General features: G+C 58.5%; 48 protein-coding genes and 9 pseudogenes. 24 read left to right on the forward strand and 33 right to left on the reverse strand.

Annotated elements, in window-relative coordinates:
- Positions 1-25: 25 nt before the first annotated feature.
- Positions 26-523: pseudogene (locus IEX53_RS17540) on the reverse strand (recombinase family protein); the annotation flags it as partial.
- Positions 524-801: 278 nt separating this feature from the next.
- On the opposite strand from IEX53_RS17540, the gene IEX53_RS17545 reads away from it, so the two are divergent.
- Together IEX53_RS17545 and IEX53_RS17550 are read left to right on the forward strand one after the other, a co-directional pair.
- A complete protein-coding gene (locus IEX53_RS17545; RefSeq protein ID WP_188825490.1) occupies positions 802-1,032 on the forward strand; it encodes a hypothetical protein in 231 nt (76 codons plus the stop codon).
- Positions 1,033-1,502: 470 nt separating this feature from the next.
- Positions 1,503-1,913 (forward strand): annotated as a pseudogene (locus tag IEX53_RS17550) (transposase); the annotation flags it as partial.
- A gap of 179 nt (positions 1,914-2,092) precedes the next feature.
- Here the strand turns inward: IEX53_RS17550 and IEX53_RS17555 are convergent.
- Together IEX53_RS17555 and IEX53_RS17560 are read right to left on the reverse strand one after the other, a co-directional pair.
- Positions 2,093-2,395 carry a hypothetical protein gene (locus IEX53_RS17555; protein WP_236016252.1) on the reverse strand — a complete coding sequence of 101 codons (303 nt, stop codon included), beginning with the start codon at positions 2,393-2,395 and terminating at the stop codon, positions 2,093-2,095.
- A gap of 352 nt (positions 2,396-2,747) precedes the next feature.
- Positions 2,748-8,798: an autotransporter outer membrane beta-barrel domain-containing protein gene (locus IEX53_RS17560; RefSeq protein ID WP_188825491.1), complete on the reverse strand. Its 6,051-nt coding sequence runs from the start codon at positions 8,796-8,798 to the stop codon at positions 2,748-2,750.
- Between the two features lie 483 nt (positions 8,799-9,281).
- Here IEX53_RS17560 and IEX53_RS17565 point away from each other — a divergent pair, with 483 nt between their 5' ends.
- A complete protein-coding gene (locus IEX53_RS17565; RefSeq protein ID WP_188825492.1) occupies positions 9,282-9,635 on the forward strand; it encodes a hypothetical protein in 354 nt (117 codons plus the stop codon).
- A gap of 209 nt (positions 9,636-9,844) precedes the next feature.
- On the opposite strand, the gene IEX53_RS17570 is transcribed toward IEX53_RS17565, so the two are convergent.
- The 5 genes and pseudogenes from IEX53_RS17570 to IEX53_RS24295 form a co-directional block, all read right to left on the reverse strand.
- Positions 9,845-10,207 (reverse strand): SMI1/KNR4 family protein, encoded by a 363-nt coding sequence (locus IEX53_RS17570; RefSeq protein ID WP_188825493.1) that lies wholly within the window; start codon positions 10,205-10,207, stop codon positions 9,845-9,847.
- Positions 10,208-10,417: 210 nt separating this feature from the next.
- A pseudogene (locus IEX53_RS17575) lies at positions 10,418-10,945 on the reverse strand (multicopper oxidase domain-containing protein); the annotation flags it as partial.
- Between the two features lie 19 nt (positions 10,946-10,964).
- Entirely contained in the window at positions 10,965-11,153 is a 189-nt protein-coding gene (locus IEX53_RS24285; RefSeq protein WP_308429154.1) for a hypothetical protein, read from the reverse strand.
- Positions 11,147-11,419, reverse strand: coding sequence for a TolC family protein (locus IEX53_RS24290; RefSeq protein ID WP_308429155.1), 273 nt, complete (start codon positions 11,417-11,419; stop codon positions 11,147-11,149). Before IEX53_RS24290 ends, IEX53_RS24285 begins: the two co-directional genes overlap by 7 nt.
- A 315-nt stretch (positions 11,420-11,734) precedes the next feature.
- Entirely contained in the window at positions 11,735-12,406 is a 672-nt protein-coding gene (locus IEX53_RS24295) for a TolC family protein (RefSeq protein ID WP_308429156.1), read from the reverse strand.
- Between the two features lie 329 nt (positions 12,407-12,735).
- Here IEX53_RS24295 and IEX53_RS17585 point away from each other — a divergent pair, with 329 nt between their 5' ends.
- From IEX53_RS17585 to IEX53_RS17605, 5 genes and pseudogenes are all read left to right on the forward strand, one after another.
- Complete coding sequence (locus IEX53_RS17585) at positions 12,736-12,870, forward strand: transposase (protein ID WP_188825494.1); 135 nt, start codon at positions 12,736-12,738, stop codon at positions 12,868-12,870.
- A gap of 39 nt (positions 12,871-12,909) precedes the next feature.
- Positions 12,910-13,110: a hypothetical protein gene (locus IEX53_RS17590; RefSeq protein ID WP_188825495.1), complete on the forward strand. Its 201-nt coding sequence runs from the start codon at positions 12,910-12,912 to the stop codon at positions 13,108-13,110.
- Complete coding sequence (gene tnpB, locus IEX53_RS17595; protein WP_188825496.1) at positions 13,107-13,454, forward strand: IS66 family insertion sequence element accessory protein TnpB; 348 nt, start codon at positions 13,107-13,109, stop codon at positions 13,452-13,454. The genes IEX53_RS17590 and tnpB overlap by 4 nt, the downstream gene beginning before the upstream one ends.
- A 74-nt stretch (positions 13,455-13,528) precedes the next feature.
- Positions 13,529-15,152: pseudogene (gene tnpC / locus IEX53_RS17600) on the forward strand (IS66 family transposase).
- A pseudogene (locus IEX53_RS17605) lies at positions 15,152-15,452 on the forward strand (hypothetical protein). Before tnpC ends, IEX53_RS17605 begins: the two co-directional pseudogenes overlap by 1 nt.
- Before the next feature lie 869 nt (positions 15,453-16,321).
- Here the strand turns inward: IEX53_RS17605 and IEX53_RS17610 are convergent.
- Together IEX53_RS17610 and IEX53_RS17615 are read right to left on the reverse strand one after the other, a co-directional pair.
- On the reverse strand, positions 16,322-17,554 hold the full coding sequence (locus IEX53_RS17610; protein ID WP_188825497.1) for a type II toxin-antitoxin system HipA family toxin: 1,233 nt from the start codon (positions 17,552-17,554) through the stop codon (positions 16,322-16,324).
- Entirely contained in the window at positions 17,554-17,931 is a 378-nt protein-coding gene (locus IEX53_RS17615; protein ID WP_188825498.1) for a helix-turn-helix domain-containing protein, read from the reverse strand. The genes IEX53_RS17610 and IEX53_RS17615 overlap by 1 nt, the downstream gene beginning before the upstream one ends.
- A 329-nt stretch (positions 17,932-18,260) precedes the next feature.
- Between IEX53_RS17615 and IEX53_RS17620 the strand changes: the two genes are divergently transcribed.
- Positions 18,261-20,402, forward strand: coding sequence for a TonB-dependent receptor (locus IEX53_RS17620; protein ID WP_188825499.1), 2,142 nt, complete (start codon positions 18,261-18,263; stop codon positions 20,400-20,402).
- 29 nt (positions 20,403-20,431) lie between these two features.
- On the opposite strand, the gene IEX53_RS17625 is transcribed toward IEX53_RS17620, so the two are convergent.
- Genes IEX53_RS17625 through IEX53_RS17665 form a run of 9 tightly spaced genes read right to left on the reverse strand, consistent with a single transcriptional unit; the run spans position 20,432 to position 30,435 of the window.
- Positions 20,432-21,184 carry an ABC transporter ATP-binding protein gene (locus tag IEX53_RS17625; RefSeq protein WP_188825500.1) on the reverse strand — a complete coding sequence of 251 codons (753 nt, stop codon included), beginning with the start codon at positions 21,182-21,184 and terminating at the stop codon, positions 20,432-20,434.
- Positions 21,178-22,245, reverse strand: coding sequence for a FecCD family ABC transporter permease (locus IEX53_RS17630; protein ID WP_188825501.1), 1,068 nt, complete (start codon positions 22,243-22,245; stop codon positions 21,178-21,180). Before IEX53_RS17630 ends, IEX53_RS17625 begins: the two co-directional genes overlap by 7 nt.
- Positions 22,242-23,393, reverse strand: coding sequence for an ABC transporter substrate-binding protein (locus IEX53_RS17635; RefSeq protein WP_373288684.1), 1,152 nt, complete (start codon positions 23,391-23,393; stop codon positions 22,242-22,244). Before IEX53_RS17635 ends, IEX53_RS17630 begins: the two co-directional genes overlap by 4 nt.
- Positions 23,390-24,619 (reverse strand): MFS transporter, encoded by a 1,230-nt coding sequence (locus IEX53_RS17640; protein ID WP_188825502.1) that lies wholly within the window; start codon positions 24,617-24,619, stop codon positions 23,390-23,392. The genes IEX53_RS17635 and IEX53_RS17640 overlap by 4 nt, the downstream gene beginning before the upstream one ends.
- Complete coding sequence (locus IEX53_RS17645) at positions 24,616-26,502, reverse strand: IucA/IucC family protein (protein ID WP_188825503.1); 1,887 nt, start codon at positions 26,500-26,502, stop codon at positions 24,616-24,618. The genes IEX53_RS17640 and IEX53_RS17645 overlap by 4 nt, the downstream gene beginning before the upstream one ends.
- Positions 26,502-27,641 carry an NAD/NADP octopine/nopaline dehydrogenase family protein gene (locus IEX53_RS17650; RefSeq protein WP_188825569.1) on the reverse strand — a complete coding sequence of 380 codons (1,140 nt, stop codon included), beginning with the start codon at positions 27,639-27,641 and terminating at the stop codon, positions 26,502-26,504. The genes IEX53_RS17645 and IEX53_RS17650 overlap by 1 nt, the downstream gene beginning before the upstream one ends.
- On the reverse strand, positions 27,638-28,645 hold the full coding sequence (locus tag IEX53_RS17655) for a PLP-dependent cysteine synthase family protein (RefSeq protein WP_188825504.1): 1,008 nt from the start codon (positions 28,643-28,645) through the stop codon (positions 27,638-27,640). The genes IEX53_RS17650 and IEX53_RS17655 overlap by 4 nt, the downstream gene beginning before the upstream one ends.
- Positions 28,646-28,648: 3 nt before the next feature.
- Complete coding sequence (locus tag IEX53_RS17660; RefSeq protein ID WP_188825505.1) at positions 28,649-30,022, reverse strand: Y4yA family PLP-dependent enzyme; 1,374 nt, start codon at positions 30,020-30,022, stop codon at positions 28,649-28,651.
- Positions 30,019-30,435 (reverse strand): ParB N-terminal domain-containing protein, encoded by a 417-nt coding sequence (locus tag IEX53_RS17665; RefSeq protein WP_188825570.1) that lies wholly within the window; start codon positions 30,433-30,435, stop codon positions 30,019-30,021. The genes IEX53_RS17660 and IEX53_RS17665 overlap by 4 nt, the downstream gene beginning before the upstream one ends.
- Positions 30,436-30,757: 322 nt before the next feature.
- Between IEX53_RS17665 and IEX53_RS17670 the strand changes: the two are divergent.
- Positions 30,758-31,020: pseudogene (locus IEX53_RS17670) on the forward strand (IS66 family transposase); the annotation flags it as partial.
- A gap of 101 nt (positions 31,021-31,121) precedes the next feature.
- Here IEX53_RS17670 and IEX53_RS17675 read toward each other — a convergent pair.
- Complete coding sequence (locus IEX53_RS17675) at positions 31,122-32,042, reverse strand: AraC family transcriptional regulator (protein WP_188825506.1); 921 nt, start codon at positions 32,040-32,042, stop codon at positions 31,122-31,124.
- A 213-nt stretch (positions 32,043-32,255) separates the two neighbouring features.
- Here IEX53_RS17675 and IEX53_RS17680 point away from each other — a divergent pair, with 213 nt between their 5' ends.
- The 10 genes from IEX53_RS17680 to kduD all read left to right on the forward strand — a co-directional run bounded on the left by IEX53_RS17680 (position 32,256) and on the right by kduD (position 43,082).
- The gene (locus IEX53_RS17680; RefSeq protein WP_188825507.1) at positions 32,256-33,137 is read left to right on the forward strand and encodes a carbohydrate ABC transporter permease; all 882 of its coding nucleotides are present in this window, start codon (positions 32,256-32,258) and stop codon (positions 33,135-33,137) included.
- 4 nt (positions 33,138-33,141) lie between these two features.
- Positions 33,142-34,026 (forward strand): carbohydrate ABC transporter permease, encoded by an 885-nt coding sequence (locus IEX53_RS17685; protein ID WP_188825508.1) that lies wholly within the window; start codon positions 33,142-33,144, stop codon positions 34,024-34,026.
- Between the two features lie 2 nt (positions 34,027-34,028).
- Positions 34,029-35,129: an ABC transporter ATP-binding protein gene (locus IEX53_RS17690; protein ID WP_188825509.1), complete on the forward strand. Its 1,101-nt coding sequence runs from the start codon at positions 34,029-34,031 to the stop codon at positions 35,127-35,129.
- Between the two features lie 40 nt (positions 35,130-35,169).
- Complete coding sequence (locus IEX53_RS17695) at positions 35,170-36,438, forward strand: ABC transporter substrate-binding protein (RefSeq protein WP_188825510.1); 1,269 nt, start codon at positions 35,170-35,172, stop codon at positions 36,436-36,438.
- Positions 36,439-36,540: 102 nt separating this feature from the next.
- Positions 36,541-38,112 carry a polygalacturonase PglA gene (gene pglA, locus IEX53_RS17700; protein WP_188825511.1) on the forward strand — a complete coding sequence of 524 codons (1,572 nt, stop codon included), beginning with the start codon at positions 36,541-36,543 and terminating at the stop codon, positions 38,110-38,112.
- On the forward strand, positions 38,109-39,224 hold the full coding sequence (locus IEX53_RS17705) for a glycoside hydrolase family 88/105 protein (protein WP_188825512.1): 1,116 nt from the start codon (positions 38,109-38,111) through the stop codon (positions 39,222-39,224). The genes pglA and IEX53_RS17705 overlap by 4 nt, the downstream gene beginning before the upstream one ends.
- 27 nt (positions 39,225-39,251) lie before the next feature.
- Positions 39,252-39,968: an antitoxin Xre/MbcA/ParS-like domain-containing protein gene (locus IEX53_RS17710; RefSeq protein ID WP_188825513.1), complete on the forward strand. Its 717-nt coding sequence runs from the start codon at positions 39,252-39,254 to the stop codon at positions 39,966-39,968.
- Between the two features lie 273 nt (positions 39,969-40,241).
- Complete coding sequence (locus IEX53_RS17715) at positions 40,242-41,285, forward strand: porin (protein ID WP_188825514.1); 1,044 nt, start codon at positions 40,242-40,244, stop codon at positions 41,283-41,285.
- A gap of 232 nt (positions 41,286-41,517) precedes the next feature.
- Complete coding sequence (gene kduI / locus IEX53_RS17720) at positions 41,518-42,342, forward strand: 5-dehydro-4-deoxy-D-glucuronate isomerase (RefSeq protein ID WP_188825515.1); 825 nt, start codon at positions 41,518-41,520, stop codon at positions 42,340-42,342.
- Complete coding sequence (gene kduD, locus IEX53_RS17725) at positions 42,339-43,082, forward strand: 2-dehydro-3-deoxy-D-gluconate 5-dehydrogenase KduD (RefSeq protein WP_188825516.1); 744 nt, start codon at positions 42,339-42,341, stop codon at positions 43,080-43,082. The genes kduI and kduD overlap by 4 nt, the downstream gene beginning before the upstream one ends.
- 32 nt (positions 43,083-43,114) lie before the next feature.
- Here the strand turns inward: kduD and IEX53_RS17730 are convergent.
- The 4 genes and pseudogenes from IEX53_RS17730 to IEX53_RS17745 form a co-directional block, all read right to left on the reverse strand.
- Positions 43,115-43,305 (reverse strand): annotated as a pseudogene (locus IEX53_RS17730) (SMC-Scp complex subunit ScpB); the annotation flags it as partial.
- Between the two features lie 251 nt (positions 43,306-43,556).
- Positions 43,557-44,054, reverse strand: a complete 498-nt coding sequence (locus IEX53_RS17735) for a class I SAM-dependent methyltransferase (RefSeq protein ID WP_236016253.1) — start codon at positions 44,052-44,054, stop codon at positions 43,557-43,559.
- Positions 44,055-44,357: 303 nt separating this feature from the next.
- The gene (locus IEX53_RS17740) at positions 44,358-44,897 is read right to left on the reverse strand and encodes a class IV adenylate cyclase (RefSeq protein WP_210311658.1); all 540 of its coding nucleotides are present in this window, start codon (positions 44,895-44,897) and stop codon (positions 44,358-44,360) included.
- A 112-nt stretch (positions 44,898-45,009) separates the two neighbouring features.
- Positions 45,010-45,689: pseudogene (locus tag IEX53_RS17745) on the reverse strand (alpha/beta hydrolase family protein).
- A 124-nt stretch (positions 45,690-45,813) separates the two neighbouring features.
- Here IEX53_RS17745 and IEX53_RS17750 point away from each other — a divergent pair.
- The 3 genes from IEX53_RS17750 to IEX53_RS17760 all read left to right on the forward strand — a co-directional run bounded on the left by IEX53_RS17750 (position 45,814) and on the right by IEX53_RS17760 (position 46,929).
- A complete protein-coding gene (locus tag IEX53_RS17750) occupies positions 45,814-46,020 on the forward strand; it encodes a hypothetical protein (protein WP_188825517.1) in 207 nt (68 codons plus the stop codon).
- Positions 46,021-46,123: 103 nt separating this feature from the next.
- The gene (locus IEX53_RS17755; RefSeq protein WP_188825518.1) at positions 46,124-46,408 is read left to right on the forward strand and encodes a hypothetical protein; all 285 of its coding nucleotides are present in this window, start codon (positions 46,124-46,126) and stop codon (positions 46,406-46,408) included.
- A 218-nt stretch (positions 46,409-46,626) separates the two neighbouring features.
- Positions 46,627-46,929, forward strand: a complete 303-nt coding sequence (locus IEX53_RS17760) for a DUF7673 family protein (protein ID WP_188825519.1) — start codon at positions 46,627-46,629, stop codon at positions 46,927-46,929.
- 131 nt (positions 46,930-47,060) lie between these two features.
- Here IEX53_RS17760 and IEX53_RS17765 read toward each other — a convergent pair whose 3' ends face one another.
- The 8 genes from IEX53_RS17765 to IEX53_RS17800 form a co-directional block, all read right to left on the reverse strand.
- Positions 47,061-47,966: a ribokinase gene (locus tag IEX53_RS17765; RefSeq protein ID WP_188825520.1), complete on the reverse strand. Its 906-nt coding sequence runs from the start codon at positions 47,964-47,966 to the stop codon at positions 47,061-47,063.
- Complete coding sequence (locus tag IEX53_RS17770; RefSeq protein WP_188825521.1) at positions 47,963-49,783, reverse strand: ABC transporter ATP-binding protein; 1,821 nt, start codon at positions 49,781-49,783, stop codon at positions 47,963-47,965. Before IEX53_RS17770 ends, IEX53_RS17765 begins: the two co-directional genes overlap by 4 nt.
- Positions 49,784-49,786: 3 nt before the next feature.
- Positions 49,787-50,725 carry an ABC transporter permease gene (locus IEX53_RS17775; RefSeq protein WP_188825522.1) on the reverse strand — a complete coding sequence of 313 codons (939 nt, stop codon included), beginning with the start codon at positions 50,723-50,725 and terminating at the stop codon, positions 49,787-49,789.
- Complete coding sequence (locus tag IEX53_RS17780) at positions 50,725-51,699, reverse strand: ABC transporter permease (RefSeq protein ID WP_188825523.1); 975 nt, start codon at positions 51,697-51,699, stop codon at positions 50,725-50,727. The genes IEX53_RS17775 and IEX53_RS17780 overlap by 1 nt, the downstream gene beginning before the upstream one ends.
- On the reverse strand, positions 51,696-52,679 hold the full coding sequence (locus IEX53_RS17785) for a nucleoside hydrolase (protein WP_188825524.1): 984 nt from the start codon (positions 52,677-52,679) through the stop codon (positions 51,696-51,698). Before IEX53_RS17785 ends, IEX53_RS17780 begins: the two co-directional genes overlap by 4 nt.
- On the reverse strand, positions 52,676-53,629 hold the full coding sequence (locus tag IEX53_RS17790) for a nucleoside hydrolase (protein WP_210311659.1): 954 nt from the start codon (positions 53,627-53,629) through the stop codon (positions 52,676-52,678). The genes IEX53_RS17785 and IEX53_RS17790 overlap by 4 nt, the downstream gene beginning before the upstream one ends.
- A 117-nt stretch (positions 53,630-53,746) precedes the next feature.
- Positions 53,747-54,628, reverse strand: a complete 882-nt coding sequence (locus IEX53_RS17795; protein WP_188825525.1) for a dihydrodipicolinate synthase family protein — start codon at positions 54,626-54,628, stop codon at positions 53,747-53,749.
- 21 nt (positions 54,629-54,649) lie between these two features.
- Positions 54,650-56,197, reverse strand: a complete 1,548-nt coding sequence (locus tag IEX53_RS17800) for an ABC transporter substrate-binding protein (RefSeq protein ID WP_188825526.1) — start codon at positions 56,195-56,197, stop codon at positions 54,650-54,652.
- Between the two features lie 131 nt (positions 56,198-56,328).
- Here IEX53_RS17800 and IEX53_RS17805 point away from each other — a divergent pair, with 131 nt between their 5' ends.
- On the forward strand, positions 56,329-57,216 hold the full coding sequence (locus tag IEX53_RS17805) for a LysR family transcriptional regulator (RefSeq protein WP_188825527.1): 888 nt from the start codon (positions 56,329-56,331) through the stop codon (positions 57,214-57,216).
- A gap of 81 nt (positions 57,217-57,297) precedes the next feature.
- Here the strand turns inward: IEX53_RS17805 and IEX53_RS17810 are convergent.
- Positions 57,298-57,378: pseudogene (locus tag IEX53_RS17810) on the reverse strand (ATP-binding cassette domain-containing protein); the annotation flags it as partial.
- Positions 57,379-57,381 lie beyond the last annotated feature (3 nt).

Raw genomic sequence — 57,381 nt, forward strand, 5'->3', positions numbered from 1 at the left:
TCTGCTTCGGCATTCCGGTTTCCTTTCAACTCAAGAAAACCTCTCCACTTTTCCGAAGCAAGTCCACCATGCTCCGCATCACCGCCAGAGCATCCTCTGCGGTGGCGCATCCGTGTTCGCCACTCTGAGGTTTAGGGACCCTGAGCTCTGAATGCTGACCACCCTTCCAATGGATCGTCAGCACCACGTCACGCACCGCATCGTCGACATCAACGACAATGTCGGCGATGAGCGTACGCAGCAGTTGTTGGCGCGCGCGCATGGTCACATCCGGCGAATCCCAGGCCGACTGCAGATTGTCAGCTAAGTTCGCGAACGTGGCTGGGTCGACCTCGATGGTCGAAGGCCTTTCGGCAGGCTTGCGCCCTTCCAGATCCCGCACACGGCGGAGCGCCGTTTCCCAGTTCTTCTCAAGCTGCGCGGCAATGAGGCGGTTGTCGGGATCGCATGCCGCATAACGCCGCTCGGCAAGGCTTGCCTCGTAGCTGGCCTGCCGCAGTTCCAGGTCGTGGATGTGGCGCTGTTGTATCGTGGATGTTGTCGATGCCATGGCCGGAGGCGTTTTGTAGCGACCGCCCGCCATGTTTTTCGTTGTAATATTTCTCGCCCGCCGTGCCCTCTTTCATTGCGCGCCCGGCCGCGCTCGCGTTCCTGCTCAGCCTTGCTGGCCGCGCCTCCGCTGGGTCCCTGCTCGGGGGCGTCGGCATCCGGGCGGGTTGAGCCGAGGCCGCCATCGCCAAAAGCTTTTGCCTCGCCGGGCGTCAAATCCTTTTCAACGTCAACCTGATGGCGGTGGACGAGATGCCCCGCCTGGCCCTGGCCCGGCAGCGGAGCCGGCTCGACCTTGGTGATCCGGATATCGAATATGGTATCGGCAGCCTGACGCCCAGCAGCCCGAATGACGTTGGAGCCTGTCCGGGCAACGAGCCGCGCCGATCGCGACCGATGGAAATCGCAAGGCGAAGCCCAATGCCGATTGCCGTGGCGGCGCCGCCGGTGACAGCCACGATGGCGGCGATCATGCCGGAATAGATCAGCTCTTCGGCGACAACATAACCAGCATCGATTGCTGTTTTCGTGAAGGAAGATTTGAAAAAGGCATATTCACTCCCCCTCTAAATTAGTTTCTTCTGGTTAGTTTGGGGTTAAAAAAACCCCGGCGTCTCTCCTCATTTGTGAGGAGAAACAAAGGGTTGACTTTTTGATGCATGGCTATTGCGAGGCACACGGTTGAGATTGCCGCGTCGAAAACTTCCGCAAGTCGGGCAGGGGATACGCTGCTGAACGAGTTAACGTTTTATAAACCAACACAGAGCAGGGCGGCTATGGTATAACATTACATTTGCGGCATATTAGTAATTATGGAACGGGGCGGTCATTTCGTTGGTGTTGCTTCTGACGATGCAATGACCTTTTAGAGCCTGACTCAAAATTGCAGCTTTGCAATTCTTCGTGTCATGCGCCTGATGGATGAGATGAACATCCAAGCTTCGGAGGAGGCGGCGCTGCCGGGCAATCCCTATGACGGCCATACGCTGGCAGCCATCATTCCCGACATGGAGACGGCCATCGGCAATGAGATCGGGCGCATCCTCGCCGATGCCGGCTATCGCGGCCACAATGCGCCGGATAGCCACAAGCTCCGGGTCTTCACCGCCGGTCAGAAGCGCAATGTCACCCCGGCCATCAAGCGCCAGATGCGGCGACGCTCCGCCGTCGAGCCGGTCATCGGCCATCTCAAAGCCGAACACCGCATGGACCGCAACTATCTGGCCGGCAAGCAAGGCGACGCCATCAATGCCATCCTCGCCGCCGCCGGATATAACTTCTCCCTCCTCATCAAATGGCTGAAGAGCTTGTTGTGGCTGTGGATGGTTGCGCTGCTCAGCGGCACAAAACTGGCCGCAGCATAAAACTGATATTCTTCACGGTCGACGATTTAACTAGACCGCGCGCGGCTTCATGCTCGCGTTTTTGTCATCGCCGTACCAGAACACGACCGGAACAGGCCATCATCTGTCCGATTGATGTAACCGACGGCCTGAAAGCGCTCCCCTACATTCAGCGCACGACCCAGGCCCCATCTGCCCGACTAGGCCGGAGGCGCGATGATGGTCTTCAAGGTCTTGTACGGTCCGTTATATGAGCGCGCAGCATTGACCCGGCTACTGTCCTCGGGATCTTGCAACTCCTCCGGAATCCTCAGATCAGGAGTGTCGGCAGGCAGGCTGCTGTCCAGCACTACCTCGAACTGGGAGTGCGGGTTACCCCAGACGGCAGCAGGAGACACCGGACCCAGAACGGCTCCAAGCGCGATCAAGCCAGCGATGCCTGACGCGGCCAGTTGTCGGAGCCCCCCGATGAAGCTGGGTGAATGCGCGATCGTGCTCTTCATTTGACTCTCCCTTCCTTGCTGCTCTCCGCGCCCGTCACGGGGCGTCGAGTTGAAAGAAGATATCACTGCGCACTGTGTTCGATTACCTGCCTTCTGTCGCATATGCTTATTGGAACAGAACATAAATATGCAGAAAGGAATGAGATGCTTTGCTCCCCCTTTCGCCGGCAAGTCGGAGTTGCGACCTGCACAAGCGTAATGCCGCTAGATTCTGTCTTCTCGGATAGTCGATTTCCGCGCTCGTCGCGCCGACTCCCTGAACTGCCCATTCAACCATTGTTATCGAACAGAATTCAAATGCTGGATATGATGCATTTTATTCTCTTCCTCAGTGCCCTGGTCATGCAGTCGATCACCATTTCACCTTAAGCCCGAGATTGCCGCTGAGCCTGTAGCTGTCGGCGAAGTGTTCCAGGCTGGTGTCGACGGCGAGCTCGCCATAGAGGGCATATTTTCCATCCGCCCAGCTATAGGTGCCGCCCCCCCCGATGCCGCCCCAGTAGCGGTCGTTCTGCGTAGCGAAGACCACATCCGCCACCACGATCTTGCTTGCCTTCTGGAATTCGTAGGAGAGGTTGGCGATGGCGTAGAGATTGGCCTGCGTCAGCCGGCCTTGATTATCGCGCCAGGCCTGGCCGTAGTCCGCGGAAATCCCAAGGCGGCCTTTCAGGCTGTCGGTCTCGTCGTGGCGCACATGAGAGCCGAATGTGTCCCGGAAACCGTCGAACTTGACAGACGACCATGCCAATTGCGCCTGCGGGGTGAGCGTCCATTCCGGTGTGACGGAAATCCGCTTGCCTGCCTCGAGTCCCAATGCATAGCCGAAGCCGTCGATCTCGCTGGCGAGCGAGCGGCGCGCCGTGTCGGATGTGAGATCGTTGCTATACCAGGTGGTCTGCGCCACCGCGTCGGCATACGCTCCGTCATCACCATACCAGGTGAGCGTGCCGCCGAAACCATAGCCATTGGCATCGACACCGCCCTGGCCATGCACGGAGCCCATATTGGCCTTCGCATAACCATAATGCGCGGTGATGCCGCCGATCACGCTGCCGCCAGCCGTTTCGTAGAGCTTGCCGTCGATTCCCGTCTCAAGGCCATAGGTATTGACATTATAGCGTGTGGCGCTGGTGGAATATTTCGGCTCGAAGCGCCCATGCGCGCCCTCGACGCGGCCCCAGACATAACTATTGGTGTTGATGTCCGCGCCCGCTTCCTTCGCGGAAACCATCGTCCCCTCAGCGTCGCCCTGCGCGATCACCGGATTGGCCGCGCCGCTCCAGTAGCGGTTGCCGACGCGCTGGCGGAGCGTCCCGACCGCGTTCAGTTCCTGCAGGACCTGAGAGTACGCTTCGTAGACCGGCACGCCGGCCTGGAATTGTGGAGGTGGGTTGCAATTATCGCAGGGCGGGTTAGTGACTATCGAGCGCAGATACCAATCGCCTTCGCTAATCGCGGCGTTGCCGGTAATACCGGCACTACCCTTGTAGAGGCGATAGGCATAAGCGCCGCCGACCTTCGTCTGATCTCCCGCGGTAAGATAATCGCCCTGGAGCGTGAAGACACCATTCGAAGCGCCGCCGACCTGAACGACCTTGATGCCCTCGTGGGTCTGTGCGCCTTTGCCTCCTATATTCGTCACCGCCAGCGTCGAATTGCCCGAGGTGCTGCCATCAACGACCAACCGGTCGGTCTTGGAATTGTCATCGTCGAGCTGGGTCTTGAGATAAACCGTGCCACCCTGCCCGGTGTAATCGCCTTTCACGGTCAACGTATTGCCGAAAGTGGTGCTGGCGTCGTCGCCGGAAATCCTCACCTTGCCGGCATTGGAAAGGGAGGCGATGGTTTCGAAGAAATTGTTTGCATCGAGCGTGCCGTCCGACGCGACACTGAAGTTGGAGGCGGAACTGAACGCCCCTGCTTTCCCCGCCTGCAGCGTGCCGTGCGACACCGTCGTCGTCCCGGCATAGTCGTTGACGCCGGAGAGCACGGTGATGCCATCGCCGTTCTGGCCGACATTGCCCTCGCCAGTAATGTTGCCGGTGAAGGCAAGCTGGCCTGACCGGTCGAAAACGAGCGTGCTGTTTTTTCCAGCGAGGTCGACATTGCTTCCGCCTATATTGCCCGATGTGCCGCCATTGCCGAGCTGCAGCGTACCGCCGTCATCGATCGTCGTGTTGCCCGAGAACTGGTCGTTGTTGCCCGTAAGCACGGTCGTGCCGGTACCTTTACGCTCCAGCGTGCCGTTGCCGGAAATAACATTGGCGACGGTCGTTGTGCCTGGATTGTTGAATATCAAGGCGCCGTCGTTTTGAACCGCGCCGGTGCCGAGCGTTCCGTTTGCGTCAAGCTGCAGCGTGCCCTTCGTTATTTGCGTTCCGCCGCTATAGCTATTGTTGCGCGTCAAAATCGTTGTGCCCGAGCCGATCTGCTGGACTTTGCCGAGACCCGTAATGGTGTTTTCGGATGTCATCTGGCCCGAATGGTTGAATGTAAGCGTGCTGCCCGTGCTCGCATCGCTGCCCTTGCTCGCAAGATTGATTTCGCCATCGCCGAGACGCCCTGTCGTGCCGCCATCGCCCAGGGAAAGTTCGCCATCCGCCACCGTGAAGGTCCCGTCATAGTCGCTATCGGCGGTGAGCGTCAGCTTGCCCGGTCCCGTCTTGGTAAGCGGGCCCGGCGTGGGCAACGGGGTGGCCGGGAGACCAGTGATCTCGCCGTGGAGCGTGAGATCGTAATCGGTTTGGAAAGTACCGCCATTGGCGAGCACCGTGATCTCGCGGCTGCTTTCGAACGCTGCGGTATTCTCCAGCGTGCCGCCATTGAAGGTCAGACCACTCCCATTGCCGAGATACTGGTCCGCGCCCACCGAGACGGTGCCCTGATTGATGATCGTGTCTCCGGAATAATTGTTGGTGGAGTTGGTCAGAACCAGCGTGTCCGTACCGGTTTTGATGAGGGCGCCGGTACCGGTAACCTGGCCGTCAAGCGTCATGCGCTTGTCGGTCTGGAAGGTGCCGCCGGCGGTTTTGTCGCCATTGACGCCTTCGAGATTCATCTGCCGCGATGTGGTAATCTCCGCGGTGTTCCGAAGCACCGCGGGGCGCCCGCCGGCACCCTGGAACGTCACGGATGTGGTGTAGTCGCCGGTTTGGGTCCTGCCCAGATTGTTGTTACTGCTGATCTGGATTGTGCCGTCGTCGATAATGGTGCCGCCGCTATATTGGTTGTCAGCGGTCAGCACCAGCGTGCCGACATCCTCCTTCTGCAGCGTATCGGTCCCTTTAAGTACGGAATTGATGGTGACGACATGGTTCCTGGATGCGCCGCTACCGTCGCCGACAGCGATGAGCGACACATTGGGTGTCGTACCGTCGACACCTGCAGAATTGTCGAGCGTGATGTCGCCGCCGCTGAGCCTGTAGTCAGTTGAGAGGAACTGCATGCCGGGGGTGGTAACGCCTGCCGGGTCTACGGTTACCTCGTCTCCGGTGCCGGCAAAGTGGGCGATGACATCGGATTGATAATTGCCCTGCCCGGTGCGACCGATGTCCACCCAGCTTTCGTCGGTGGCGCCGTTCATAGTCCAGGTACCCCTGCCGCCGGTGATCTGCGCGGTTTTGTTCGGATTCCACCAGTCGCGCTCGTTTACGATCGCTTGCTCAATGAGAACGATCTTGTTCGCGACGGCATCCTGTTCGATGACCATACCCGGCGGGATGTTCCCTACCTGGAGCGCGCCTGACTTGGTGCCGTAGTTGACAAGCGTGAACGCGAACGGGCCGAAGGGAACACCCGAATTATTGGTGACGTTCACCGTGCCGTTCAAATCGACATGCCCCGCCGAGACATCTATGCCCAGAATCTCCGGATCGGCATTGGGATCGATCCCAAGGCCATACTCATATTTCAGGACGCTGTTTGCATCGACGGTGAGGTTGCCGTTGATGGTAAGCGTATTTATCCCGTCGAGATTGTCGTCATAGGAGTGGAGCGTCGCGCCGTTCACAACAGAGACATTGCCGTTGATCGTCCCGCTGCCTGCCAGCGTGGAACCTGCTCCTGTCGCCGTCACGTTGGCGGAGGTCAGCGCGCCGTTCACCTGAAGCAGACCGCTATTGAGCGTTGTGGCGGATGTTCCGTTGACGGTGCCTGTCTTGTCAATCACCAATGTGCCGTCGTTTACGGTCGTTGCCCCCGTGTAATCGCTCGCGCCGGCCAGCGTAACGGCATCACTGCCGTTCTTCGTGACATTGCCGCCGCCGCTGATCGCGCCAAAATAAGCATAAGGACCAGAGAGATCGAAGGTCAGCGTCTTGTTCGGCTGGAGAGAAACTGTGCTCTTGTCGCTCCCGAGCGTTCCGGCTCCGCTGACATAGAGATCGCCGTCCTGCATGGTGAGCGCGCCGTCATAGGCGGCGTTGTCGCCGGTCAGGGTCAGGTCGCCGGTGCCGCTCTTGGTGAACGCGCCCGCCCCCGCGAGCGAGCCGATCGTCAGGGCGGCATTGCTGTTGATGGTGCCGGCGGCGTTGAACGTGACTGTGCCCGGGAGCACCGCGGCGTTCGCAATGTCCAGCGTGCCGTTGAGGCCCCCGGCTGTCCCGAACGTCAAGCCGCCCGTGCCAAGATTGCTTGCCGAGTCGACGGACACCGTGCCGCCATTGATAACCAGCGCGCCGGCAAAGCTCCCGCTGTTGCCCGCATTGGAGAGGGTCAGCGTGCCGGCGCCGATCTTGGTGAGCGCGCCCGCCCCGGTCAGGGCAGTGGAGATCGTCACGTCCTGTCCGTTCGTATCGACCGTGCCGCCGCCCGTACCGACGGTGAGGGCAATAGTGTTTGTGAGGTCGAGGCCGGTCACCCCCGCCTGCAATACGCCCCCATTGAAAGTCAGCTTGTCGAGCCCGGTCGGCGCGGCGTTGACCGCCCAGGTGCCGCCGTTCAGCGTGACGTCGACGCCCGAGGGCGCGGTGATCGAACCCGTCCAGACCGCTGTGTCTTCCAGAGTGACGCTTCCTCCCTTCGCCCCGGCCGTCGCGGTCATGTTTCCGGTCCAGGCCGCACTACCCCCAAGCGTGACGTCTCCCGTCCCATCCGCCTCGATGGCGATGCCTCCGGTCCATGTCGATGCGCCGTCAACCGTCAACGTCGCGCTGTTGCCGTTACCCCTGGCGCTAGCGGCCACCAGCACATTGCCGGTCAGCGTCGAATCCGTCGCGTTCAGCGTAAACAGCGCTTCGAAATTGTTGGTAAGGAGGAGGTCAGTCGGTTCCTCGATCGTGGCCAGATTACCGGCGAGGTTCGCAATGATGCTCCCACCGGAGGGGGTCAGGGAAGAGCCATTGGTCAGATCGACCGTAAGAGAGCCACCCACCTGACGTATCACGGGGCCCGGCGATGCCATCTCGATCGAGCTGTTGTTGTCGAGTTTGACCGTGGTGGGGAGGATAGCTCTAGTTGCCTCTATAATCGAATATATCCCGGAAAAATTGGCCGCGATAGCTTGCATTTTTGCGGTGGTATTCATCAGATCGACCTCGCCGCCGCCATTCAGGGTGATAAGCGACATCATGGTGGCGCCCGCAACCCTGTTGGTTACGTCGATATCCATGTCCTTGATGGTGATTTTGCCGCCCGCAGTGCTGCTCGTGGACGTCGCCACTTGGATAAGAGTGCCGTTGGTTTGTATGTCACCCCGGATCGTCCCGCCTTGATTGAAGGTGACCTCTCCCCCATCGCGTGCCAAAGCCAATGGGATGACGAACGTCGCGCCGCTATTGACAGCCTCATTGAACACGACAGCGCCGCCCGAATCGGCGACAGCCACGGTACCTATGGCATTGCCGCTGGTGGTATACGCCGTCGTACCATTGACGGTAATGATGCCGCCTGACTGCGCCAGGAAGCCGGACCCCGTGACGGTACCGGTGCCTTTGTCGAGCAGGGTCAGGTCGCCATCTATGGTGATTTGGCTGCCCACCCCGCTCGTCGCCCCCGTCCCGTTCGCCTGAAACATGTAACGGCCGGCGGTGGTGGTGGTCAGTTCCAGCGACGTCGGCCCTTGCAGATGCAGCGTCGCGCCGTTGCGTATGCGAAAATAGCCGGCATTCTGCGTGTTGAGCTGCACGTCCTGGCCCGCGGCGGATTCCCACCCATTCCCCTCACCATCCGCCAGATAACAATAGTTGCTGGTGACCGTGCATGGCGTCTGACCGCCGGCGACAGGGGGTATCGGCTGAACGCCAGTCGCCTGTGCGGCGAGTGCCGGGGCTGAGGTGAGCACCGCCAAAAGCAAGGAAGCCCCGCGAAGGATGCACGAAAGGCCCGGCCCATTCACATCTGGCCGCACGCGGGCAAAAACGCGGGCTGGAGCGGCGGCGGGGTCCAGGCAATGCCTTTTCATCATCACCCTCTCGTAGCGAAACCTTTGTATCGGCGTACTCTGCAGAACCGGCGGAATCCATGGAGCGTGACATACACGTTGAATTATAGTTACGGATATATGTAAAATACTATAAGAATATTAAATTGGAAGTTATTTGTATTATAATTCTTGATCTTTCCTTTCAGGCTGAAATTATACACTTATTATACTCAGGACCATGTCAAGATACCTATTGATGGCAGTCGGCGCGCGTCGCCCCTCCAACTCACCCAAAACGGGTACAAATATAAAGTACAGCTTGAGCGATATATCCTTTTCCGCTAACGTCACGGCATATACGTGTTCGTCCAGCTCATTGCACGGAGGCGCTCCCATTGCCATGATAATCAAGACGTACATCCTGCAACAGAATTACTGATCACCGGTGCACTGCATTGCCGTGCGACCCGGCAAGAGAAAATTTCATTCAACTCTTAAATCCATTTTATAATCGAGGAGATTACCATGACTTTAGCCGTTACTTCCCCCTCGGGCACCAAGGCCGGCTCGAAAGAGGCGCCCCTACTGGCAACACTGACAAATCTTACGGTGCTGACGGGAGGAGCCGTATACAAGCTGGTTTGGTCAGCCGTGGGTGTTACGTTCGACAACAACAACCAAGAGCTGCTCATGGACCCCTTTGTGGCCACGACCGGCTATGCCGTCAATACGACCATGACCCCGGGCACCAGCGCTATCGGAACCGCCGTGACCCTTACCTGGAGGCTCAATTCGGTTGCCCCCGATCACACCGTGACGCACGGTGGACTCAGAGCGCGGATGATGCCAATTAAATCGGCTGATCTCCACACAAAGTGAGGAAGACCCCAATTAAGTACAGTCCGACATGGAGTGGCACGGCTGGAGGAAAAGCTGGAGGCCATGACAGCGCAGGGATATTCCGGGATCAGGACGGTCCTGCAAGATTATCTGGGCATCCGTTTTGCCGAAGGCATTGAGCCCCTACTGCGTGATCTGTGAACCCCTCCCTGAAAGGCTCGACGCGGAGGCGTGGCAGCTCCCGCTCCTCAGTATCTCTCAACGATCATGTGACTGTCGAGATTGAGGATATAGGTTCCCGATTCCAGTCCGTCAGCAATGCGGGCGAACAAATGCCCGATATTGCCGGCTCTTCGGATACGGAAAGTCTCATCGTGGTAATAGGCAACAACCTGGCCCAAGGTTCCGCCGGGCGCCGGATCCATGTCGATGCACAGATAGTCCCCTCCCCCGTTTTCCATGAACGGAATCCAGCCGGGCCACCACCAGGTCGGCCGAATGCCCGGATCGGCATCGATTGGCGCATGATCGGGGTTTTCGATATTTCTGCCTTCAGGAAACTGCTCGGACAGGAATTCATATGCGGAAACGATGTCGTCGACTGGCATCAAGCTGAATGCGTCCACAAGCGTCGGTGCGTTTCTGGCGGTCCCGCAAATGGGGGTGGAAGTCTACGCCGATCCGCCGTTCTGCCTGTATGATGTCCTCCATCGACGCCGGCGGCCGAAAGATCGGAGAGAACTCGGACGGCGCATTCTGCTCGATCCATGCGCCAATGCGGTTCAGATCCTCGATCAGGGTTTGGGACCCGATGGGTTCGGCATCTCGTCGGCATGCGGATGGTACATGAAGGTGCCGCTCTTCTGCAGCCGGAACTCATAGACGAAGGTCTGGCCCGGCTTGATATGCGGCTGCGTCAAGCCGCCGACGCCGTCCATGCCGTTGGGCAGCAGTTGACCGTGCCAGTGGACAGTGGTGTGCTCCGGCAGCTTGTTGGTGACGAAAATGCGCACCTTGTCGCCCTCCACCGCCTCGAGCGTGGGGCCCGGCGATTGGCCGTTATAGCCCCACAGATGCGCGACCATGCCCGGCGCCATCTCGCGAACCACCGGTTCGGCGACAAGATGAAACTCCTTCCAGTCGCCATTCATCCGCCAGGGCAATGTCCAGCCATTCAGCGTGACGACCGGCTGATAATCCGGCCCCGTTGTCGGAACGAGGGGCGGCTGCATGGTGGGCTCTCTCATGGTGGCAGCCTCGGGAATCGAAGCCGCCTGGACGCGGCCGGAAACCGCGCCCGCACTGATCAACGCCGCTGCACCCAGGAAATTCCGGCGAGAAACTGTCATGATACGGTCCTTTCCATTTTCAATGCCCGCCGCTCTGGGCAACCACAGGACTCTCGCCAGCCTCGCTGGCGGAACCACCGCCGCCGATGATCGCGGTCTCGAAATCGACTTCTGCGATGAAGAAGTCGCAGCTGGCATCGATGGCCGCGACATTGCTGGCGATGCTTTCGCGCGCCGTGGTGAGAAGCTCGAACACGTCGATCAGCATGCCGTTATATTCGAGCTGGCCTGCTCATTGATCGTCCGGCGCAGCGGCAGGATGCTGGTCTGGTATTGCCGGGCGATATCGTAGCTGCCGCGATAGGTCAGATAGGCGGAACGCGCCTCGGAGCGGACATTGACCGCCTTCTCCAGCAGGCGATTAACGGCCTGCATGTAGGTTTCGCGCGCGCGATTGACGCTGACCTGGCCCAGATCGAAAACCGGAATTTGGATTTCCAGTTCGAAGCCTTGCGGCGAGGACTTCTCCCGCACGCCATCTGCCGTTTCTCGCTCAATGTTGCCGCGCCAGAGCGTGTCGCATTGGTGAGCCCGAGGGATTTCGCCGTTGCATCCAGCTCCAGCCTTGCCGCAATCAGATCGACGCGCTTGCGCACCGCATCGGTCTCGACCTGGCTTTGCGTCGGGATGCGGGGCAACCTTGGAAGCTGTCCGGGCAGCTTGTAGTCGAGATCGGCGCCCCAAAGGCCCATCATCCGTGTCAGCGCCTCGCGCTCTGTCCCCTCCTTCAACCGTGCCTGAGCAAGCTCATTCGACACTTCTGCGTAAAAGGCGCCGGCCCGCGCCTGGTCAAGCTTGTTCGCAGCACCCCGTCTCGCCAAGCTTGCGGGTCAGATCGGCGGCGGCATCGGCATCGGCGGAGACACGCGCCTGTTCGAGGAGCGAGGCGGTCTGGCGGGCGGCGACTGCGTTGTAGTAGGCGCGGCGCGTTTGGGCCGCGGTGCGGAAGGTGGCTTCGATTGCCTTTTGCTGCGCCGCCTCGAACTGCGTCCTGGCGATGTCGCTGCGCTTTGGCAAGGTGAGGATCGCCAGGATATCGCCGACCAGCCGGCGCTCGATCTCCAGCGAGCCGCCAGTTGCCAGCCGCTCCACGCCGATGACCGGGCTTGGCGGCAGGCTCGCTTCCACGAAGGCCGCTTCGGAAATTCCCAGCGCATTATATTCCGCCTGAAGGCCGCGATTGTTGAGCAGCGCCAGTTGCACGGCGCTGTCAGCGGTCAAGGGCTTGGCAAGCAGGGACTTGACTTTGGCCTGAATAGCGGCGGCATCGGCGAGCGATGTGATCTTGGCCGTGTCCTTGCGGATCACCGTGCCGACATACCCGGTGACAGGGCCCATGCCGCCATCCGGGGTGAAGCTGGCACAGCCGCCAAGCAGGGCTGAAACCGCACTGAGCGCGGCGAACCGCTTCCATGGCAGTGCGACAAAAGCAGCGCTTTGAGTTTCGATCCGGCGCGCCATTATTCGCCCCCTGCCTTGGGAGCAACGCGCTCATTCCTTTCAATCCACGGCTTGGGATCGACTGGCCAGTAATCGACGGCTCCTGCCGTCACCGACCTATATGGCTTGGCAGATACATGGGTATCAGGGTCGGATGGATTTGGACCGGCGCCAATGGCAGGCAAGCGTGAACATGCGGACAGGATGACGGCAACGGCCGTCAGTGAAATGGGGTTCATGGTATCCTCGGAGTAAGCCCCCGATTGGCATCGCCTGCCGAATAGCGCCTTGATGGCCTAAGATACGTCATTAACGACGTCGTTAGCGACGTGTCTTAGGCGAGGTATGGGATGCGTGTTGAAATTCTTGGTCAGGAACGGCGGCGGCGTTGGGGTGACGAGAAGAAGCTCGACATTGTCATGTCGGTTGGGCTCGACGGTGCGACGGTCACTGAGATTGCACACCGGTACAATGTGACCCGATAGCAGATTTACGCCTGGCGGCATGAGCTGAGAAAGAAGGGTTTGTTACCGTTCACTGCCGAGACGGTCTTCGTTCCCGTAGACACGTCCGCCATGCATGGCGCCCCGGTCGTGCGGGAGGGCGTTGCGCGTGTGCCTGCTATGATCGAGCTGCGGTTGAACGATGGGCGCAGTCTTCGCTTCGACAGTGGTGTCGATGCCACCGTCCTTACCCGGCTCATCCGTGCGGTTGAAGCAGCATGATTGGGCCGGGAACCGGTGTTCGAGTGTATCTGGCCTGCGGGATCACGGATATGCGCAAAGGCATTGAGGGCCTGGCTGCACTTGCACAGGACGTGTTGCGTCAGAAGCCGACGGGTGGGGCGGTCTTCGCCTTTCGGGGAAGACGTGGCGACCGTTTGAAGCTTCTTTATTTTGATGGGCAGGGCTTCTGTCTGTATTATAAAATTTTGCAGAAGGGGCGGTTCCCATGGCCATCGGCCACTGATGGAACGGCGCGGCTGACGTCGGCGCAACTGGCCATGCTCTGGGAAGGAATTGACTGGCGTCGTCCGGATTGGGGGGCGCCACCGGCCCGTATCGGGTGATTTTATCCATCTGAACCTGCCTGAATTCCGCTTGTTTTTATGGAAATATTTGCTGGCTTATAGTAGTCAGGGTCATGCATAGCGCGACCCAAGACCTGACCGACGATCCCGCCGTTCTCAAGGCGATGATCACCGCTTTGCAGGCGGAAATCGGAAAGATGTCGGCGACGTTGCAGGCGCATGATCAGTTGATTGCGACTTTGCGGCTACGCATCGCCAAGCTGAAGAAACAGGTCTTCGGCAAGTCCTCTGAAAAGATCGAGCGCGAGATCGAACAGCTGGAACTGGCGCTGGAGGATCTCTTGATCGCCGCGGCGCAGCGCAATACGGCGCCGATCGATGAGGCCGATGAGCCTGTGCCTGTCGCCCCCTTGGCAAGCACGTCCGCAACGGTCATGCGCCGTCGGCCGCGCGTATCGCAAAAGGCCATTCGCGAGCGCCGGGAACTCGATCCTGGCAACTGTTGCCCGGAATGCGGCGGTGAATTGCGTCTTGTCGGCGAGGACGCGAGCGAAATCCTCGACATGATCGCGGCGCAGATGAAGGTCATCGAGGTCGCCCGGCTCAAGAAATCCTGCCGGTGCTGCGAGAAGATGGTGCAGTTGCCAGCGCCCAGTCGCCCGATAGCGGGGCAGCATGGCGGGAGCAGGTCTTCTGGCGTACATCCTGGTCTCGAAGTTCGACGACCATCTGCCGCTATATCGCCTGAACGAGATCTTCACCCGCATGGGCGCCGACATTCCCGACAGCACGCTGGTCGATTGGTGCGGTCGCGCCATGCTGGTGCTTCTGCCTCTGATCGAACGGATCGAGGCCGCGATCATGGGAAGCGACCTCCTTCATGCCGACGATACCCCGATCCGGGTGCTGGATCGCTCACTACGAGACAAGGGTTTAGGCAAAGGCGTGAAGAAAGGCAGGATCTGGACCTATGTCCGGGATCAACGGCCATGGGCGGGTGCTGCCCCGCCTGGTGCGGTCTACTACTTCGCCCCGGACTGGAAGCAAGAGCACGTGCTTCAACACCTCAGGCAGGCAAGCGGTATCCTTCAAGCCGATGGCTACAAAGGGTACGGGAAACTCTATGAACCTGGAGCAGATGGAGCGCGCCGCTTTCGGGAAGCGGCCTGCTGGGCGCATTGGCGCCGCGACTTCCATGATATCTGGACCTCGAACAAATCCCAGATCGCACGAGAGGCTCTCGATCGTATCGGTGCGCTTTACGACATCGAGCGAGACATTGCCGGTCAGCCTGCCGATATCCGCCTTGCCGCGCGTCAGAAGCACAGCAAGTCAAGGGTGGACGCATTGCGCCTATGGGCCGAAGCTCAACTCACACGCATTCCAGGCAAGGGCGATCTGGCGGCCGCTTTCCGTTACGGCCTGAGCCGGTGGGCCTCATTCTGCCTGTTTCTGGAAGACGGACGCGTTGCCATGGACAACAATGCCGCCGAGCGGGCGTTGCGTCCGATCGGCGTTGGAAGGCGCAATTGGTTATTCGCCGGCGCCGACACCGGCGCGGAAACCTTGGCGCGGGCCATGACGATCATCGAGACGGCCAAGATGAATGGCGTCGATCCGCAGGCCTATCTGGCCGATGTGCTCGACCGTATCCACGATCACAAGATCAACCGGCTCGACGAACTGCTACCATGGAACTGGACCCCGGTGGTCACCGTCTGCGCCGAGGCCGCCTGATGGCAACGATCACCTGCGTCTTCACCATCAACCACGTCGCCAACCTGCTTGAAGAGGATCCTGAGCTTCTTCAGGCAATCGTCAGAAACGATGACAATCTTAGCTACGGCAGCATCATCAGCGTCTACGATGGCACGGACGGACGAGGCAATGACCGCGCTCACTGACGATGGGATTAACGAGTTAAGACAAATGCTTGCTCACGCCCGCAAATCCGCGGAAGAATGGAACGACTTCCTCGACAGTTTTGTTGACGACGAAGAACTCATCGCCCGCGTCAAGACGAAATCTCTGCGGTAACAATCGGCCGGTTACTCCTCGGAGCAGGCCGGATCGGTCAAACGGCGGACCGTATGACGTCAGGCGGCAAACCTTGAGCCGCGCAGGGCGCAGCGATGAAGGCTGTCGGCAGATACCCAATGATATAAGCGCAGACGGATTGAATCCGTCAGCAGTCGAAAGGCGTGAAAGGGGATCGGCCGACGATCAGAGGCCGGCGGATCTCGGAGGACGATCGAGGCGCGTGGCTGGCGTTTCCTCCAGGCTGGCTTCGAGCAACGGGCGCTCGACAGTGCGCGCCAAGATCAGCGCTTTCACATCGCAGCCATAGGCGGGGATGGCAGTATGACACGCCATCGCGCAGCAGGAACCGGCCAGATCGTTGTGCTGGTGTTCGGGGCCGCAGGCTGGACCTGCATTCAGGCAATCCGGCTTCTGAGCCGTGTGCTGATTGCCATGTTGATGCTGCCCGCTGGAGTGACTATCTGCGCTCTGCGCATGATGTCCCTTTCCCACCGTTCGATGCCATGGATCCGCTCGCAAGACTCCAGCTCGTGCTTGTCACCGAAAAGGCAAGCGCGACCAGCAGAATCAAAATGGAGCGAAGCAGGAGCATCATGACGATAGCAAGATATCGGCGATATCCGAAATGACAAGCTGAATGTGTGCTTTGCAATTCCGTCCCTGGATGTTCGAATGGGGTGCCGCGGCTGGGGTCACGGCACCGGTTGCACATCGCATTGACCAACGTTCGTCGAGCAACTTTTGAGAATTATAGCGCATATGAGATGCGCAATAATCAGTCTCATATTAGATGACATTTCGACCACGCCGTAGGCGAAATAGGTTATATGACGAACTGTCTAATAGTATCAGTCATATATGAAGAATTAAATTGCGAGCGCTATCTCCGTCTGGTCGTTTATGAAGGCGGCCTCATAGTGCCGCGCCAAAGCCCCGGAGACGCCCAACTGTCGAAGCGCCTCACGCCATTCATCGGAAATACGCCGCGCTGTCTCGCGGATCATTTGGCGGGCGTCCTCTTCGGCGACCTCGAAAAACTCGCACGCTTCGAGGGCCAGACGGATCGACCGGTCATGCGCGCCGCCCTCGATGATCGCCGTTTCGAGGTGCGGATTGCGGTCAGGCGCGGGGTTCACATCGAAAACCGGAGATAATCGCCAGCGGCCGGCTCCCACATACAGGAACCCGTGGTTCTTCAGATGGTCATCCTTGTTCGATACGAGGATCGTGAAGATCAAACGCAGGAAGAGTTCGCGGAAATCAGCCTGCGGATCAGCGGCATTTGCCCGCATAAAGTCAACGATCTCCGTATAGGAACCGAGCTCGGTTCCAGTCTTTCCAAGGGCCGTGCGAGCCGAGATGTAAGGAATACGTGCGGTCCCGCGCCGGTCGAACCGCTGGATCAGAGCGACGGGGAATGGCGTGTCGGAGAGTTCCAGCCTGGCCTCCGGCGTGCGGATGCCGCATACCTTGGCCAAGTGTAGCGTGGCGACCTCGACACGTTCGATCGGTTGCTGGTCGTGGACCGATGTGAACTTGGCGAGCCAGAGCGTCTCGCCGTCCCGGACATTGGCCTTGGGACGTGCACCGCCGGAACCGCCCGCGCCGGCGAGCGTCTGCATCTCCTCTGCGGAAATCTCCCTGCCTTGTTCATAGGCCCGGGCGATGGCAGTGATCGCCTGCAGATCGACAAGGCGTGGCACAGCATCGGTCGCCCCACCCCGGATGATTTCTCCGCTATCGTTCAGAAACCGCAGAGCCCCCTGCCGGCAGGTATCATCGGACAGGGTCAGATATTCGAATTCGGAAAGGCCGTTGCCATAGGCGCGCTCGAGAAGCCTGCGGCCCCAGCTATCCGGCGCGGCGTCGGCGAAGACGCCCGCCAGTGCGTCGCGCACGTTTCCGGACTGGCCGGATGCATGAAATGGCCCAGCGTCAAGAGGGAAGGTCGGCTGCACGGCAAAGGCGCGGGGATTCTCGATCCAGGCGGGGTCATAGGTGAAGGTCGAGAACTGGCGTGGCCCAGCCTGCGTGAAACGCAGTTGACCAACAGGTGTCAGGCTCTCGCCGAGAACGACATGGGCGTTGAAGTCGGGCATCAGAATGACGCGCCGTCCGGATCGACGACATCCGGATCATCCTGTGCCGTCTTACCCTTGGCCTTCTGCCTGCGCAGTGTGGTCGCAAAAGACCGTCCGCGACGCGGCTCGCGTTCGGCGGTCAACGCCAACCCCAGATCGTCCTTGCGGATGTCGATCAGGTCGGCCAGCCGATCGACAAGACCGAGCACAACCAAAATATCGGCGAGCGTGCCGATTCCCACACCGGGATCCCCCTTTTCCAAGCGCGCAACGGTACTCGGCGAGGTGCCCGCGCGCACCGCCAGGTCAGCCGCGGCGATGCCGCGCCGCAAGCGAGCGCCGCGGACGTCGTGTCCGAGTCTTTCAAGGGTGGACTTTGATTTCGGCGATCCCATTAGCAACAATCCAGATACGAACACTAAAATCTTATATCACGTCATATATGACGGATTGTTGAATTCAACAAGGGAAATGCAACAGCTAGCCACGGGCGCTAGACCGTTGTAAGCAGGCGCACCGCTACGACTCTGGCGAGCTCTCAGGTCTGCTCTGCGGGTTCGGTGACTGATGCCAGCGCCGCCTTCTTCTCCTTGTTGCCATGCGCGATCCGTCGACGTTCATTCGTCGGAAGTCAATACAAGACAATTTCACTCATGTTTTGTTGACAAGAGCAGTCATTGTGGCTTTTATGCGGCGCGCGCACGATGCAGAAGAGGGGATTTCCATGGAATTGCGTTTCGGGCTGGGGACCGCGCTGGCCCTTATCATGACTCAGGCTGCCGTCGGGCAGGATGCGATCGAACTGAAAACCATCGAGGTGAAGACGGGTTCCGCAACCTCGACCATCGGCACCCCGCCGGAAGCCTATGCAGGAGGTCAGGTGGCGCGGGGCGGCCGTCTCGGCTTGCTCGGCAACCGGGATTTCATGGACACGCCATTCAACATCACGAGCTACACGGCCCAGACGATCGAGGACCGGGACGCGCAGACAGTGGCTGATGTGCTCGCCAATGATCCGTCCATCCGGAGCACCCATGCCTCTGGCGGAATGCTCGACTCCTTCTACATCAGAGGCTTTCCGCTGAACGAGGGCAATTTCGGGGAGGTCGCTTTCGATGGCGTCTATGGTGTCGCGCCAACCTACCGCCTCTTTGCCGATTATGCGGAACGCGTCGAGGTACTGAAAGGGCCGACGGCACTGCTTTATGGCATTTCACCGAACAGCGGCGTCGGCGGCACTGTCAATATCGTGCCGAAGCGCGCCGCGGATGTGGACCTGACGCGGGTCACCACCAGCTACATGTCGGAGCTTTACGGCGGCACGCATCTGGACCTCAGCCGCCGCTTCGGCGAGAGCCGTCAGTTCGGCGTGCGGTTCAACGGCAGTTTCCACGGCGGCGACACGCCGATAGACGACCAGACGCGGAAGGTCGCGGTTGGCGCGCTGGGACTCGACTATGAGGGCGAAGGCCTGAGGGCGACGCTCGATCTCATCGGCCAGCGGGAAGATTGGGACGCGCCGCAGCGCCCGTTCTTTCCCGCCGCCGGCATCCGGATTCCCGACGCGCCGGATGGCAGACTCAACATTCAGGAGCCCTGGGAATGGTCGAGGAGCGAGGATATTTCCTGGCTAGGCCGGGCCGAATATGACGTCAACGACAATATCACGGTATTTGGCGCTGTCGGCGGCGGAAGCTCGCGCGTCACGCGGCTTTTCGGCACTCCGACCCTTCTCAATTCTGCAGGCGATGTGAGCGTCACGCCGCAGAATTACATCTTCGACGTGGACAGGACGACGGCGGAAACGGGCGTTCGCGCCAATTTCGAGACGGCAGGCATAGATCATACGGTCACGCTGCAGGCGAGCGGCCTGCGCCAGAGCCTCGACCGGGGCGTCAACTCCGGAAAGGCCCAACTCACCAATATCTACCATCCTTTCCCACGCCCCGAGCAGGATGTGCCGGAGCCGGATAGCGCGCCCAAAGTCTCGGAAAATACCTTCTACGGCCTTGCTCTCTCCGACACACTCTCCATGGCGGATGACCGGGTGCTGGTCACGCTCGGCGGACGGTGGCAGCGCATCGACACGGAGAATTACAATCCGGCTTCCGGCGCTGTCACCACCTCGTCCGACGAAAGCGCGTTTGCGCCCCTCATGGGCGTGGTGATCAAGCCCTGGGAAAATGTTTCGTTCTACGCAAATTATGTGGAGGGCCTCAGCGTCGGCGATAGCGCACCGGCGAATGCGCTCAATGCCGGAGAGACGCTCTCACCCTACCGATCGCGGCAGTACGAAGTTGGCGCCAAGGTTGATTTCGGCCAGATGGCCGTGACCCTTAGCGTGTTCCAGATCGAAAAGCCGTTCGGGCAGCTTGAAGCACGCGGAAGCGATCTCGTGTTCCTGGAAGGCGGCGAGCAGCGCAATCGTGGCGTCGAACTCAGCATGTTCGGCGAGGTGGCGCCTGGGGTCCGGATGCTCGGTGGCGTCACATGGCTGCAGGGCGAGCTGACCGAAACGGCGAATGCGGCGGCGCGCGGCAACCGACCCATCGGTGTACCAGCCTGGCAGGTCAATGCGAGCGCGGAGTGGGACACGCCGTTTGTTTCCGGGCTCACCCTCGCGGGCAATGTCATTCATACCGCGAAGCAATATGCCGATACGGCGAATGCCATGGAAATCCCCTCCTGGACCCGGCTCGACCTCGGAGCGCGGTACCGTACCGAAATCGACAAGCGTCCCGTCACCTTCCGGGCGCAGATCGAGAATGTGCTGGATCTGGACTATTGGTCCGGCGTGGCCAGCTTCGGCACTCTCTCGCAAGGCGCACCGCTCACCGTGAAGCTGTCGATGACGGCCGATTTTTAAAGGCGGAGGGGCAAGCCCCTCCCCTTCGATCAGAGTGCATCGTCAACGATAAGATGAAGCTTGCCCTGCGAACAGGGCTCGACGCGAGCCTTGATGCGAAAGGCCGCGGCAAGGTTATCCGGCGTCAGCACCTCTGCAGCGGCGCCGAAATCCTTCAGTGTCCCATCCGCAAGCAGAGCCACCTTGTCGGCAAATTTCAGCGCCAGATTGAGATCGTGCAATGTAATGAGCACGAGCATGCCGCTGTCCTGCGCGAGGCTGCGCACGCGGCGCATTGCCTCCAGTTGCCGATGCATGTCGAGCGCGCTCGTCGGCTCGTCAAGAAGCAGTACCTGCGGCTCGCGCACAAGGCACTGGGCAAGGCCCACGAGCTGGCGCTGACCGCCGCTCAGTTCCGAAAGAACCTCGTTGGCCAGATTGCCGATATCGAGTGCAGCGAGCGCACGGTCCACCGCCACGAGGTCTTCTGATTGCAAGCGCCAGCCGCTGACCTGCTTGCGCGCCAGCAGAATGGATTCGAAGACGGTCAGTACCGCGCTCCCCGTCTGGTCCTGCGGCATATAGGCGATGGCCCGTTCCACCTCCGGTACTCCTTCGAGGCGGCAGTCACCCGGCCCCGGCAACAGACCGGTGATGCGGCGGAACAATGTCGATTTGCCCGCCGCGTTGGGACCGACAATAGCGATGACCTCACCGCCACGGCAGGGCGGCAGCGTAACATCACGGAGCACCTCGCGCGATCCGAACCGGGCGCCAAGGCGGTTCGTGCTCAGCACTACCATATTTCTCTCCCGCTCTTCAGGATCAGATAAAGGAAAACCGGCAACCCGATTGCCGCGGTGACGATGCCGATCGGCAGGACGGCGCCGGGAATGGCGACCTTCGCCAGAACGGAACTCAGCGATACGATCAGCGCGCCGGTTAGCGCACTTGCGGGCAACAGGAAGCGCTGATCCTCCCCAACCATCATGCGGGCGATATGCGGTCCTACCAGGCCGACGAACCCGACAGTGCCGACGAAGGCGACGGGAATAGCCGACAGGAGAGAAACGAGAATGAGCGTCTCCAGCCTTAACCGGCGGACCGGAACGCCAAAGCTCGCCGCGCGTGCCTCGCCAAGACGCAGCGCCGTGAGCTGCCACCGGCGGCGCAGGAAGATCGGCATCGTGACTGCCACCACCAGCGCCGTAAGGGCGAGTTTCGGCCAGGTCGTCTTGGTCAAGCTTCCCATAGTCCAGAAGACGATCGCCGCCACCGCCTGCTGATCGGCGAAATACTGGATGATGGCGAGCGCGGTATTGAAGCTGAACACCAGCGCGATACCGAGGAGCACGATGGTCTGGATCGAAGCGCCGCGCTTGAGGCTTGCCAGATGAATGATCAAGGCCGTCGCCATCGCGACAACAAAAGCGTTGACGGCGACGATGTAGTCACCCGCCAAGGGAAAGAGCGCCACACCGAAAGCCAGCGCCAGCGCGGCTCCGAAACTCGCGCCGGCTGATATTCCCAGCGTGAACGGGCTCGCCAGCGGATTGTTCAATATGGTTTGCATCTGCGCGCCGCCGATCGCCAGCGCCATTCCGACGACGATTGCCATCAGCGCCGAAGGCATCCGGATCGACCAGACGATGACGCGCATCTGCGCATTTACCTCGGACGGCATGAAAAGGGTGCGGACCACGTCCGCGATGGGATAATTGGCCGGCCCGGTGGCGATGTCGCCGATAAAGGCCGCGCAGAGCCCGGCGGTCAATGCGAGGAGAACGATCTGGCGCCTTGCGGTCAAGGCGATATAAGCGCCGCGCGCGGAACCGGCCGCGGCTTCATGGTAGGTATTTGTCATGATGGCCTGTCGGATAGGCTGACTGCATAGCCCGGCTGGAAGGGTATCGGCAGGAAGCGGCGATGATATTCGGCGAATGTCGCGTCCGGATCCAGATCGGCGAACAGGTCGGGATGAAGCCATTTCGCCAGTTGCTGGACGGCAACGAACCCATAGGGACTGTTGTAGAACTGATGCCAGATCGCGTGGAATCTCCGCGTCTTCTGGGCCGCGATGCCGGTATAGGCGCTGCGCGTGGTATACCATTCGAGCTTCTTGCGTGCCACGTCCAGATCAGCCCCAGGACCAAGCGGAATCCAGTGGCCGCCTGGCGCGTAGGCTTCCCAGTTGGCGCTGGTCACAACCACGTGCTCAGGATTTGAGGCGATCACCTGCTCGGGGTTGAGCTGTCCGAACGTGGTGGGAATAATGTCGCTTCCGATATTGTGCCCCCCGGCGAGTTCGACATATTTTCCGAAATTCTCCGGGCCGAAAGAAAGGCAACAATCGTCAGTGTACCCGCCGATCCGTTCGATGAACACACGCGGGCGCTGCGGTTTCGCACGGGCGAGCACGTCGGTGACTTGGGCCATGGCCTGCCGGCGGAATGCAATAATCTGTTCCGCGCGTGCCTCCCGTCCCATGATCTGTCCCAAAAGGCGGATGGTCGGCTCGGTGTTTTGCAGGGGATGATGCCGGAAGTCGATATAAAGGACGGGAATGCCAAGCGCCGCGAGCTTCTCTATATATTTGGCATCTTCATTGGCGCGCATCGCCTCGAGATTGAGAAGCACGACGTCCGGCTGGTGCACGATGGTCGATTCGATGTCGATCAGTCCATTCTCCTCCCCTCGGAAGGCGGGCAGTTCCGCGAGCTTCGGAAAGGCCTGGAGATATTGCGCATAAGTCGCCGGGTCGGCTTCGATCAAGTCATTGCGCCAGGCGACGACGCGGGCCAATGGGTTTTCCCTGTCCAACGACCCTATCAGATAGAGCTGCCGCCCCTCCCCCAGCATCATACGCCTCACAGGCGCGTTCACCTGCACCTTGCGCCCTGCGATATCCGTGACGGTGATTGGCGCCTGCTGGTCAGCGGCATGCGCCATTATCGGGACAAGCGTCGCGAGGATTACGACCACGGCACGCAACACCGAAGATTTCCCCCTCACAATATTACCTCCTTACCGACAGGCTGGCGCGCCCTCAGCCAAAGGCCGAGCGCTACCAGGAACGAGACCCCATAGAAGCCTGCAACGAGCGGGAATGCCACCCAGAGGCCAAAGTACTGGGTTGCTATCACACCGGCAACGATCCCGGCAACAGAAGCGCCTTGCTGGCAGGTCTGCGCCAGACCCAGCATGGAGCCTTGCCGCTCGTTCCGCGTTGCGGCCGAGATGAGCGAGAGGAGCACAGGCGTCGTTCCTCCCAGAAGCAGGCCCCAGGTAAAATAAAGCGTCATGAACAGGCCAATGCTTCTCGTAAAGCCGGCAAGCGCAGTGGCAACGAGACATGCAGCCGAGATCAGGACGCTCCATCCCAGCACGTAAGGCAAGGCGCGTCCCCTGAAGAGCCTGGCCCATACGGGCGCGCCGACAACGAAGCCGAAGGCCAGCAATCCATAACTCAACCCGGCAATCGAGTGATCTGCCCTGAACACATCTGTCATATAAAGCGAGAAAGGAACCTGCAGCACCATCCGGCTTGCCAGCAGCATTCCCATGAGCGCGAGAAGCCCTGAAACAGATGTGTCCACTTTTGCTGCGTCCGGCGATACAGTTTCCGGCGACGGCTGTATCGCCTTTGCTCCGGCGGGAGGCGTCGGCAAGACGGCCCAGGCGACAGCGGCGCAAAGCGCGCAGACCGCGCCGGCGGTGAGGTTGACCGCAGCGAAGGGCATGGCATCGAGGATGAGCCCGCCGAGGAATGCGCCCCCCAGCGAGCCGACATTGGTGGCCACCTGCAACCAGGCGAAAAGGCTGGCCCGATCCCGTCCACCGGTGACCTGCACGCCGTAAGCCTGTGCCGGGGCGATATAGCCGGCGCAGGCTCCCTGCAGGAAACGCAGCGCCTGAATCGTCCAGACATCCTGTGCAAAGGCGACCAGCAATTGTGTCACCGCCAGCCCCGCCAGCGCCCGAACCATCATAAGCCGGTTGCCGTAGCGGTCCCCCATGCGCCCCCAGAACGCACTGGTTACCGAGATGCCGAGCAAGGGGCAGACATAGACACCTATCCCTGCCAGGCTGAAGGCACTTTCCGACGAGCTAAGCGCCTTGATCTGGATGGGCCAGAACGGACCGCTCATTTCCATGGCGCCCATCGAAACGAACTGCAGACCGAAAAGCAGGGCAAAGACGGGGCCAAAGCCGCGCAGGGTAGCGGCTGTCCCGGTCATTGCGCGCTTGCCAGAGGGTTGGGCAAATGGTGTTCGACCCGGTAGTCGCGATAGCGCTCCAGATGCATGCGCAGTACGGAGCGCGTGGGCCAGGGGCGCTCGAGAAAGGCTTCCCGCTCTCCCGTCCAGAATGCATCGGATCGCATGCGCGGTCGCAGTGCGTCGAAGGCTCGTTCGGTTTCTTCACGCAACACGCGCCACAAAATATTGTCCATCAATGCATATTGCTCGCTGAGGCAAAGGGCGATCTCGTGCAGATGACAGACGAAGCAGGCATCAATCACGAAAGATCGTACCAAACTGATATCGCCGTCGAATGTCGTTGGCAAAATCCCTTTGCGGCTGAACGGCTTCAGATCATATCCGCGCTCCCTGAAAAGCGGAGCGAAACTGCGGCCGTCGCCGAAATCGCGGATGAGCAGTTTCCGCGGACGGCCTTTATCATCAAAAAGAATGGTGCTGTTCTGCTGATGCGCCTCGAACGCAATTCCATAGAGCAGATACATGGCCAGCGCTGGCTGGACCACGGTACGCGCATAGGCACGGAAGAAGGTGGTGACGTCCGCCTCGGCTTCGCTGCCCTTTCTGGCGATGAGTTCGCAAATGAGCGGGCGGCCATCGAACGGGCTTGCCGTCAGAAGTGCCGCCACCGTTACAGGCAGAAGACCATCCTGGCGCGCAAGAGGGTCGGCGTTACGGTAGACGACTGAAAGGAACCGTCCTGGATGCTCATCGCCGGTCTCCGGATGGTGAAGAATTGCACCCAACTCCTCGATGAATATTTCCAGCCCATCCTTGAGATCATCCTCTCCTAACAGAATGCTGGAAATCAGCGTGCTGAGACGCGGACCCATATGGATCGATTTCGCCTGCAAGGTCCGTTGCTCGCTCGTCAGCCAGATCGCGACCGGCAGTTTGATAAAGGGTCTGGCGTCCTGCGTTTCCTGTAGCATCGTTCGGAAGGACATGGATGGCAGCGTCTCGATTTCAGGCCCAGCCGGGTCAAAAATATCCGCTTCGATCTCGGGCGCGAATTCCCGGCGCACGAAGTTCTCCAGATGCCATGCATGTACGGGCAATGGAAGCCAGCTCTCGGGTGATTTGCCGCGCCGTGTGAGATCCTCAGCCCAGCTTTGCCACAAATCGGGAAATTTCTGCGAGAACCATTCCGAATAATCGCCGACATGCGGCATCTTCTCGACGTAAGCCCAATCTCGACGCAAGGCGGCGATGCGCAGACGCACCCGCGCCCCGAATTCCGGCGAGAGGGTAACGACGTCTTCCTGCGCCAGGCCCGGCTTTGCCTTCCATGTGGGGTAGAAGGGATGGCCCTCGAGCGCGCCCCACTGATCGAGCGTCATGGCGGCCAGATGCGGCGGCAAGCTTTGTTCGAGATAGCCGAGGAAACCGGGTGCGCCGGCTTCGGCGATTTTTCGGCGAAGGTCAGCGCTCCAGCTGTGCCTGTGGCGGCGCGCGAGGATGTCGTTCTCAACGCTGTTTTCCACGTCGCTCATCAAATGCTGCAGGCCATCAGGCGCTGGCGAAATGGCAAGGCAGGGTGCGATCTCCTGCATGAAGTGCGCAGGATCGTCGATTCTCTGCCGCGCGCCGTCACTATCCTGCACTTCGATCTGGCCGCGGTTACGCAAGGTTCCGGCGGGTGCCGGGCAAAGGTCGCTGAAATGCAGGACGCGGCGCGTCGGCCAGAGCGGCAACCAGGCCTGACGCCTATCATGGGCCCATAGCAGCGCGTCGGGGTTCAGAAGCCGCTCTGCGAAAAGGCAGCGGATGAGCCGGTTGATAGCGTTGCGCCGCGCATCAGCCAGAAACCTCGCATCGTCCTCTTGGCCATGATCTATCGGGGAAATCACCCTCTCGTCCATTATGCCGCCTCCGGCCAGTTTGAAGGAATATAGTCCGGCGCGCCATTGGCAAGACCACCATGATAGCTGCACGCCCATCGATAAGTGCTGGCAATCGCCGGAACCGGCACGTCCAGACGCTGCGCCATCGTGACCAGCAGCGCCTGCCCGAAGGCGATATCCTCATGGAAGGCACGGCTGTCGCGATCGATCACGAGCCCTGGCCCTTGTGGATTGGGAATGAGTGGCGCGCGAATATCAGCGTAGGCGCGGTTGGTGCGCAAAAGCGTATACATGGTTCGAGCATCGCCGATCTGGTCGCCATAGGCTTCGACAAGCTCCTGCCGGAGCGGCTTGACAGAACTCAGGTCAACGCCGAGCCGCGCCTCGCTCGCCCGCCGGATTGCCTGGCTTTCCGCATCGCAGGCTTCCAGCAGTTCAGCCCCCGCCAGTGGACAGTCGCTCCACCAGCAAAGTGGCTGGTCGAAGGGTTTTTTCTCGAAAGGGGCGCCGGGCCCGGCCAGCGCATAAAGCACGGCGGGGTGCATCAGCGCATTGCCCGGGGTCAGTGTGATTTCCAGATAATCCTGCAGCAGCGTGACGGAGGCGTCGTAAAGCCGGTTCAGCATTCCCAAGAGCGCAGCGCCGTTTGCCGCGTTCTCCCTGCGATGCAGCGCCACGAAAAGCTCGGCCTTCGCGCCGCCCATCCGCACACGTTCACCGGCAACAAGGTCGAAAGCGATGTGCGGCACGTCCTTCATGCCCCAGATCACCACATTGTCGCGACCCCGCAAAACCTTCGCTGCCAGCCAGTCAAAGCCGCAAAAGCCCGGAATCGCCCCGACATAAACGCTCCTGTCCTGCGGTAAATGCGGCGCTATGCGGGAAAGCAGTGCAGCCCGCGCATGGGCCGGCTGCGTGACGAGGACCAGATCGGAATTCTCAAGCGCTTTCCTGGGGTCGGTTCCCACATGATCGGGCCGGGCACTCAAGATTCCACCGTCGCGGATTATCGCTTGCCAATGGCCGTCGCCATCGGCCCAGCGTCCGGCAACGGCATCGTCACCGGTCAGGACGGAAACTGCGACGTCCGGTTTCTGTTTGAAGAGAACCGCATTCAGATGGCCGGTGCGGCCGGCACCACAGATCGTCACCTTCATGCGGCTTGCGCCTTTTCGATCAGCCAATCATCCAGTTGGGCGGCGATTGCCGGGTCGAGCAACTTGCGTTTTTCCATCCACTCGTCGTCGAATATGGTGCTAAGATATTTCTCGCCCCCATCCGCGACTGTGGTCACGACCGTGCCGTGGAGCTTGCCCGAGGCAATGAATTCCAGCGCCTTGTAGATCGCACCGCCGGTCGAGCCGCCGACAAGCAGGCCCTTGCGCCGGGCAATGTAACGCGCCGTCTCGAAGGCCTGCGTGTCCGTCACCTGGACGCCTTCATCGATACAACCATAGTCGAGCACCTTGCCGACCTCGTCACCCGCCGGCGTGCCGGTTCCCGATTGGTAGTATGGATGGCCTGGCTTGCCGAAAACGATCGATCCGGCGGGTTCCACCGCGATCGTCCGAATCGCCGGATTGTGGCGCTTGAGGCGCTGGGAAATACCAGTCATCGACCCGCCGGTGCCCACACAGCCCACGAATGCATCGATTCCGGCAGGGATCTGCGTGAGCAATTCCTCGACGTAACCGGCATAACCTTCGGGATTGGCCGGATTGTCGGACTGGTTCATGAAGAGCGCTCCGGGAAGCTGCGCGCCGAGTTGCGCCGCCAGGCGTTGCCGTTCCACCACTGCCACTTCGTCTTCCCGGAAATCGCCTTCCACATAGCGAATTTCGGCGCCAAGCGCACGCATCATGCGGACCTTGTCCGGCGCCGCGTGATGATCCACCACGGCGATGAAACGCAAGCCGAATTCCAGCGCCGCCAACGCCAGTCCGGTGCCGGTATTGCCGGAGGAGGATTCGACAATCGTCCCGCCGGGACCGAGCCGTCCGTCGCGAAGCGCCGCAATGACCATGCTGCGCGCCATGCGATCCTTCATCGAACCGCCGGGATTGTTCTTCTCTATCTTCAGCACCAGCGTGCTGTTCCGGTTCGAAACGGGGATCGACATAACGGGCGTCTGGCCGATCAATTGCGTAATCGTCGTATGCATCGTCTATACCTCTTCAATCGTGTCGGGAGCGAGCATTGGCCGTCCTTCCGCATCTCGCAGAACGCACAGGCGGGCGGGCATCGGGTGGCGGTGGAATTCGTTTTCAAGTAGGTCCATCTGGTATCCGGCCGTATTGGCAAAGACCAGAAGGGCGCCGGCTTGCGGCGCAACCGGGAAGCTCAGCCATCGGTTGCTCAATGCGTCGTCATCCAGACAACTGTGACCGGCGAGATAAGCGCGGATTGGATTTGATTCAGAGCGCGGCGGCTCTGCAGGTATGAGAATGGGGTCGACCAGAAATTCAGAGCCGAACCAGGTTTCGCAGGCACTGAAGCTGCTGCCCTCCACGAAAACGACGTGGGCGTCATCACCCACAGCCTTTACGCGCGTGATCCGGAAGACCGTAAGGGCTGCCTGATCCGCAAGCGCGCGGCCCGGCTCCATGGCAAAGATGAGGTTTTCCTGCCTGAAATAGTCGGCAACAGTCTGACTGGCTTGGATTTCCGCCCGCAACAGTTGGTGCAGCCACTCCGCCGCCGAGAGCGCACCGCCATAGGGATAGAAGGAGTCAGGAACTTTTCCCGTGCGGTAGTCTTCTGCCCTTTGGATTGCCAGATGCGCCTGATAGTGCTCATGCTCGACATATTGGATGGGCAGACCGCCGCCGATATCGATCATGCGGGGTGAAAAACCCATTCCGCGGGCTTCCGCAATCAGGATGGCAGCTTCTTTCAACGCTGCGGCGCGCTCTTCCCAGCGATAGCCGCCAAGATGAAAATGCAGCCCGTCGAAACGCAACCTGCTTTCCCCGACCATACGGTCAAGACAGCGCATGACGATCTCCGCAGGCATGCCAAAGCGGCTCTTGCGCTGGCTCACAGGTTGTAGGCGCAGGAGAACCGGCTGGGTGCCCATCTTCGACGGCAAGCAACTGAGGAGGTCCTCAAGTTCCTCGGGAGAATCCACGGATATGAGCGCGTTACAGTCGATCAACTCCCGATGAAAGACCCGGGTCTTCGCCGGTCCTGTTGCTACAAGTCCGGCACCGTCGGCTCCCAAGCGCCTCGCATCACGAAGCTCATACAGGCTGGAAACATCTATTCCGGCCCCTGCGCCGAGCGCTGCCTGAATGAGCCCCGGTGATTTGTTGACCTTGGCCCCGTAATAGATGGCATGCTCGACGCGATGCCCGATCAGCGCTTCTTTCAACGCAGCAAGATTTTCCTGCAGGGCCCCTGGCCAGACCAGATTGAGCGGAGAACCATAGCGGGCAACCCAGTCATGGAGCAATGAGGCATCCCGGCCCAAAAGCTCTGCGGTTTGCTGATGTAAAATTGGCGGCAGGCCGCCATCAGGCTTGTGACAATGAATAGTCATGGGCGCACTTCCGCAGCCGGCAGCAGATCATACCCGAGCAAAAATACCAAAGGCACATCGCAGCGCGGCAAAGCCTGATCGAAGACATGACGCGTTGTCTTGCAAGGGAACTTTCGGCCGCTGCGCGCCATGGCGAAGATATGTGCGGGCGTGATCGTTTCGCCCGGACGCCAGCTTTCCACGCGCACCATGCTGTAATCGAGAAGGAAAACCGGCACTCCGGCCAGGCCAAGGCGATGGGCGGCTGCCAACCGGTGATGGCCATCCATCACAAACAACGCCTCTTTTTCCACCGCGATCGGGACGGTCCAAGCGCCGGCCCGCAGGATCTCTGCTTGAACCTCACGGACCCGTTGCGGATCGACTTCCTCCGTGGGAGCCAACTGGCTTGGGGAGACAATGCAATAATTCATATACCCCCCCTCATATTCACCAACTGCGCCATAATACATGAGTAGTTTTATCATGTTTATGACGGCTGCCAGCAGTCCAACTTAGAGGGAGGGCAAAACGGTGCACTGGAGGAAAGAGCGGCGGTGCCTGCCGGGAACTTAAATCGGCACTTCCAGTTGCCATGCGGCGTCGGCCAGACCAAACCGGTCCGTGTGATCCCCCCTTCGCCGGTGGCTATCACCTACGAGAGTCAGCAGAAGCGCATTGAAGGCACCGTCCGTCCATGAGGGCCGCGTCAACAGCCCGCGTGTCCAGATGCCGAAGCCTGCCCTCGGGCTTGACCCTGGGGACGGCGAAACGCCGGCTGATCACAGGTGCCGCTTTCGCCAGCAGCGCAGCATTCCTGTCCTTTGCGCCCTCAAGGCCTGGCTCGACGCGATTGCGCCAAAGGTCATGCCCGACACAAGCTTGGCGAGGCCGTCTCCTACACGCTCAATCAGTGGAAATATCTGACACGCTACACAGAGGACGGCAGCATGCCGATCGACAACAATTTGCTGGAGCGTGACATCAGGATTTTTGCAAAAAGCGCCGGAACCGGCAGGCATGGTTCCGAGAAACCTCCAGCCAGAGGCAACGTGCGCGGAAATTCGCGCTTACATTGAAATGACATACTCCAAAACCAAGCCTCTGCCTTAGGCAGGGGCTATTTCATTGCCACCTCTCCAGAGAGCAGCAGTTCCTGCTCATGCTCATCGAAACGCAGAAGATTGCCGTGCTGGCTTCTGCGCACCTTTCGCAAGTGGTCCCTCGGGCTCAGACCCAATGTTCGCTTGAACATTCGGGAGAAGTAATAGGGATCGGCGTAACCGACCTCGGCCGCAGTCGCTGCGACGGAACGTCCTGCTTCAAGAAAATGCATGGCGCGCTCCATGCGCTTGAACTCCTGATATTTGCGCGGCGTTCTGCCCACCCGCTTCTGAAATTCGCGCAGGAAATAGTCTCGGTTATAGGGTGCGGCATCCGTGGCCTTACCCGCGATCTCCGGATCGAGCGGGTTGGCCGATATCATGGTGATGGCCTTCATCACGGCGAGATCGAGCCCTTCCGTTCCTTCCAACGGGAAGCTTGGTCTGTCGTTCCAGCCAATAAATGCATCATCGATGAAAGCGATCAGAAGCACCATGAACAGATGATGCTGACCGAGTGTCACTGACGAGGGCGGGGCGCTTTGACGGTAGTGCCGAACGAGTGGTTCGAGGAGCGGCCAGCGGCTCAAACGGGTCTTCGGCTTCAACTCCATCTGCGCGATAAGGTTGTGTCGGCCGTAAATATCCAACGTGAAATGCTGGGCGACGCCTCTATACATTGAGATTTGCTCGTTCCAGCCGACGAAGCGTTGCCCACGGGAAATCAACATGGCGTCGCCAGGATCGAGAATCCTTTTTTCGCCGTCAATGAGATAATGGCCCTGTCCTTCCAGGCAAATGATGAGGTCATCGACCTGATTGGATTTGTCGATCTGCCAGGTGCGCGAGTGCTCCATTCGGATCGCCGCGCGCGTCAGGTTCAGTTGCAGGGCAGCAGGTGGAATGGAAGAAAGAATTCCACCTTCGATTTCGTCCATCTTTTTCCTCGTCTTTGTTAATTCAAAATGGCTTGGATTTTTGGTTTTGTCACGTCATAAACCTGCTACATGACGCTTAACGCCGAGGGAGGAGATCGGTTTTGGCGATGGATGTGACGATAATCGCACGCGCCAATGATCGACCTGGGAGAACCACTTGTACGAAATCGTATTCTGTTATTCGCGTTCCTACGGGGCGCGGGGAGGAATGTCGTGACATCTCAACGCTTCTTGGGCTTGGGATATCTGGCGCCCTACATTATTGGCCTGCTGATCTTCACGGCGGTACCTTTCCTTGGCTCCCTCTATCTCAGTTTTACCCGTTATGACTTGATGAGCGACCCTACCTGGGCAGGCCTGGCTAATTACGAGCGTCTGTTCACCCGCGACCGCACCTTCATGAAGTCATTGAATGTGACGCTGTTCTACGTGTTCCTGACCGTTCCGCTGAAGCTCGCCTTCGCGCTTTTCATCGCCGCCATTCTCAATTACAAGCTGCAATTCATCAATTTCTTCCGCACCGCATTCTATGTCCCTTCGATTCTCGGCGGATCAATCGCGATTGCGGTTCTGTGGCGCTATATCTTTGCTTCGGAAGGGCTTGCAAACATGGCGCTTGCGGCCATTGGCCTTTCTCCGGTCGATTGGTTCGGCGATCCCGGAAACGCGCTTTTCACCATCACGCTTCTGCGTTGCTGGCAGTTCGGCTCGGCTATGGTGATCTTCCTTGCGGCGCTGCAGGCGATCGACAAGTCGCTTTACGAGGCGGCAGCTATCGATGGTGCCGGTAAGGTCAGAACGTTCTTCTTCATCACCCTGCCGCTTCTGACACCGGTTATCTTCTTCAACCTCATCATGCAGATGGTTCAGGCATTCCAGGAGTTCAACGGCCCCTACATCATCACGCAGGGTGGACCGCTGAAATCGACGTACCTGCTGCCCCTCTACATTTACGATGAGGCGTTCAAGAAGTTCAACATGGGCTATGCCTCTGCCATCGCCTGGGTTCTCTTCACCATCATCACGGTACTGACCCTCGTGGCCTTCTGGTCTTCGAAGAAGTGGGTCTATTACGCCGGCGACAAGCGGAACTAATACCATGACGGATATCGCAATCTTAAACGACATCCAGGCAGCACGGCGCGCCAGGCTCAGGCTGATATCGACCACGGTACGCTACGTGCTCCTTTTCGCCGTCGGCTTCATCATGCTTTATCCTCTGATCTGGCTGGTGGGTGCGAGTTTCAAGACCAACTCCGAGATATTCACCGGTGCCGGCTTCATTCCGGAGAACCCGACACTGGACGGGTATGTACGCGGATGGGAGACGTCTACGCCCTATACGTTCGGACGCTTCTTCTGGAATTCCTTCCTGATCATCCTACCGAAGGTCATCGGAACAGCCATTTCCTGCACCATGGCTGCCTATGCTTTTGCCCGCTTCGATTTTCCGTTCAAGAAGATCCTGTTCAGCTCCGTCATCGCGATCCTGCTGTTGCCGAATGTCGTCACCCGCATTCCGCAGTATATCCTGTTCCGCGACCTCGGCTGGCTCGACAGTTTCCTGCCGCTCTGGGTGCCGTCCGCACTGGCTGGCGACGCATTCTTCGTCTTCATGCTCGTGCAGTTTATGCGCTCTCTTCCGTCCGACATGGAAGAGGCGGCGCGTGTGGATGGCGCAAACAGCGTGCAAACGCTGATCTACATCGTCGTACCGATGTTGGCCCCGGCATTGATCTCGGTCTGCCTGTTCCAGTTCATGTGGACGATGAACGACTTCCTCGGACCGTTGATCTACCTGTCCTCGGTCGAAAAATATCCGGTGAGCCTCGCGCTCAAACTCTCCATCGATACCACCGAAGCCTTCGAGTGGAACCGCATCCTGGCGATGTCGGTCCTGACGATAGCGCCCGCGCTCGTCGTTTTCTTCGCAGCACAACGGTATTTCATTGAAGGGATCTCGTCTGGCGGGGTCAAGGGCTGAAAATGGCTAGTGTAGAACTGAAGAACCTCGAAAAGATCTATGGCGGCAACTTCAAGGCGGTCCACGGCATCAATCTCGAGATCGAAGACGGCGAGTTCATGGTTTTCGTCGGCCCCTCCGGCTGCGCCAAGTCCACCACGCTGCGCATGGTCGCAGGACTTGAGGAGATCACCGGTGGGGAAATTCTGATCGGCGACCAGCGGGTCAACGATCTGCCGCCCGGCAAGCGCTCCATCGCCATGGTGTTCCAGAATTACGCGCTCTATCCCCACATGAAAGTCCGCGGCAATCTCGCCTTTGGCCTGAAGATCGCAGGCGTTGCCAAGCCCGAGATCGAGAAGGCGATAGACAGTGTGGCGCGTATTCTGGAGATCGAGTCGCTCCTCGACCGGTTGCCGAAGCAGCTCTCCGGCGGTCAGGCGCAGCGCGTGGCACTGGGCCGTGCGCTGATCAAGAAGCCGGGCGTGTTCCTCTTCGATGAACCGCTTTCCAATCTGGACGCGAAACTGCGCGCTTCAATGCGCGTCCGCATTACCGATCTTCATCGGCAACTGAAGGCGGAAGGCCTGTCATCGACCGTCATCTACGTGACCCATGACCAGACGGAAGCCATGACCATGGGCGACCGGATCTGCGTCATGCAGACAGGCCGGATCATGCAGGTGGCGACTCCAAAAGAGCTCTATAATCACCCTGCCAATCTCTTCGTTGCCGGCTTCATCGGTACGCCGGAGATGAACCTGGTCGACGTTGCTTTGGAAGGCTCCGACTTCGTCATCGCTGGCCAGCGCCTGCCGATCGGCCAACATCTGGAAGGACGCCTTTCAGCGCGTCCGAAGGGCGCTGTCATCGGCATCAGGCCGCAGCACCTTTCTCTTGCCATGCAGGATGACGGCCCGGCGCTTCAGGCAAAGCTCACCAATGCTGAATTCATGGGGCACGAGGTCTATCTCCATGCCGATCTTGCCGGACAGAAGCTCGTCAGCGTCGTCGGCGCTGCGGAATTCGAGGAGCTTGGTCGCTCCAGCGAGCTGCGTCTGAAGCCGGACCCGGAGAAGCTGCACATTTTCGACAAGGCCGACGGCCGCAATGTCTCGCTGTGATCGCGCGACACGAACCAAATATACAAGGAGGAGGAAAACAATGAACACGTTTAAGAGAACCGTGACCCTGCTGGCTGCAACCGCCTATGCTGCGATGTCCATGGCGCCAGCCGCCAGCGCTGCCGAGCTTAGAATGTCGTGGTGGGGTGGCGAAAGCCGCCACGTTGCGACCCAGAAGGCTATCGCGGCCTGCGGCGGGAAATATAGGCATACGGTCAAAGGTGAGTTTACCGGCTTCGATGGCTATCTCGAAAAGCTGACCACGCAGATGGCCGGAAAGACCGAGGCGGACATTATTCAGGTCAACTGGCCATGGCTGCCGCTTTTCTCCAAGAATGGCGAAGGATTTGCCGATCTTCGGCAGCTCAAGGGTATCGATCTTTCGCAATGGACGGAAAACGATCTCGAAGCCGGTTCGATGAATGGTAAGTTGCAGGGTCTTTCTGTTTCCACGACCGGCCGGGTGTTCTTTTTCAATACCACGACGTTCGAAAAGGCTGGCGTCCAAATTCCAAAAACATGGGATGAGTTCTTCGAGGCGACGAAGACCATCAAGGAAAAGCTCGGCAAGGATTACTATACGTTTAATGCCGTAAAGGAGACCGCCCAGCTTCTGGTGACGCTCGCCGTCGTGCAGAAAACCGGCAAGGATCTCGTCGATGAAAAGGCCAATCGCGTAGCCTGGACGCCGGAAGAGCTTGCAGGCGCAATCTCCTTCCTCGGCAAGCTGGTAGAGTCCCGCTCCATCCGCTCGCAGAAGGAAGAGGCGGCAGACGGCAACGTCAATCTTTATGAGAAGCCCTCCTGGTCCGAAGGCCGCATCGCGGGTTCCTATGAATGGGATTCGACCTATTCAAAATATGCCGACCCGCTGAAAGCAGGTCAGGTCCTAAAACCGGTGCCTATGCTGAAACAGGCCGATGCGGTGACCGAAGGCGTCTATCGCAAGCCATCCATGGTGTTCTCGGTCTCGCGCAACTCGAAGAACCCGGAAGCGGCAGCGCAAATTCTTAACTGCCTGCTAAACGAGCCGGAAGGCATCGATACGCTGGGAACATCGCGCGGCTTGCCTGCTTCCAAGGCGGCAGCAGCACGGCTCGGCGATAAGGGTGAACCTGAAGTTCGGGCAGCGAATGCCATCGTCATGACTGCCTCTGGTCCAGCCGTTTCACCCTTCAACGAGCATCCTGAAATCCGCTCAGCCTTCGTCGATACGCTGGAAGAGTTCGCCTATGGCCAACTGACCGCCGAGGAAGCCGCCGAGCAGATCATCAATTCAACCAACGAGGTTCTGGCAAAGTTCGATTGATGCAGATGGCCGTGATCAAGATCGCGGCTAGACGACTTTGCCGATCAGGCGTGCCTTCGCCGATTTTCCTCAGCGAGGGCTAGAGATAAAACGAGACCGAACATGAACCGACCCTCGCTCATCGCGCATTCCGCGCGCACAGCCGCGCTTTGCCTTGCTGTCCCCGGTGCCCGCTACAATCTTCCCGCGGAGGTTTCCTGGCGCTTGACTATGCTCGACGCTGAAGGTGACGAACGCCGTGGCCGCACAACGACTGTTGTGACGTTGTTGCACGACCTAGAGCCGGACACCGCATACAGGTTCGATGCAGAGGGCTTCGAGGGCCTGGAATTTCGCACCGCCATTTGTGCGGGTCTCGTGGATGCGTGCGATTTTGCTATTATGCCGGACGTAGCGCTCGATGATGCAGATGCAGCGCATGCCAACACTCAGGCTTTTTCTGAAGCAATAGAAGCTGTTCCGAAAGGGGGAACTCTCAAGGTTCCAGCGGGTATCTGGACCGCTTATCCGTTGCGATTGAAAAGCGATATGTCGTTGTATCTGGCAAAAAGTGCCGTGCTCCGTGCTCCCTCAACGCGCGAAGGCTGGACGATCCTCGCCGCGCAGGATGCCGATGGAAACATGCTTGGCAGTTGGGAAGGATTGCCCGCCGCTTGTTTCGCCGCCCCCCTCCACGCGATTTCGGCAAAAAATCTTGTCATCGAAGGCGAAGGGACGCTGGATGGCTCCGGCGACCAGGGCGACTGGTGGACGTGGCCGAAAGAGACACGCGACGGTGCTCGCCGCCCCCGCGGGCTGCATCTCATATCGAGCAAGAACGTCAAGCTCTTCGGCTTCACCATTCAAAATGCCCCGTCCTGGACGATACATCCTCAAACCTGCAACCATCTGGTGGCTGCGGGCCTGACCATCAAGGCGCCAGCGGACAGCCCGAATACAGACGGTTTCAATCCCGAAAGTTGCCGGGACACTGTCGTTACGGGCGTGCGCTTTTCTGTTGGCGACGACTGTATCGCAGTCAAGGCGGGCAAACGCGGGCCAAAGGGGGAGGACGATCATCTTGCCGAAACGCGTGGCGTTAGCGTTCGCCACTGCCTTATGGAGCGCGGCCATGGCGGCTTGGTGATCGGCTCGGAAATGTCCGGTGGCGTCCATGATGTGCTCATCGAAGACTGCGAGATGATCGGCACCGATCGCGGTTTGCGTCTCAAGACGCGGCGCGGGCGCGGCGGCTCAGTCACGAACATCACCATGCGCAGGGTCCTGCTGGACGGCGTCCAGACCGCACTATCGGCCAACGCACATTATCACTGCGATGCGGATGGGCATAGCGAGTGGGTCCAATCAAGACATGCCCTGGCGGTCGATACGGGTACGCCTCAGATCAGCAGTATCACAGTCGAGAATGTCGAAGTTCGCAATCTTTCCCATGCGGCAGGCGTCTTTTTAGGCCTCCCGGAAGCGCCTATTCGGGATATCGAAGTTCGCGGGCTCAAGATCGTTTCGCTAGACCCAGATGCCATCGCAACAGCACCCATCATGGCCGATCACGTTCGTCCGATGCGGCATGAATCAATCGTAAGCGAACGGGCCGAAGTCCGTTGCGACGACCATTCGCTGATCAGCCAATCACCCATTTCCCTTCTGTCACAAGCCGGTGGGGCCCAAACGTGAACGCCTTGGATTATTTCGAACAGTTTGCCGGCCGTTACCAGCACTACAAGGGTGGAAGCTGGTGTTACGAGGATGGCTGCATCTATCGCGGCCTGCAGCTTCTTCATGAAGCGACCGGTGAGAAGCGCTGGGACGATCATTTGCACCGCATGGCCGATCAACAGATCGGTGAAGACGGTGTACTAGCGGGTTACGATCCGCATGAGTACAACATCGATCACATTCTGGCGGGGCGCGTTCTGTTTCCAATGTACGAAGCGACTGGAGACAACCGCTACATAAAAGCGGTCGAGCATCTTGCCGGGCAGCTCAAGACCCACCCGAGAATTCCTGCCGGAAACTACTGGCACAAAAAGCGCTATCCGCATCAACTCTGGCTTGACGGGCTCTATATGGGCCTGCCCTTCCAGATCGAACACGGCAAGGCAACTGGACGACCGGACCTCATCAGCGACGCGCTGCAACAGATGGCAACGGCACTCGCCCTCACCGCCAACCCGGGTGGGCTCTATGTCCATGGGTATGACGATAGTCGCGGACAGAGCTGGGCCGATCCCGTGACTGGCCGTTCCCCCGCGCTCTGGGGTCGCTCGCTTGGCTGGCTTGCGATGGCGCTCGTCGATTGCATGACGATATTGCCAGAAGACCAAGCGACGGCATCGCTCCGCAAACGCACTGCGACAATGTTGAACGAGGTAATGAATCGACAGACCGAAAACGGTCTATGGATGCAGGTTTTCGATGCTCCCGATCTTGTGGGCAATTACGAGGAAACATCCGCCTCCACCATGTTCGCCTATGCGCTTTTCAGAGCAGCGCGCCTGAAACTATTGACCGGAGAGGAGGGAGACCGCGCACTTGAGGCGGGCCGCAAAGCGCTTGGTGCACTGATCGAGACCAAGCTCGAACAGGACACCGATGGTGCAATCGAGCTCTGCGGCATCGTCCACGTCGCTGGCCTCGGCGGCTTCGATGGCAACTACAGGGACGGCTCGCCGGAATATTACCTGACCGAACCGGTGGTGAAGGACGATGCAAAGGGCACAGGCCCTTTGATGATGGCCTATGCTGAGGCTCTGCTGCTTGGTGTGCAACCCGGCTCTTGCTCTTAATCAAGGCTTCGAGGCTGGGGAGGTGTCATGACAATGGGTTTGCGAACGGTGCCTGCTACAGCAGGCAGATTGAGCCGGCATTGGCGCAACGATGCTGCGCGTCAAATTGCCGTGGAAGTGGAGCTTGCCTTGCGTCGTCAGAAGGTCGCGGTTACAAGCGAGACGCTCGACGTCGCGGGAAAGCTGGCGGCCCAAGTGCTTATCGCTGTCACGTCACTTTCCCCGGAGCACCGGTCGGCCGTGGAATCGGCCGGCAAACTGCTCCCGGATGCAATCTTCAGACTGATCCTGGCGCTGGCAATGGAGATAGACGAACGACAGGAGCAAGTCCCCTTCCAAAATGAAATGGCGGGGCACGTTGACGCGGAAGCTACCTCAGGACGCAGGCGTTCCGACGCTCGATTCCCATTGATGCAAAGCTGGGCGGGAGAAGTGGCCGGTCAAACTTTCATCGAGAACGAACTTAAGATTCCACGATCGACGCTGCACCTCTGGAAACGTCGTAATGAGGTCATCGCACTGCCTAAAGGCAGGCGAACGCATGTTTTCCCCTTGGCGCAATTCGTCGATGGACGCCCGGTCGATGGCATCAGCCGCGTGCTGAAAGAGATCCAGAACCCCCGCACCGCATGGCTGTGGCTCGTCACACCCTGCGACATGCTGCGTGAAGAAATTCCCCTAAACCTGCTCAAGCAAGGCAAAATCATTGATGTTGCCAACGCAGCGGCGCATGTTCATAATTAAGTGAATTATGAATGATTAAATTATAACGACATGAAGCATTGCACAAAATGAACTATATGAACAAATTAAACAATTTTATAACTGCAAGACACAGTAGAGCAACACCAAGTTTACAATCATAACATTTATAACAACATCATTTATTACTTAATTGTAATTGCAAGAATCCTATGTCTTTTCATCCCGTCGATGGCTCTCGGTGAGCCATTTTTCACTGAGCGATACCCCCTGTGGTTTGCAGGTGAGCCTCGCTCCAACTCGATGGGGAAAACAATGAACTTGTGGGGAAATGCCTGGGGTTTGGTGGCTTTGCCACTGGCCGTTTCCGTGGCGAATGCCGGAGATGCCAGCGTTACAGCTGAACCGGAGCCAATAGAATATGTCCGCATCTGCGACGCTTATGGTGCGGGCTATCTATATATTCCCGGGACGGAGATCTGTCTGCGGGTAAGCGGCTATGTCCGCTTCGACGCCAGCGCCGGGGACGGCGGTCGCACGGGTGATGGCCGTGAGGTCACGGACGAAAACGGCGATGTCAACCAGACATGGAAGACGAATGCGCGGCTCTCGCTCCGTACCCATACGGCGCAGGAAACGGAACTCGGCTCGCTCAAGACTTACACGGAAACCCGCTTCAACTTCGTCAATGGTGAAACGGGTTCACAAACAATGCACTATGCCTGGATCCAGCTTGGCGGCCTCCGCCTTGGCCTGGATGCCACAGCTTTCGACCAATTGCTTGGCGACGCCGGTAAGGTCATTCAGGACACGATGATCCATTACGGCATAAAGGAAACCAACACGATCCGTTACCTCTGGAAAGGCGAGGCCTTCGAGGGCGTCATCTCGCTGGAGCAAGGCAAGGGCGACTCGACCATCGACAGCTATGTTCCTCATATGATCGCCGGTGCCAAATACAACGGCGACTGGGGATCGATCGGCGCGGTGGGAGCGTATAACAGTGTCTGGGAGGAGTGGTCGGGCAAGGTCCGCCTGGATGTGAACCCCACCAAGGCGCTGACGCTTTTCCTGATGGCGGGCTATGGCTCGGACGATCATGTCGACGAGCACCAATACAAGCCGTGGAGCGGCAATCTGGCGCTATGGGGCGGGGGCACCTACAAGCTTAATAAGAAGACAGCATTCAATACCCAGGTCTCCTACACAGACACTAAGGATTTCGCAGTGGCGGCCAACGTTGCCTTTACCGTTGTACCAGGCTTCGTCATCACTACGGAGATCGACTATTTCGACAATCTGGACAACAAGGTTGACGAGAGCTTCGGAGGAATAATCCGTTTCCAGCGAAGCTTCTGACCCATCTTCGGGTTAAATGGCTCCGTTGGATCGGACAGCCATTTAACCCACCCTTTCCCTGAGGGTGATCGTCAAGGTGCGCCTGCGTGTGCGCTTTGCCTCTCGCGCCTTGATCCAGAGGGATTCGATGAGATCGCAGACCGTGTGCATGGCGAAGGCGAGCGAAATTTAACTCATCCGATTCTTCTGAGAGATATATGTCTTAAGATCAACAACCAGCGGAGATTTCTGCATGTTGAATGTCGTCACACGACAGGCCGTTAATCCGGAATATGCCAAAACGCTCGACACGGAAGGCTTGCGCAAGCACTTTCTTGCAAATGACATGTTTCGCGAAGAAGAAATCCGACTGATCTATACGCACTACGATCGCTTCGCGATGGGCGGTGCGGTGCCCAACGGCGCGTCGCTGACGCTTGACAAGGTGGAAGAGACAAAGACGCCGTCCTTCCTTGATCGTCGTGAAATGGGCATCGTCAATATCGGTGAGACAGGAACAGTCAATGCATGCGGCGAGACCTACAGGTTGAACCGCGGCGATGTTCTTTATCTCGGGGCCGGCTCAGGTGCTGTGACATTTGCAGGCGCTGGCCGCTTCTATATCACGTCCTGCCCCGCACATCGCGCCCTTCCGGCGAAACTCATCACAATAGCCAACAGCAAAGAGATGAAGCTCGGGGCTGTCGAAACATCGAACAAGCGCACCATCAACCAGTTCATCCATCCGCTCGTTTTGGAAAGCTGCCAGCTGGTGTTGGGCTACACTACTCTTGAAGACGGCTCGGTGTGGAATACCATTCCTTCGCACATCCACGACCGCCGGATGGAAGCCTATCTCTATTTCGGCATGGACGAGAAGTCCCGTGTTCTGCATTTGATGGGCGAGCCACAGGAGACGCGCCATCTCTTCATTTCCAATGAAGAAGGCGTGATTTCGGCCCCATGGTCGATCCATTCCGGTGCCGGGATCGGCTCCTACACCTTCATCTGGGCTATGGCTGGCGACAACGTCGATTATACTGACATGGACTTCATCCAGCCAGGGGATTTGAAATGACCAATCCCTTTTCGCTCGCCGGACGTAAAGCACTGGTGACGGGCGCAAATACCGGGTTGGGGCAAGCGATTGCGGTTGCCCTTGCTGCTGCTGGCGCTGAGGTTGTTTGCGCAGCACGTCGCGCACCTGACGAGACCATAGAACTGATTTCGAAGCAGGGGGGCAAAAGCAGCGCCCTGCTTATCGATTTCAAGAATCCGCATGCCGCAAGAGACGTATTTTCCGGCACAGGTTTCGATATCCTTGTCAACAATGCAGGCATTATCCGCCGCGCCGATTCAGTCGAGTTCAATGAACTCGACTGGGATGAGGTGATGAATGTCAACCTCAAGGCCCTGTTCTTCACCACGCAGGCTTTCGCCAAGGAATTGCTCGGACGACAGCAACCCGGAAAAGTCGTAAATATCGCGTCGCTCCTGTCTTTCCAGGGTGGCATCCGTGTGCCGTCCTACACTGCGGCAAAGCACGGCGTTGCGGGTCTCACCAAGCTTCTTGCGAATGAGTGGGCGGCAAAGGGCATCAACGTCAACGCGATTGCGCCCGGCTATATCGAGACCAACAACACGAAAGCATTGCGGGCGGACGAGAACCGCAACAAGGCTATTCTAGAGAGAATCCCCGCCAATCGCTGGGGAAGGCCAGAAGATATTGCCGGGGCGGCCGTCTTCCTTGCGTCGTCCGCGGCAGATTATGTGCATGGTGGGATTCTGAATGTCGATGGCGGCTGGCTCGCCCGATAGTAGATATCGGTTAATGAGGTGGAGGATTGATGGGGACTGCGCGGTCCGGAGGTGATGGAACCCGCGCCGCAGAGCGCACCAATCGTATCGTGGCTCATTCCTTGCCGAAGATCTTGCTGAGCTCACCACGCGTGACCGGCTGGAAATATCCCACCGCTATCAGCACCATCACCCTGAACTCGGAGAGCGCCGCGGCGGCCGAGCGGGTCGGCGCAGTGGATGCCAGTGAGAGCGGCGGTGCAGAATTAGTCCACGGTAGCGGCGGGATGGTCCCGCTTCGGGCGGAGTAAAAATCGGCCACCTATTTCCCTTCTGCAACGACGGCAGGAGGGTTGGGGACGCGATGCGGTGCATTCCGAGGACTACAGGTCGGTTATAGCGCCCTTGCCCGCCATTCAAATGAACGAAATATTGCGGTTGATAACATATGTTCAAATGCACCCGTCGCCAGGCCACTGAAAGAATTGAGGCCGATCAGATTATCAGCCCGCCAGTTCTCCCCGCATCACCCTTCACAATGGCGGGTACGTGTCGGCTTTTGGTTGCTGCGAGAAGAAGTACGGGAGGACGCCGAAGGGTTTCTTCCAGTCCGGGCCGTTCGTTTAGGAACTCCGGCAAAGGTCTCGGCTCTCCGAGACGGTCGAGCCGAAAGCCTGCCGCGATCAGCGTGTTGACATAAGTCTCGACGGTGCGGTGAAATTTCACAACCCCATCGACAAACCATGAGGTGCTGCGCTCCCCTTCCTCTTGATACCGGTCGAGAGGCCAGTGAAGGGCCGTTCCATCCACATCCAATGTCCAGCTGACAGGATTAGCGGTGCACACCGGATGCTCAACGGAAAAGATGAACCGCCCTGCCGGTGCAAGGGCTTTGAACACACGCTCCACCACTGCCGCGTAGTCTTCGACATAATGCAGCGCCATTGATGAAACCACCAGCTCGAAGCTTTTGTGCACCTCGACCCCGAGCATAACGCGCGAAATCCCCGAAGCCGCAACCGAGATCCAGGATGTGCAGTCCAGCCAAATCCGGGAGCAGCGCATGAAGTGCGGGAACTTCAAGTGCACCGTTCAGGCCGGTATCGTTCTGACGCAGATCCTTGTATCCCTCAAAAAACGCGGGCTCGTCATAGACGTTCTGAGGTGTGCGTTTACCCAAGATGCTCATATGAAAATCGACAGCTCCCTTTTAAATACGTTTCGCAAAAGCTCGCAGAGCATCCGACGGCAGCGAGATTAAACTCGATGATGGCGAGCGTTTTGCCGTTCGCCAGCTTACGCCGGGAATGTCTGTACCTTCAGAAGATCTGCGTAAGCGTTTTCAATCAGGTCCGCTTGCTTGATGCCGAGTTCATCCATCAGATTCTGCGCTTCGACCACACCGTCGTCTGGGTTTTCGCCTTCCTTGAGCATAACTTCCAATTCGACAAAGTCGCCGAGATTCTCGACGGCATCAACGTGAACACGGGTTCGACCAATCAGGTAGCGTTTTCGAATTTTTTGCACGGTTATATCTTCACCGCAAGCGGCAGACAGAACGGCGCGGAGGGCAGACGGCTGATTTGTCACGCTGACCATGTAGATGGAAGTTTTGGGTCCAGCCTGATCTGTCCGGTCGTAGAAAATGAGTTCGCCGTGAGCCGGCGAAAGAATGCGGAGCTTCAAACGCCCGACAGCCGCTCTAAAAAACACGTCGGTCTGCGCAATTATCTCCGGTGGTTGAGAAGATAACGACTGCGCTTTTTCCAACAATTCGTCCAGATCGCGAGCGAACGCCTTGATCTCGACATTTCTGGCTATTGCGGTCTCCCTGATCCGAAATCACAACCTGTCACGTTGCAGCAGGCCCTGCAAAAGCATAATCGAGCCGCTCAGTCCCATTGCACCGCTATAAGCGGCTTCACAAGGCCGGTCCATCCCGTTAGGCTCAACCGGAAAACCTGTCCGTCGCCCTGATGAGCTGATCCAGGATGCCGGGTTCGGTGGTAGCATGCCCTGCCCCCTCGACAAGGCAGAATTGCGCATCCGGCCATGCCTTGTGCAGAAGATAGGCATTCTTGACCGGGCAAGGCATATCGTAGCGACCATGGAAAATGACGCCCGGGATGCCCGCAAGTCGATGCGCATCGCGGAGCAACTGCCCGTCCTCCATCCAGCAATCATGGAAGAAATAGTGGTTCTCCAGCCGGGCGAAGGCGAGTGCGAAATGGCCGTCGGCATATGCTTCGGAGAATGATGGATTGGGAAGCAGCGTGATGGTCTCCCCTTCCCAAAGCGTCCAGGCCTTGGCCGCCTCGATCCGAATCTGATCGTCTTCCGAAGTGAGGCGCTTGCGATAAGCCGCGATCATATCGCTGCGCTCATCCTCGGGGATGGGGGCTAGAAACTTCTCCCATCTCGGGGAAGAATTCCGAGACTCCGAACTGATAATACCAGTCCAGCTCGGCCTAAGCCGCCGATAGTCGGGCGAGATGCCGCCGCCTGGGCCGCCATGCAAAAATACCGCGGGCTTGCCGCCGCGCCGCCCCACTCTTTCGTAGTAGATGCTCTGTGCCCATCCCCAACATCGAGCGTGCCGCTGTCGTATGGCTCGATATCGGGGTACATGCTGCGCAGTGTCAATTCGGCGGCTCCCGTATGGTATCCTCGGATTCGAGTTAATCCGTAATTTATGAGAAGAGCAACATTCGCTCGCTATAAAGGCATCCGCTCGAACAAATCAGGAAAAATCATGGAAACCGTGGAAATCAATAACCGAAGCGATTTTGCCTTGTGGGCGATCCAGCGCGCGCAGGAGATCATGACGGCAGAAGGTGCCGCTTTCGCAATGGCGGCGCGCGACATGAATGAGGAAATGCTGGCTGAGACCGCAGCCGCGCTCGGCAAGGCGATCAGTGGGGCCATGCTGGAAGTTTTCGACGGTTTGATCGGTGCATAAACCTCAGGGTAGTAAAGAACCGGAAGAAGGCGCCGTGCCACGCCGCGACTGGGAAGGGTGAAAATTTTGCCTTGCCTTCTGCTTGATTGGCGAACCGACTGGGATGCGCAATAGTCACGGGCCACGAGGGGAAGACAATCCTCCGGGGCTGCTGTCATGGACAGGACGGGCATTCACACTGGCGCCTGAGGCGCTTCTCAATGCACTTCATCTTGGCACCGCCTTCCTGCAGCGGTTACAGATGCGGCAGGATGAGCTCGCATCAAGTGGTGCGCAGGATTCCGCCGATGTCATTTCCTATACTACGATCCACGCGGGTATCATGGCGTGGCGGTGCAGTCTGAACATCGTGCTCGGATTCTACGAGATCGATTTCGAAATTCGCTAGATTGCCACGGACGCCGCTCGGGCGATCTTGTCGAATCTCCTGGATGACTGGTTTAACTTCCTCTGTGCGCCAGCCCATCGCAAACTCGAAGCGTCGGATGCAGTTCGTTCAGGTCGCCCAGCGTGGTTTCAATAGCATTGGCATATTGGCCGGGAAGAATTGTTGGATTAGGCTTGAGGTTTGTCCTGACGCTCTAACCTAAAATGAAAGATATCATAATGGATCATGCAACGCGTGCTGCCTTCGAGCGGCTCCTTAAAATAGCTCTTAGCGATATGGGGCAGTCGGGACGGGTGGCGGCATTTGTTCTTGCCTGGTGGAATGCCGATACCCTCGGAGGGTTCAATATCGCGGATTTGTCACGCGTGGACAGTAGCATCGCAGCAGATATGATTCATGTTTTATCGTGGCTCGCAGCACAAACGGGAATCGAATATCCTACAGCCTATCGAAGCGAAATTGAGGAAATCATCCGTAAATGGCGACCAGAGATATGGGCTCAAACCACCGAGGTAGCTTGAATTCGAACCGCCGCTCCCTTGTAAACGACGGTCTCTATCAGTGGACATGCTCGAAGCCTGCCAATCTAGTGGCAGGAACTGAGGCATGTGGGTCAATGTAGAACGTAATGTCCGACGTGACTTGCTTGACGTTAAAGCACCGCGGACAGGGCCCTTGCCAACGGGGTCTGATTTGTATCGCTTGCAAACGGGATACTGGCCTGGCTACCCCGATGCGAACAGGCGAGAGCAGCGGCCACGGATGCCCTTCGCATGGCGTCGTTCAAGCTTAGCCCGCGATCCATGCCGGCAGCCAATACTCCGATAAAACAATCGCCCGCAGCAGTCGTATCCACCACGTCCACCTTGATGGCCGGAATAGGGATATATTCGCCCTCGACATAGGCTTCTGCACCCTCGCCGCCAAGCGTACGCATTATACCCGTACCGGATGCCTTTGAAAGCGTTTCCGCCGTCGAGGTGCAGTTCAGCCAACCAGCCAGCGCCACCGCTTCGTCTTCATTGACGATGATGAGGCTGCATAAGGACAACAACTCTGCACCCAAGCGACAGGCAGGCGCCAGGTTGAGGATTGATTTCTTGCCCGCCTGATGGGCACGCCTGATCAGTTGAGCGATTTCTTCAGGATCGTTCTCCATTTGCATGAGCACGATACTGGCTGCGAAGAGAAGCGCATCATCAACCTGCATGGATTTCGCAGCGAGATTGGCGCCGGAAGCAACAGCGATCATGTTGCGCCCCTCTGCGTCGATGAAAATCGAGGCACAACCGGTGGGAACAGGAAGCCGGGCGACGTGACGGATATCCACGCCGCTTTCGACGAGATTCTGCATCGCGGTTGCGGCGAGCTCGTCGTGGCCAACTGCTCCAACCATCACAACCTCGGCCCCATCTCGTGCAGCGGCAAGAGCCTGATTGGCGCCTTTGCCGCCCGCTTCAACGCGGAAGTTCTTTGCCAGAAGGGTTTGCCCCGGCTCCGGCATTTCCTGCATGGTGAAAATGAAATCACAGTTGATCGAGCCGAATGTAACGATCAATGCGGCTGCTCCTGTTCGATCACCTGCACGAAATGCCCATCCGCCACTTCGCGATAATGCCGTTTCGGTGCAATATAATCGGCGGGATGATAGGGACTGCGGATTTCATCATTGGAAAACCGACGGATCTGGCGGCGTGAAGGATCGGCAATCGGCACCGCCGCCATCAGCTTTCTGGTATATTCATGCTGCGGGTTTTCGAAGACCGCCCGGCGCGGCCCGATTTCAACGATTTCGCCAAGATACATCACAGCCACGCGATGGCTGATCCTCTCCACAACGGCCATGTCATGGGAAATGAAGAGATAGCCGAGATCGTATTTCTCCTGCAGATCGAGCATCAGATTGATGACCTGCGCCTTGATCGAAACGTCTAGTGCAGAAACTGCCTCATCGGCAACGATCAGTTTCGGATTGAGCGCCAGTGCCCTTGCGATACAGACCCGCTGTTTCTGGCCGCCGGAAAATTCGTGCGGAAAGCGATCCGCCATCGAGGCGGCGAGGCCGACCTGCTCGAGCAGATCACCGACCCTTTTCTGCGCCTCATGTGGAGTCGCAAGCCTATGCGCGATGATCGGCTCGGCGATTGCCGTGCCAATTCGCATGCGCGGATTGAGGCTTTCGAACGGATCCTGAAAGATCATCTGCGCTTCGCGGCGAATACCAGCCAATTGCGATTTTCCGGCATGGATCACGTCTTTTCCGTCAATCGTAACCTCTCCCGAGGTCATTTCGGTCAGGCGAATGATCGATCGGCCCGTCGTCGATTTCCCGCAACCGGATTCGCCGACTAACGACAGGGTTTCGCCAGCTTTAAGCTCGAAGGAAATATCTTCAACGGCATGAATTCTGCCCACCGTCTTGCGCAGGATTCCCTTACGAACGGGAAAGCGTGTGACGAGATTTTTCACTTTGAGAGCGGGCTCGGCATCGCGCCTGACGGTGTCCGCCGTCAGCTTCACCGGCTGGACTTCACCGGTCTGCATATCTACGAGCGGGAAACGCAGCGGCCTGTCGATCCCGGTCATGGAACCAAGCTGCGGAACAGCGGAGAGCAGCGCACGCGTATAAGGGTGCTTGGCGTCCTTGAAAACCTCCGCTGTAGTGCCTGTCTCCACGATGTCGCCGCGGAACATGACCACCGTGCGGTCGGAAATTTCGGCAACGACGCCCATATCATGGGTGATGAAGAGAACGGACATGCCCTCCTCTTCCTGCAAGGACTTGATGAGTTCGAGAATTTGCGCCTGAATGGTCACATCCAAAGCCGTGGTCGGCTCATCGGCAATCAGCAGCTTGGGATCACAGGCCAGCGCAATGGCGATCACCACACGCTGGCGCATGCCGCCTGAAAAATTCATCGGATATTCGCCAAGACGGGCTTTGGCCGATGGAATGCGCACTTTCTCAAGCAGCCTGACGGCTTCGGCCTCGGCCTGCCGATGGGTCATGCCGCGATGCTGCATAAGCACTTCGGTGATCTGGTCGCCGATCTTCAGAACCGGATTGAGCGAGGTCATCGGCTCCTGGAAAATCATGCCGATACGGTTGCCCCGAATCTTCTGCATTTCCTCATGGGAGAGGCTGAGAAGATCGCGGCCCTCAAACTCGATCCTTCCGCTGGTCCGTGCATTGGCGGAAAGCAGCCGCATAATCGACATGGCCGTCACACTCTTACCGGAACCCGATTCACCGACGACGGCAACGGTTTCCTTTTGGCCGATGTCGAAGCTGATATCGCGCAAAACATTGCGCCATTCACCGCCAACGCGGAAGGCAGTATTGAGATCGGATATCGATAGAATTGGCTTCGTCATGACTCAGCCCTCCCGCCGTGGATTGAGGATATCGCGCAGGGAATCTCCAATCAGGTTGATCCCGACGATGAGCAGCAAAAGCGTCAGGCCCGGAAAGAAGCTGATCCAGTAATCGCCGGATAGGAGATAATCGAAACCGTTCGAAATCAGCAGACCGAGTGATGGTTCGGTTACAGGCAGACCGATGCCAAGGAACGAGAGGGTCGCCTCCAGCATGATCGCATAAGCCACGCGCATGGTGGCGACAACGATCAGCGGCGGAAGACAATTTGGCAAGATGTGCCGGAAAATGATGCTTCGATCCGGCAAAGCCATGGAACGAGCCGCATCGACATAAGCGCGTTTGCTCTCGATCAGAGCCGAACCACGAACGGTTCGCGCATAATAGGCCCATTGCGTGACGACGAGCGCGATAATGATCTTGTCGATGCCCTGCCCGAAGATCGCCAGGAAAATCAGCGCAATGAGGATTGCGGGAAAGCTGAGCTGGATGTCGACAATACGCATCAGCACGGCATCGACGCGACCGCCCGCATAGGCGCTGACAAGGCCAATGGTGGCGCCAATGACCAGCGCAATGGCTGCGCTGACGAGCCCGACGAGGATGCTGGTGCGCAATCCATAAAGAATGGCGCTGAAAAGATCGCGGCCCTGATCGTCGGTACCGAGGACATAGACCATTCCGGTCATGCTTTGTGAACCCGGAGCAAGACGGCCGTCGAGGATGTCGAGTTGCGCCAGATCGTAAGGGTTCTGCGGTGCGATGAACGGCGCCAGCAAGGCTGCGATCATCATGATGCCAACGAGGATGATGCCGGTGAGGGCGAGCTTGTCATGCAGCAGCGCAAAGAGCGCCTGCCTCAGGGGCGAGCGGGATTTTTTGGCAATGTCCGTGCCGTTGCCGGCATGGATGGAACCGGTGGTTTCTGATTTCTGGCTCATCACGAACCTCCTCCCAGACGAACGCGGGGGTCAACGATCGAATAAAGGATATCGACCAGAAGATTGATCACGCTGAACATGACGACGGTGATCATCAGATAGGCGAGGATCACGGGGCGATCGAGCACGCCAATGGCGTCGATGATCAGCTTACCCATGCCGGGCCACGCGAAAATGGTTTCCGTCACCACGGCAAAGGCGATGAGCGATCCCAGTTCCAGCCCGATAACGGTGATGAGCGGAATCAGCGTATTCTTGAGCACATGCACCAGCACGATGCGACGTTCCGCCATGCCTTTGGCGCGTGCGAAGCGGACGAAATCGAGTTGCATCACTTCCATCACGCCCGCACGGGTCAAGCGGATGACCAGAGAAATCTTGAACAAGGCAAGGTTGAATGCGGGCAATATCAGATGGGAAAGACCATCGAGCGTCAGGAAGCTGACCGGCACGCCGAAGATCGGCACGGTTTCGCCACGGCCGGAAGCAGGCAGCCAGCCAAGCTGTACGCTGAAGATCATGATCATGACCAGGCCGATCCAGAAGGTCGGCAGGCTGAATCCGAAGATGGAAAAAGTCATGATCGACTTTGAAATGAACCCGCTCGGCCGCAAGCCAGCGTAGATGCCCAGCGGAATGCCGATGATCAGCGACATGAACAATGCCGAAAACGCCAGTTCGAGCGTTGCCGGCATGCGGTTGAGAATGAGATCGAGCGCCGGCTGGTTGAACACGAAGGAATTGCCCAGATCGCCGGAGAGCGCACGCTGGAGAAACAGCAGATATTGCTCCCAGACGGGCTTGTCGAGGCCGAAGGCCTGGATGATCTGCAGGCGCTCGGCGGGTGTCGCCGAAGGACTCAGCAGGACATCGACCGGGTTGCCGACCATATAGAGGCCGACAAAGACTAGCACCGACATGACGAAAAGCGTCATGATGGCCTGCAAGGACCGGCTTAACAGATAACTGCTCATGCATTAACCTCCCCTGTCGGCGATGAAGAGCTGGCGGTTTGGCCATAAAAGGCAATGCGTTCCAGCAGGAGGCTGATGTAGCCTGCTTCATCGACATCGGTAACGATCGTCGCGTTGGGTGCTCGATCGGTTTTTCCATAAAAATCCGCGTAGGTATGGCCGACGGTCATACCGCTCAACTGAACGCCGACCGCGGCGCGCCGAGCAGAAAACAGTTCCGGTCGGACCAGCCAGGCAATAGTGGTCGCATCATGAATCGGACCACCCGGGCGCCCAAACCTCTTCACGTCGCTACGATCAAAGGTCGACAGGAGATTTGCCAGCGCCTGTCCCGGCAAACCACCTCGCCCCCGCATGAAACGAATATGCTCTTCTCCGAACAAAGCCTGGAAAGTCATGTCGAGCGGCAAAAGAACCAAGGGCACATCCGCACGATAGACGATATCGGCGGCATGCGGATCGGCATAGACATTGAATTCAGCCCATGGCGTGCGGTGCCCCAATGCCGTGAAAGCACCGCCCATGGAAACTATCTGGCGGATGCCTCGCGAGACATCGGGGTGCAGCCGCAGGGCAAGGGCGATATTGGTCAGAGGACCAATGGCACAAATGGTGATGGGATCATCTGCCTCTGCGGCGGCGCGCGTCGTGCGCACAATAAAATCAACCGCATGTTCCTGCACCACGGGCACATGGCTCGGCGCGATTAATTCGTCAGCAAACGAGCCAATCCCGGCATATTTTCCATAAACCTGATCGCGCACCAACGGTCCCGTCGCGCCGGCATGAACGGGAACATCCAGCCTGCCGGAGAGGCCGGTTATCCAGCACGCATTGGCTACGGCATCCCTGAGATCGACGTTGCCGGCAACAACCGAAATTCCTAACACGTCGATTTCCGGGGAAGCGAGCGCCATGAAAATGGCGGCTGCGTCATCCACCCCCGGATCGGTGTCGATGATGATCCTGTGCCGCGTCATGCCGCCGCCTGTCGGGAATAACGCGCCAATCTTTCGAGGAAGAAATCGATCACGCCTTCATCATTCACCCGTGTGACGATATCGGCATTGGGTTCCAATCCGCTCTTGCCATACCAATCGGCAATGGTTTGCCCCATGCACAACTCGCTTTCATGCTCGATGAAAATACGAGCCCGGCGCGTCTCGAACAGATGCGGCGCCAGAATATAGGCGATGACCAGCGGGTCGTGCAGCGGGCCGCCGCGCGATCCATAGCGTTCGACCTGATTGCGGTCCCAGAATGCCATCAGTTCAGCGAGCGTGTTGGATATACGTCCACTGACCTTTGCGAACTGTTCGACATGCTCCGGCCGAAGAATGACCTGATGCGTGGCATCGAGCGAAAGCGCCACGATCGGGATTCCGCTGGAAAATACGATATGCGCCGCATGAGGGTCTGCCAGCATATTAAATTCAGATGTCATCGATCGGTTACCGGGCTCGCGATAGGCGCCGCCCATCATCACGATACGTTCGATGCCTCCGGCGATCTGCGGGTTGATGCGCAGGGCAAGTGCGACGTTGGTCATCGGTCCGAGACAGCACAGCGTAATTTTCCGACCGTTTTGCGCCGCTACACCTAGCGTCTTAACCAGAAAATCGATCGCTGACATTTCCTCGGGCTGCTTGACCGGATCGGGCAGCACTGTATTGCCAAGCCCAGTCTTGCCATGAAACTGGCCAAAGATCGGCTCGCGCAACAGCGGGCGATGGGTACCTGCATAAACGGGTACATCAATCCTCTCACCGAGTTCGCAAACCTGAAGGGCATTACGCACTGTGCGTTCGAGCGGCTGATTTCCGCAAACCGGCGTTATGCCGAGAATGTCCAGTTCCGGCGACACGAAAGCTGTAAGCAACGCTATCGTGTCGTCGATCCCTGGATCGCAGTCGATAATCACCGGTTTTATGCTCATCATGATCTTACCTGTCATCGTGTTAAAACCGAGGAGCAGTAAGCCATTCCATGCTCGAACTGCTGCTTCCTGGGTCATCGCTTTTCTATGAGCCAGACCGACAATTGGCCCCTATAATGCTCCGACGTCCCGCAAAACATCAGCGATCTCGGCGCGCGCTGCGTCACCAAGCGGCTGCTGAGGTGAAACCGGATTTCCCACCGCGAACCCTTGCAACTCAAGGGCGGCCTTGATGCATGAAGCGATCGAATATTTTGCGAAGATCTCGTTTACCTTCCATAAGGAACGCTGCAATTCCATGGCGTGCGTCCAATCGCCGTGACGGGCCGCATCGTAAAGCGCAATGCTTTGCTTCGGCACGATGCAGGCGGGGCCCGCCATCCAGCCAACGCCGCCGATCATCATTACGCAGGCCGGGATATGCGCCGAAGCTGCAAAGACCTCCATATGGCCACGAGTCCTCTCGATGATCGAAAGAAGCCGTCCCGTATTCGTGGAAGCATCCTTGATGTAGCGGATATTCTCGATGCGGCTGAGCCGTTCGATGACCGGCAGCGTCAAATCGGAGCGCTGGAATTGCGGATTGGTGTAAAGAACCACCGGTCGCCCTTTGGCCGCCTTGGCGATTGAGGTGAAATAAGCCTCCACACCCGCGTCGCTCACCGGAAAATAGGCTTCGAGAATGGCAAGGATGCCATCCGCTCCGGCCTCGACCATGGCTTGCGTCTGCGCCACCGCGTCGCTCATCGAAGTCGATGCGACACCTGCCACAACCGGCACGCGGCCGCGACTGGCGGCAATCACGGTCTCGACGATCTGCCGGCGTTGCTCATTCGACAGATAGGCGAATTCACCCGTGCTGCCGAGTGGCGTCAGCCCATGTACGCCGCTTGCAATCAGATGCTCGACGAGATCGCCGAGAACTGCCTTGTTGACCGCACCCTCCGCATCGAACGGTGAGACCAGATATGGAAATACCCCACGAAACGACATGACGCGCCGCCACTTTCTGCCCTAGTTGGCTTTTGCGTAATAGGGCAGCGTGTAGCCGTCGGAACGGCCTTCGTAAGAAATGCCCTTCTTGGTTGCCCAGCTATTGGCGAGGAAGAACAGCGGGATCACGCCCGTATCTTTCATGGCGATTTCAGTTGCTTTTTGCAGCAGCTTCTCGCGCTTGGCGTCATCCAGCGTCTTGCGCGCCTCTTCGAGAGTCTTGTCGAATTCCTCATTGGAATAGCGGCCGCGATTCCCCTGACCAGCATTGTCGCCGTAGGTTTCGAGGATCGGGCCGAGCACGCCGGAAGCCTCGCCGGTTTCAACCGCTGCGCCTCCCATAATGAGGCTGAATTCAAGAGCCGATGCACGGGTGAAGTAGACGCTTCCCGGCAAGGTTGTCACATTGGTCTTGATGCCGATCCGGCTGAAGAACTGGCCGATGGCCTGCGCGACCCTCGAATCATTGGGGTATCGGTCATTGGACGCATGGACGGTCAAAGCAAATCCATCGGGATAGCCCGCCTCTGCCAGGAGGTGCTTGGCCTTTGCGGGATCATAAGGATCGACCTTGATTGCCGGGTCATAGCCGAAATAGCCTTCAGGCACGAACTGCCCTGCTGGCGTCCCCTGCCCGTCCATCACACGATCGACGATTGCCTTGCGATTGATCGAAAGCGAAAGAGCCCGTCGCACATCCGGCTTCAAAAGCGGGTTTTTGCCATCCGCACCCTTGGCAAAAGGCGACGCCTCACGATCCTGATCCATATGCAGATACATCAGGCGGTTGCCGGTCACCTCGACCACATTGATCGTGTCGGACGATTCCAGCCTGCGCGTATCGGCAGTGGGAATATTCTCGATCAGATCGACATCGCCGGAAAGGATCGCCGCAACGCGTGCGCTGCTGTTCTTGAAAATCCGGAACGTGACTTTGTCCCAGGAGGCCTTTTCGCCCCAATAGCCGTCATTGCGCGCAATGACTATGTTATCGTCGGGCGTCCAGGAAACGAACTTGAACGGACCGGTGCCGATCACACCATTACCTTTGTTCATTTCCTCTGTCGGCGTTTTCTCCTGCGACGCCGGCAGAATGGCAATCCGGGTCAGATTGTTGAGCAGAAGCGGCGTCGGACCGTCCGTCTTGATCTGCACGGTCAGCGGATCGACGGCGACGACTTCCTTGATCGCCTTTACATAAGGTGTAAATGAGCTTGGACTGTTGGTTGCTGCGAGCGGCACACGCTTGATGCTGGCGACGACATCCTTGGCGGTGAAATCGCTGCCATCATGGAACTTGACGTTTGGTCGCAGCTTGAATTCCCACGTCACGTCATCAATCCGGCGCCACGATTGCGCCAGCGCGGGCTGGATCTGCTGCTTGGAATCCTGGTTCACCAATCCATCGAAAATATTGCGCGCCATGGCGCTGTTGGGGCCGACCACGTAGAATTGCGGGTCCATCGATGTCGTTGATGCCGATAGTCCAACTGTCAGGTCCGCGGCAAAGGATGACATAGGCAGAATAGCGACAGACGCGGCAAACACCGCGCAAGCGAAACGCTTCATAATGAGAACTCCTCCGAATGCTCCAAAATCCGCGCCTCTCCGCAGATTAGCCCATAGAACTAGTCCTTTCATCGATGCATGAAAAATTGTATTTGGTGCTACATTCATGTCCTAATGTTATGGATCGATGCATGCGCCTGAAACCACGGCAAGTTGAAGCCTTTCGAAACGTCATAATGACGGGCGGGATCACAGCCGCCGCGGAAGCGATGAACATCACGCAGCCAGCCGTCAGCCGCCTGATCAAGGATCTAGAGGAAGTCGTTCGCATCAGCCTGTTTGAGCGCCAGGGTACCCGCCTTGTGCCAACCCTGGAAGCGACCTTGCTGTTCCATGAGGTCGAGCGGCTTTATATCGGCCTGGACCAGATCGCACGCGCCGCAACCGATATAAGGCAGCACAAGAACATCGTCTTGCGCATAGCCAGCGTAACGTCACTGGTACGGCCTTATCTTCACCAGGCGATCATAGACGTGGTCGGCGACAGGCTCGACGTGCCGCTGGTCATTGATGTCGAAAACAGCCGCCATATCCGGGATATGGTGGAAAACAATCGGTATGATCTTGGTTTTGTGTTCGGCTCTCCCCAAACAGGTAGCCACAATGCCGTCCTGCTGCATAGTTCGCAAGCTGTTGCGGCCATGCGTCCGGACCATCCCCTTGCATCACGCGAGATCATTACGCCGGCCGATCTCTACGATTGTCGTGTGTTGACAGCCGGGAGAAACTCTCCGCTGCGGCTGGCTCTCGACCAGGCATTCGCCAGCGCGGAGCACGCCCCTATCAGCACGATGGAAACCTCGATGCTCAATTGCTGCCATTTCGCTGCCGCAGGAATGGGAATAGCGATTGTCGATCAGATTACGATCCGTGCCGCCGGAACAGACATAACATGCGTTCCATTCCTCCCTGCTATTGATGTTTCCTATTTCGCCATCCGTCCTTCCGGAAGCCGGCGAATTGCAGTGCTGGACGAGATCGTGGCGAGAATGGGTGATTTGATGTCCGTTACAGCATAGATTTGGAACCGGGCGTACCACGCAGCAACCGCCGGAGAAAGCAAACTTGTAGGGCTTTTGTCGAAAGACTGCCTCAAATCAGCAGCGGATCAGCGTCGACTTTCCCGAGCCAGACGGTCCGCACACGACGATTTTTTCCCCCTTTGTTACGTCGAGGCTGACTGG

The organism is Paramesorhizobium endophyticum (assembly GCF_014640615.1).
Taxonomy (GTDB): domain Bacteria; phylum Pseudomonadota; class Alphaproteobacteria; order Rhizobiales; family Rhizobiaceae; genus Paramesorhizobium; species Paramesorhizobium endophyticum.

What these genes read in the sequence shown, in the direction of transcription:
- IEX53_RS17545 (WP_188825490.1), top strand. Translation starts at nt 802, where the DNA reads ATGCCCCGCCTGGCCCTGGCCCGGCAGCGGAGCCGGCTCGACCTTGGT.
- IEX53_RS17555 (WP_236016252.1), bottom strand. Translation starts at nt 2,395, where the DNA reads ATGAAGAGCACGATCGCGCATTCACCCAGCTTCATCGGGGGGCTCCGA.
- IEX53_RS17560 (WP_188825491.1), bottom strand. Translation starts at nt 8,798, where the DNA reads ATGATGAAAAGGCATTGCCTGGACCCCGCCGCCGCTCCAGCCCGCGTT.
- IEX53_RS17565 (WP_188825492.1), top strand. Translation starts at nt 9,282, where the DNA reads ATGACTTTAGCCGTTACTTCCCCCTCGGGCACCAAGGCCGGCTCGAAA.
- IEX53_RS24285 (WP_308429154.1), bottom strand. Translation starts at nt 11,153, where the DNA reads ATGCTGATCGACGTGTTCGAGCTTCTCACCACGGCGCGCGAAAGCATC.
- IEX53_RS24295 (WP_308429156.1), bottom strand. Translation starts at nt 12,406, where the DNA reads ATGGCGCGCCGGATCGAAACTCAAAGCGCTGCTTTTGTCGCACTGCCA.
- IEX53_RS17585 (WP_188825494.1), top strand. Translation starts at nt 12,736, where the DNA reads ATGCGTGTTGAAATTCTTGGTCAGGAACGGCGGCGGCGTTGGGGTGAC.
- tnpB (WP_188825496.1), top strand. Translation starts at nt 13,107, where the DNA reads ATGATTGGGCCGGGAACCGGTGTTCGAGTGTATCTGGCCTGCGGGATC.
- IEX53_RS17610 (WP_188825497.1), bottom strand. Translation starts at nt 17,554, where the DNA reads ATGCCCGACTTCAACGCCCATGTCGTTCTCGGCGAGAGCCTGACACCT.
- IEX53_RS17615 (WP_188825498.1), bottom strand. Translation starts at nt 17,931, where the DNA reads ATGGGATCGCCGAAATCAAAGTCCACCCTTGAAAGACTCGGACACGAC.
- IEX53_RS17620 (WP_188825499.1), top strand. Translation starts at nt 18,261, where the DNA reads ATGGAATTGCGTTTCGGGCTGGGGACCGCGCTGGCCCTTATCATGACT.
- IEX53_RS17625 (WP_188825500.1), bottom strand. Translation starts at nt 21,184, where the DNA reads ATGGTAGTGCTGAGCACGAACCGCCTTGGCGCCCGGTTCGGATCGCGC.
- IEX53_RS17630 (WP_188825501.1), bottom strand. Translation starts at nt 22,245, where the DNA reads ATGACAAATACCTACCATGAAGCCGCGGCCGGTTCCGCGCGCGGCGCT.
- IEX53_RS17640 (WP_188825502.1), bottom strand. Translation starts at nt 24,619, where the DNA reads ATGACCGGGACAGCCGCTACCCTGCGCGGCTTTGGCCCCGTCTTTGCC.
- IEX53_RS17645 (WP_188825503.1), bottom strand. Translation starts at nt 26,502, where the DNA reads ATGGACGAGAGGGTGATTTCCCCGATAGATCATGGCCAAGAGGACGAT.
- IEX53_RS17650 (WP_188825569.1), bottom strand. Translation starts at nt 27,641, where the DNA reads ATGAAGGTGACGATCTGTGGTGCCGGCCGCACCGGCCATCTGAATGCG.
- IEX53_RS17655 (WP_188825504.1), bottom strand. Translation starts at nt 28,645, where the DNA reads ATGCATACGACGATTACGCAATTGATCGGCCAGACGCCCGTTATGTCG.
- IEX53_RS17660 (WP_188825505.1), bottom strand. Translation starts at nt 30,022, where the DNA reads ATGACTATTCATTGTCACAAGCCTGATGGCGGCCTGCCGCCAATTTTA.
- IEX53_RS17665 (WP_188825570.1), bottom strand. Translation starts at nt 30,435, where the DNA reads ATGAATTATTGCATTGTCTCCCCAAGCCAGTTGGCTCCCACGGAGGAA.
- IEX53_RS17675 (WP_188825506.1), bottom strand. Translation starts at nt 32,042, where the DNA reads ATGGACGAAATCGAAGGTGGAATTCTTTCTTCCATTCCACCTGCTGCC.
- IEX53_RS17685 (WP_188825508.1), top strand. Translation starts at nt 33,142, where the DNA reads ATGACGGATATCGCAATCTTAAACGACATCCAGGCAGCACGGCGCGCC.
- IEX53_RS17690 (WP_188825509.1), top strand. Translation starts at nt 34,029, where the DNA reads ATGGCTAGTGTAGAACTGAAGAACCTCGAAAAGATCTATGGCGGCAAC.
- IEX53_RS17695 (WP_188825510.1), top strand. Translation starts at nt 35,170, where the DNA reads ATGAACACGTTTAAGAGAACCGTGACCCTGCTGGCTGCAACCGCCTAT.
- pglA (WP_188825511.1), top strand. Translation starts at nt 36,541, where the DNA reads ATGAACCGACCCTCGCTCATCGCGCATTCCGCGCGCACAGCCGCGCTT.
- IEX53_RS17710 (WP_188825513.1), top strand. Translation starts at nt 39,252, where the DNA reads ATGACAATGGGTTTGCGAACGGTGCCTGCTACAGCAGGCAGATTGAGC.
- IEX53_RS17715 (WP_188825514.1), top strand. Translation starts at nt 40,242, where the DNA reads ATGAACTTGTGGGGAAATGCCTGGGGTTTGGTGGCTTTGCCACTGGCC.
- kduI (WP_188825515.1), top strand. Translation starts at nt 41,518, where the DNA reads ATGTTGAATGTCGTCACACGACAGGCCGTTAATCCGGAATATGCCAAA.
- kduD (WP_188825516.1), top strand. Translation starts at nt 42,339, where the DNA reads ATGACCAATCCCTTTTCGCTCGCCGGACGTAAAGCACTGGTGACGGGC.
- IEX53_RS17735 (WP_236016253.1), bottom strand. Translation starts at nt 44,054, where the DNA reads ATGCTCGGGGTCGAGGTGCACAAAAGCTTCGAGCTGGTGGTTTCATCA.
- IEX53_RS17750 (WP_188825517.1), top strand. Translation starts at nt 45,814, where the DNA reads ATGGAAACCGTGGAAATCAATAACCGAAGCGATTTTGCCTTGTGGGCG.
- IEX53_RS17755 (WP_188825518.1), top strand. Translation starts at nt 46,124, where the DNA reads ATGCGCAATAGTCACGGGCCACGAGGGGAAGACAATCCTCCGGGGCTG.
- IEX53_RS17760 (WP_188825519.1), top strand. Translation starts at nt 46,627, where the DNA reads ATGGATCATGCAACGCGTGCTGCCTTCGAGCGGCTCCTTAAAATAGCT.
- IEX53_RS17770 (WP_188825521.1), bottom strand. Translation starts at nt 49,783, where the DNA reads ATGACGAAGCCAATTCTATCGATATCCGATCTCAATACTGCCTTCCGC.
- IEX53_RS17775 (WP_188825522.1), bottom strand. Translation starts at nt 50,725, where the DNA reads ATGAGCCAGAAATCAGAAACCACCGGTTCCATCCATGCCGGCAACGGC.
- IEX53_RS17780 (WP_188825523.1), bottom strand. Translation starts at nt 51,699, where the DNA reads ATGAGCAGTTATCTGTTAAGCCGGTCCTTGCAGGCCATCATGACGCTT.
- IEX53_RS17785 (WP_188825524.1), bottom strand. Translation starts at nt 52,679, where the DNA reads ATGACGCGGCACAGGATCATCATCGACACCGATCCGGGGGTGGATGAC.
- IEX53_RS17795 (WP_188825525.1), bottom strand. Translation starts at nt 54,628, where the DNA reads ATGTCGTTTCGTGGGGTATTTCCATATCTGGTCTCACCGTTCGATGCG.
- IEX53_RS17800 (WP_188825526.1), bottom strand. Translation starts at nt 56,197, where the DNA reads ATGAAGCGTTTCGCTTGCGCGGTGTTTGCCGCGTCTGTCGCTATTCTG.
- IEX53_RS17805 (WP_188825527.1), top strand. Translation starts at nt 56,329, where the DNA reads ATGCGCCTGAAACCACGGCAAGTTGAAGCCTTTCGAAACGTCATAATG.